The organism is Nocardioides sp. Arc9.136 (assembly GCF_030506255.1).
In the GTDB taxonomy this organism is placed as follows: Bacteria; Actinomycetota; Actinomycetes; order Propionibacteriales; family Nocardioidaceae; genus Nocardioides.
The window spans coordinates 2,256,670-2,311,771 of the sequence record NZ_CP113431.1 but is presented as its reverse complement, the minus strand read 5'-3'; the positions used below and the strand labels follow the sequence as shown (position 1 = coordinate 2,311,771).

General features: G+C 72.2%; 59 protein-coding genes (2 of these 59 running past the window's edge). 31 read left to right on the top strand and 28 right to left on the bottom strand.

Translation table 11 applies throughout. The annotated features are described in order from the left end of the window. From OSR43_RS11295 to OSR43_RS11260, 8 genes are all read right to left on the bottom strand, one after another. A protein-coding gene (locus tag OSR43_RS11295) for a hypothetical protein (RefSeq protein ID WP_302266666.1) crosses the window boundary here: on the bottom strand, positions 1-470 show its 5' portion. The gene continues 106 nt to the left of window position 1, outside the view; 470 of the gene's 576 nt are visible here — the first part of the coding sequence; the start codon lies at positions 468-470; its stop codon lies beyond the left edge, outside the window. Positions 471-483: 13 nt separating this feature from the next. Further along, positions 484-1,074 (bottom strand): cadmium resistance transporter, encoded by a 591-nt coding sequence (locus OSR43_RS11290; RefSeq protein ID WP_302266665.1) that lies wholly within the window; start codon positions 1,072-1,074, stop codon positions 484-486. Between the two features lie 119 nt (positions 1,075-1,193). Beyond that, positions 1,194-1,733, bottom strand: coding sequence for a signal peptidase II (lspA, locus tag OSR43_RS11285; RefSeq protein ID WP_302266664.1), 540 nt, complete (start codon positions 1,731-1,733; stop codon positions 1,194-1,196). Beyond that, on the bottom strand, positions 1,730-3,700 hold the full coding sequence (locus OSR43_RS11280) for a cation-translocating P-type ATPase (protein ID WP_302266663.1): 1,971 nt from the start codon (positions 3,698-3,700) through the stop codon (positions 1,730-1,732). Before OSR43_RS11280 ends, lspA begins: the two co-directional genes overlap by 4 nt. Further along, the gene (locus OSR43_RS11275; protein ID WP_302266662.1) at positions 3,697-4,095 is read right to left on the bottom strand and encodes a helix-turn-helix transcriptional regulator; all 399 of its coding nucleotides are present in this window, start codon (positions 4,093-4,095) and stop codon (positions 3,697-3,699) included. The genes OSR43_RS11280 and OSR43_RS11275 overlap by 4 nt, the downstream gene beginning before the upstream one ends. Positions 4,096-4,184: 89 nt before the next feature. Continuing rightward, positions 4,185-4,400 carry a hypothetical protein gene (locus OSR43_RS11270; RefSeq protein WP_302266661.1) on the bottom strand — a complete coding sequence of 72 codons (216 nt, stop codon included), beginning with the start codon at positions 4,398-4,400 and terminating at the stop codon, positions 4,185-4,187. 491 nt (positions 4,401-4,891) lie between these two features. Then, positions 4,892-5,602 carry a DUF305 domain-containing protein gene (locus OSR43_RS11265; protein ID WP_302266660.1) on the bottom strand — a complete coding sequence of 237 codons (711 nt, stop codon included), beginning with the start codon at positions 5,600-5,602 and terminating at the stop codon, positions 4,892-4,894. A 108-nt stretch (positions 5,603-5,710) separates the two neighbouring features. Next, positions 5,711-6,244, bottom strand: coding sequence for a DUF6153 family protein (locus OSR43_RS11260; protein WP_302266659.1), 534 nt, complete (start codon positions 6,242-6,244; stop codon positions 5,711-5,713). Between the two features lie 293 nt (positions 6,245-6,537). Here OSR43_RS11260 and OSR43_RS11255 point away from each other — a divergent pair, with 293 nt between their 5' ends. From OSR43_RS11255 to OSR43_RS11215, 9 genes are all read left to right on the top strand, one after another. Beyond that, positions 6,538-7,161, top strand: a complete 624-nt coding sequence (locus OSR43_RS11255) for a hypothetical protein (RefSeq protein WP_300960844.1) — start codon at positions 6,538-6,540, stop codon at positions 7,159-7,161. Between the two features lie 324 nt (positions 7,162-7,485). Next, positions 7,486-8,040, top strand: coding sequence for a TlpA disulfide reductase family protein (locus OSR43_RS11250; RefSeq protein WP_302266658.1), 555 nt, complete (start codon positions 7,486-7,488; stop codon positions 8,038-8,040). A gap of 20 nt (positions 8,041-8,060) precedes the next feature. Beyond that, positions 8,061-8,846: a cytochrome c biogenesis CcdA family protein gene (locus tag OSR43_RS11245; protein ID WP_302271665.1), complete on the top strand. Its 786-nt coding sequence runs from the start codon at positions 8,061-8,063 to the stop codon at positions 8,844-8,846. 181 nt (positions 8,847-9,027) lie between these two features. Then, complete coding sequence (locus OSR43_RS11240; protein ID WP_300960847.1) at positions 9,028-9,765, top strand: thioredoxin domain-containing protein; 738 nt, start codon at positions 9,028-9,030, stop codon at positions 9,763-9,765. Between the two features lie 126 nt (positions 9,766-9,891). After that, complete coding sequence (locus OSR43_RS11235; protein WP_300960848.1) at positions 9,892-10,464, top strand: vitamin K epoxide reductase family protein; 573 nt, start codon at positions 9,892-9,894, stop codon at positions 10,462-10,464. 70 nt (positions 10,465-10,534) lie between these two features. Further along, on the top strand, positions 10,535-11,062 hold the full coding sequence (locus tag OSR43_RS11230; RefSeq protein ID WP_302266657.1) for a hypothetical protein: 528 nt from the start codon (positions 10,535-10,537) through the stop codon (positions 11,060-11,062). Beyond that, positions 11,062-12,552, top strand: coding sequence for a hypothetical protein (locus OSR43_RS11225; RefSeq protein ID WP_302266656.1), 1,491 nt, complete (start codon positions 11,062-11,064; stop codon positions 12,550-12,552). The genes OSR43_RS11230 and OSR43_RS11225 overlap by 1 nt, the downstream gene beginning before the upstream one ends. Positions 12,553-12,554: 2 nt before the next feature. Further along, positions 12,555-12,836: a hypothetical protein gene (locus OSR43_RS11220; RefSeq protein ID WP_300960853.1), complete on the top strand. Its 282-nt coding sequence runs from the start codon at positions 12,555-12,557 to the stop codon at positions 12,834-12,836. After that, positions 12,836-13,498, top strand: a complete 663-nt coding sequence (locus tag OSR43_RS11215) for a TlpA disulfide reductase family protein (protein ID WP_300961356.1) — start codon at positions 12,836-12,838, stop codon at positions 13,496-13,498. The genes OSR43_RS11220 and OSR43_RS11215 overlap by 1 nt, the downstream gene beginning before the upstream one ends. Before the next feature lie 15 nt (positions 13,499-13,513). Here OSR43_RS11215 and OSR43_RS11210 read toward each other — a convergent pair whose 3' ends face one another. The 4 genes from OSR43_RS11210 to OSR43_RS11195 form a co-directional block, all read right to left on the bottom strand. Beyond that, positions 13,514-14,242 (bottom strand): isoprenylcysteine carboxylmethyltransferase family protein, encoded by a 729-nt coding sequence (locus tag OSR43_RS11210; RefSeq protein WP_300960854.1) that lies wholly within the window; start codon positions 14,240-14,242, stop codon positions 13,514-13,516. 159 nt (positions 14,243-14,401) lie between these two features. After that, complete coding sequence (locus tag OSR43_RS11205; protein ID WP_302266655.1) at positions 14,402-15,418, bottom strand: cation diffusion facilitator family transporter; 1,017 nt, start codon at positions 15,416-15,418, stop codon at positions 14,402-14,404. Beyond that, positions 15,415-16,284, bottom strand: a complete 870-nt coding sequence (locus tag OSR43_RS11200; RefSeq protein ID WP_302266654.1) for a cation diffusion facilitator family transporter — start codon at positions 16,282-16,284, stop codon at positions 15,415-15,417. Before OSR43_RS11200 ends, OSR43_RS11205 begins: the two co-directional genes overlap by 4 nt. Beyond that, entirely contained in the window at positions 16,281-16,655 is a 375-nt protein-coding gene (locus OSR43_RS11195) for a helix-turn-helix transcriptional regulator (protein ID WP_302266653.1), read from the bottom strand. Before OSR43_RS11195 ends, OSR43_RS11200 begins: the two co-directional genes overlap by 4 nt. A gap of 502 nt (positions 16,656-17,157) precedes the next feature. On the opposite strand from OSR43_RS11195, the gene OSR43_RS11190 reads away from it, so the two are divergent. The 3 genes from OSR43_RS11190 to OSR43_RS11180 all read left to right on the top strand — a co-directional run bounded on the left by OSR43_RS11190 (position 17,158) and on the right by OSR43_RS11180 (position 18,870). Next, on the top strand, positions 17,158-17,394 hold the full coding sequence (locus OSR43_RS11190) for a hypothetical protein (protein ID WP_300960859.1): 237 nt from the start codon (positions 17,158-17,160) through the stop codon (positions 17,392-17,394). Then, positions 17,391-18,278 carry a hypothetical protein gene (locus tag OSR43_RS11185; RefSeq protein WP_302266652.1) on the top strand — a complete coding sequence of 296 codons (888 nt, stop codon included), beginning with the start codon at positions 17,391-17,393 and terminating at the stop codon, positions 18,276-18,278. Before OSR43_RS11190 ends, OSR43_RS11185 begins: the two co-directional genes overlap by 4 nt. A gap of 118 nt (positions 18,279-18,396) precedes the next feature. Continuing rightward, complete coding sequence (locus OSR43_RS11180; protein ID WP_300960862.1) at positions 18,397-18,870, top strand: DUF3093 domain-containing protein; 474 nt, start codon at positions 18,397-18,399, stop codon at positions 18,868-18,870. A 536-nt stretch (positions 18,871-19,406) separates the two neighbouring features. On the opposite strand, the gene lnt is transcribed toward OSR43_RS11180, so the two are convergent. Next, entirely contained in the window at positions 19,407-21,161 is a 1,755-nt protein-coding gene (lnt, locus tag OSR43_RS11175; protein ID WP_302271663.1) for an apolipoprotein N-acyltransferase, read from the bottom strand. A 92-nt stretch (positions 21,162-21,253) separates the two neighbouring features. On the opposite strand from lnt, the gene OSR43_RS11170 reads away from it, so the two are divergent. The 6 genes from OSR43_RS11170 (at position 21,254) to OSR43_RS11145 (ending at position 28,360) form a co-directional block, all read left to right on the top strand. Continuing rightward, entirely contained in the window at positions 21,254-22,984 is a 1,731-nt protein-coding gene (locus OSR43_RS11170; protein ID WP_302266651.1) for a cytochrome c biogenesis protein ResB, read from the top strand. Further along, positions 22,984-23,958, top strand: a complete 975-nt coding sequence (gene ccsB / locus OSR43_RS11165) for a c-type cytochrome biogenesis protein CcsB (protein WP_302266650.1) — start codon at positions 22,984-22,986, stop codon at positions 23,956-23,958. Before OSR43_RS11170 ends, ccsB begins: the two co-directional genes overlap by 1 nt. Positions 23,959-24,169: 211 nt before the next feature. Further along, complete coding sequence (locus OSR43_RS11160) at positions 24,170-24,880, top strand: copper resistance protein CopC (RefSeq protein WP_302266649.1); 711 nt, start codon at positions 24,170-24,172, stop codon at positions 24,878-24,880. Positions 24,881-24,969: 89 nt separating this feature from the next. Beyond that, positions 24,970-27,018, top strand: coding sequence for a cytochrome c oxidase assembly protein (locus OSR43_RS11155; protein WP_302266648.1), 2,049 nt, complete (start codon positions 24,970-24,972; stop codon positions 27,016-27,018). Continuing rightward, complete coding sequence (locus OSR43_RS11150; RefSeq protein WP_302266647.1) at positions 27,015-27,380, top strand: BlaI/MecI/CopY family transcriptional regulator; 366 nt, start codon at positions 27,015-27,017, stop codon at positions 27,378-27,380. Before OSR43_RS11155 ends, OSR43_RS11150 begins: the two co-directional genes overlap by 4 nt. Beyond that, the gene (locus tag OSR43_RS11145; RefSeq protein ID WP_302266646.1) at positions 27,377-28,360 is read left to right on the top strand and encodes a M56 family metallopeptidase; all 984 of its coding nucleotides are present in this window, start codon (positions 27,377-27,379) and stop codon (positions 28,358-28,360) included. Before OSR43_RS11150 ends, OSR43_RS11145 begins: the two co-directional genes overlap by 4 nt. A gap of 309 nt (positions 28,361-28,669) precedes the next feature. On the opposite strand, the gene OSR43_RS11140 is transcribed toward OSR43_RS11145, so the two are convergent. The 6 genes from OSR43_RS11140 to OSR43_RS11115 form a co-directional block, all read right to left on the bottom strand. Next, entirely contained in the window at positions 28,670-29,266 is a 597-nt protein-coding gene (locus tag OSR43_RS11140) for a TlpA disulfide reductase family protein (RefSeq protein ID WP_302266645.1), read from the bottom strand. Continuing rightward, positions 29,263-30,048, bottom strand: a complete 786-nt coding sequence (locus OSR43_RS11135) for a cytochrome c biogenesis CcdA family protein (RefSeq protein ID WP_300961362.1) — start codon at positions 30,046-30,048, stop codon at positions 29,263-29,265. Before OSR43_RS11135 ends, OSR43_RS11140 begins: the two co-directional genes overlap by 4 nt. A gap of 13 nt (positions 30,049-30,061) precedes the next feature. After that, positions 30,062-30,832 (bottom strand): vitamin K epoxide reductase family protein, encoded by a 771-nt coding sequence (locus OSR43_RS11130; protein ID WP_302266644.1) that lies wholly within the window; start codon positions 30,830-30,832, stop codon positions 30,062-30,064. After that, the gene (locus tag OSR43_RS11125; protein WP_300960878.1) at positions 30,829-31,452 is read right to left on the bottom strand and encodes a thioredoxin domain-containing protein; all 624 of its coding nucleotides are present in this window, start codon (positions 31,450-31,452) and stop codon (positions 30,829-30,831) included. Before OSR43_RS11125 ends, OSR43_RS11130 begins: the two co-directional genes overlap by 4 nt. A gap of 407 nt (positions 31,453-31,859) precedes the next feature. Then, positions 31,860-32,399 carry a F0F1 ATP synthase subunit B gene (locus tag OSR43_RS11120; RefSeq protein ID WP_302266643.1) on the bottom strand — a complete coding sequence of 180 codons (540 nt, stop codon included), beginning with the start codon at positions 32,397-32,399 and terminating at the stop codon, positions 31,860-31,862. Between the two features lie 1,238 nt (positions 32,400-33,637). After that, positions 33,638-33,853 (bottom strand): hypothetical protein, encoded by a 216-nt coding sequence (locus OSR43_RS11115; RefSeq protein WP_302266642.1) that lies wholly within the window; start codon positions 33,851-33,853, stop codon positions 33,638-33,640. A gap of 380 nt (positions 33,854-34,233) precedes the next feature. Here OSR43_RS11115 and OSR43_RS11110 point away from each other — a divergent pair, with 380 nt between their 5' ends. Further along, complete coding sequence (locus OSR43_RS11110; RefSeq protein WP_302266641.1) at positions 34,234-34,515, top strand: hypothetical protein; 282 nt, start codon at positions 34,234-34,236, stop codon at positions 34,513-34,515. 1,238 nt (positions 34,516-35,753) lie between these two features. On the opposite strand, the gene OSR43_RS11105 is transcribed toward OSR43_RS11110, so the two are convergent. After that, positions 35,754-37,016, bottom strand: coding sequence for an MFS transporter (locus OSR43_RS11105; protein ID WP_302266640.1), 1,263 nt, complete (start codon positions 37,014-37,016; stop codon positions 35,754-35,756). A gap of 67 nt (positions 37,017-37,083) precedes the next feature. Here OSR43_RS11105 and OSR43_RS11100 point away from each other — a divergent pair, with 67 nt between their 5' ends. The 4 genes from OSR43_RS11100 to OSR43_RS11085 all read left to right on the top strand — a co-directional run bounded on the left by OSR43_RS11100 (position 37,084) and on the right by OSR43_RS11085 (position 41,915). After that, entirely contained in the window at positions 37,084-37,692 is a 609-nt protein-coding gene (locus OSR43_RS11100; protein ID WP_302266639.1) for a helix-turn-helix domain-containing protein, read from the top strand. A 1,027-nt stretch (positions 37,693-38,719) separates the two neighbouring features. After that, the gene (gene aqpZ, locus OSR43_RS11095; protein WP_302266638.1) at positions 38,720-39,478 is read left to right on the top strand and encodes an aquaporin Z; all 759 of its coding nucleotides are present in this window, start codon (positions 38,720-38,722) and stop codon (positions 39,476-39,478) included. A gap of 140 nt (positions 39,479-39,618) precedes the next feature. Then, positions 39,619-39,993: a helix-turn-helix transcriptional regulator gene (locus tag OSR43_RS11090; protein ID WP_302266637.1), complete on the top strand. Its 375-nt coding sequence runs from the start codon at positions 39,619-39,621 to the stop codon at positions 39,991-39,993. 308 nt (positions 39,994-40,301) lie between these two features. Further along, positions 40,302-41,915, top strand: a complete 1,614-nt coding sequence (locus OSR43_RS11085; protein WP_302266636.1) for a hypothetical protein — start codon at positions 40,302-40,304, stop codon at positions 41,913-41,915. Positions 41,916-41,933: 18 nt separating this feature from the next. Here OSR43_RS11085 and OSR43_RS11080 read toward each other — a convergent pair whose 3' ends face one another. Both OSR43_RS11080 and OSR43_RS11075 read right to left on the bottom strand, forming a co-directional pair. After that, complete coding sequence (locus OSR43_RS11080; protein WP_302266635.1) at positions 41,934-42,938, bottom strand: lytic transglycosylase domain-containing protein; 1,005 nt, start codon at positions 42,936-42,938, stop codon at positions 41,934-41,936. A 95-nt stretch (positions 42,939-43,033) separates the two neighbouring features. Next, on the bottom strand, positions 43,034-43,321 hold the full coding sequence (locus OSR43_RS11075; protein ID WP_302266634.1) for a DUF1330 domain-containing protein: 288 nt from the start codon (positions 43,319-43,321) through the stop codon (positions 43,034-43,036). Positions 43,322-43,485: 164 nt separating this feature from the next. Here OSR43_RS11075 and OSR43_RS11070 point away from each other — a divergent pair, with 164 nt between their 5' ends. Then, positions 43,486-44,460 (top strand): phosphotransferase enzyme family protein, encoded by a 975-nt coding sequence (locus OSR43_RS11070; protein WP_302266633.1) that lies wholly within the window; start codon positions 43,486-43,488, stop codon positions 44,458-44,460. A gap of 27 nt (positions 44,461-44,487) precedes the next feature. Here the strand turns inward: OSR43_RS11070 and OSR43_RS11065 are convergent, their stop codons facing one another. After that, a complete protein-coding gene (locus tag OSR43_RS11065; protein WP_302266632.1) occupies positions 44,488-44,976 on the bottom strand; it encodes a dual specificity protein phosphatase family protein in 489 nt (162 codons plus the stop codon). Between the two features lie 4 nt (positions 44,977-44,980). Further along, positions 44,981-45,241, bottom strand: coding sequence for a hypothetical protein (locus OSR43_RS11060; RefSeq protein WP_302266631.1), 261 nt, complete (start codon positions 45,239-45,241; stop codon positions 44,981-44,983). Positions 45,242-45,284: 43 nt separating this feature from the next. Here OSR43_RS11060 and OSR43_RS11055 point away from each other — a divergent pair, with 43 nt between their 5' ends. From OSR43_RS11055 to OSR43_RS11030, 6 genes are all read left to right on the top strand, one after another. Further along, positions 45,285-45,692: an ankyrin repeat domain-containing protein gene (locus tag OSR43_RS11055; RefSeq protein ID WP_302266630.1), complete on the top strand. Its 408-nt coding sequence runs from the start codon at positions 45,285-45,287 to the stop codon at positions 45,690-45,692. Continuing rightward, complete coding sequence (locus tag OSR43_RS11050) at positions 45,689-46,024, top strand: YnfA family protein (RefSeq protein ID WP_302266629.1); 336 nt, start codon at positions 45,689-45,691, stop codon at positions 46,022-46,024. The genes OSR43_RS11055 and OSR43_RS11050 overlap by 4 nt, the downstream gene beginning before the upstream one ends. Beyond that, a complete protein-coding gene (locus OSR43_RS11045) occupies positions 46,021-46,776 on the top strand; it encodes a spermidine synthase (protein WP_302266628.1) in 756 nt (251 codons plus the stop codon). Before OSR43_RS11050 ends, OSR43_RS11045 begins: the two co-directional genes overlap by 4 nt. A gap of 5 nt (positions 46,777-46,781) precedes the next feature. Then, complete coding sequence (locus OSR43_RS11040) at positions 46,782-46,925, top strand: hypothetical protein (protein WP_302266627.1); 144 nt, start codon at positions 46,782-46,784, stop codon at positions 46,923-46,925. A gap of 331 nt (positions 46,926-47,256) precedes the next feature. After that, positions 47,257-47,481 carry a hypothetical protein gene (locus OSR43_RS11035; RefSeq protein ID WP_302266626.1) on the top strand — a complete coding sequence of 75 codons (225 nt, stop codon included), beginning with the start codon at positions 47,257-47,259 and terminating at the stop codon, positions 47,479-47,481. A gap of 132 nt (positions 47,482-47,613) precedes the next feature. After that, positions 47,614-48,801 (top strand): mechanosensitive ion channel family protein, encoded by a 1,188-nt coding sequence (locus OSR43_RS11030; RefSeq protein ID WP_302266625.1) that lies wholly within the window; start codon positions 47,614-47,616, stop codon positions 48,799-48,801. Here the strand turns inward: OSR43_RS11030 and OSR43_RS11025 are convergent. From OSR43_RS11025 to OSR43_RS11010, 4 genes are all read right to left on the bottom strand, one after another. Continuing rightward, positions 48,798-49,640 (bottom strand): alpha/beta hydrolase-fold protein, encoded by an 843-nt coding sequence (locus OSR43_RS11025; protein WP_302266624.1) that lies wholly within the window; start codon positions 49,638-49,640, stop codon positions 48,798-48,800. The two genes, OSR43_RS11030 and OSR43_RS11025, sit on opposite strands and share 4 nt — an antisense overlap. A gap of 70 nt (positions 49,641-49,710) precedes the next feature. Beyond that, positions 49,711-50,760, bottom strand: coding sequence for a hypothetical protein (locus OSR43_RS11020; protein WP_302266623.1), 1,050 nt, complete (start codon positions 50,758-50,760; stop codon positions 49,711-49,713). A gap of 46 nt (positions 50,761-50,806) precedes the next feature. Then, positions 50,807-52,069 (bottom strand): DUF1501 domain-containing protein, encoded by a 1,263-nt coding sequence (locus OSR43_RS11015; RefSeq protein WP_302266622.1) that lies wholly within the window; start codon positions 52,067-52,069, stop codon positions 50,807-50,809. A gap of 5 nt (positions 52,070-52,074) precedes the next feature. Further along, entirely contained in the window at positions 52,075-53,592 is a 1,518-nt protein-coding gene (locus OSR43_RS11010) for a DUF1800 domain-containing protein (RefSeq protein WP_302266621.1), read from the bottom strand. A 305-nt stretch (positions 53,593-53,897) separates the two neighbouring features. Here OSR43_RS11010 and OSR43_RS11005 point away from each other — a divergent pair, with 305 nt between their 5' ends. Beyond that, positions 53,898-55,102: the 5' portion of a hemolysin family protein gene (locus OSR43_RS11005; protein ID WP_302266620.1), read on the top strand. It continues 205 nt past the right edge of the window; 1,205 of the gene's 1,410 nt are visible here — the first part of the coding sequence; it begins with the start codon at positions 53,898-53,900; its stop codon lies beyond the right edge, outside the window.

The following is a 55,102-nucleotide window of genomic DNA, read 5'->3' as shown; positions in this document are numbered from 1 at the left end:
TCCGTCCGGCGGACAGCCACGTCGTCGGCCGCCGTCGCCACCAGCGCCCGGTACGGCGTCGGCTCCGGCCCGGAACAGCGGCACAAACGGGAAGGCTTCGCGGAGAAGTCGGGTGAAGAAGACCGCCGCGGCGTGTTGCCCCGCAGACGGGCACGCCCGTGTGCCAGCACCGCGGTCAGCTCCTCGTGCGGGAGCACCGCGAGCGCGGCCGTCGTGACGAAGATGTGGCCACGCCAGGCGTGCGGCAGGCAGAACGCCAACGGCTCGGTATGGTCGATGACGAGAACGCCCGGCATTGCTCCACTCGGCCGCGCGACGAGTGCCGGATTCTCCCGCTGATGCCGACGGTCCCGCCCCACCACCAAGGACAGACGGGCGACAGACCACGCCAGCCGGGCGATGCCCAGCCCACGCACGGTCAGGCGGAGCAAGCCAAGCGGCCTCGTCAGTGGGATAGCGACGACGCGCACAGGGCAACTGTGCTCATAGGCCGAACGCGCCGCCTTCGATCAAGATGACGATGCCCAGGCTGATGAGCACGAGGGGGAACAGGACGTGCTCCCAGCGCTCGAGCACTTCGGCGACCGGCTCGCGCGTGGCCAAGAACTTCGCGGCCAGCACCAGGACGACGACAAGGGTAAGGAACACGACGCAGTAGGCAACCAGGGCACCGGTGCCGACGGAGAGAAACACCGGGACGTAGACCCCGATGTTGTCTCCACCATTGGCGAATGTCACCGCGGCCACGACCCAGGCGCTGACCGGCCGCTCCGCCATGGTCTCGTCGTCATCATCCCCGTTGCGCCAGACCTGCCAGGCGGCGTACAGACCCAGCAGCATGGGAATCAGACCGAAGTACGGAATGGCCTCATCGGGAAGGAAGAGCCCAGCTCCGAGGGTCACCGCGACGGAGGCGAGGAGGATGCCGCCGAATCCCATGTACTGGCCGGCGACGATCTTGGCAGTGGTGCCTCGCTGCCCGGATCCGCGGGCGAAGAACAGCGACAAGACGATAATGTCGTCGATGTTTGTGACCAGGAAGAGGCCGATCGCCTGGAGCGCGGAGGAGATCATGTGGTGTGCGTTTCCTTTCGCCAAGGGCACAGCGACGGGGCGTGGACGGTGGCGGACCCAGGCGCAGCCTGGGGCAACCGCCCGCGGCGCGGTCTATCAGTGCCCCACCGGGATGCTGGTCAGGGATCTCCGGCGTCTGTGGGGGAGGGGTGCGCGGCACTCGGTTCGTCGCCGGCCAACGTGGGTTGTGGTCGGGCCTGCGCCAACGCGATCGTGATGCAACCGACCACGAGGAAGGTGTCGGCGAGGTTGAAGGTGGGCCACCACCCGGTGTGCAGGTAGTCGGTGACCACGCCGTCGCGGGCGCGGTCGATGACGTTGGCGACCGCCCCGCCGATCACGGCGCCACTGGCGACTCGCTCGATCCGACCCGCTCTCGGAGCCCGGAACCAGGCGTAGACAGCAAACGCCACGCAGATGGCTGCGGTGACAGCGACAATCACCCCGGCTGGCAGGTTGTCGGCCATGCTGAACGCGACGCCGGAGTTGTAGCCCAGTCGCAGCTGGAGCAGCCCGAAATCGACGGTCGAGTCGGCGAGCCGTGCCTCGGAGATCGCCTTCGCGGTCAAGTCGACCGCCGCGACGGTCGCCGCTGCCACCAATACCGCTCCGCGACCGGTGCGCGAGGGAGCGGTTGTGTCGGCCAGTCCGCGGCTCACCTGACCACGATTTCCATTGACACAGCTTCGACCGCGGTGCTGCTCGCGGGTGCCGGGGGAAGCGGGCGGGCGCGTCCGGCGCGCACGCCGTTGCCGATCACGAAGATCTCCGCGATCTCGTGGACGAGGACGACCGCGGCAAGCCCAAGGACGCCGAGGGCGGCCAGGGGGATCAGAATCGCGATCAGGACGAGGGAGAGGCCCACGTTCTGCAACATGATCGACCTGGCGCGGCGGGCGTGGGTAAGGCTGTGCGGCAGGTGGCGCAGATCCTCACCCATCAGGGCGACGTCTGCGGTCTCGATCGCCACGTCGCTGCCCATCGCACCCATCGCGATCCCCACGTCGGCGGTGGCCAAGGCGGGGGCGTCGTTGACGCCGTCACCGACCATCGCGGTCGGTCGGTCCTGCCGGAGACGGTGAATGATGGCCGACTTGTCCTCGGGGCGGAGCTCGGCGTGCACCTCGGTGATGCCGGCCTGTGCGGCCAAGGCGGTAGCGGTGCGCTCGTTGTCGCCGGTGAGCATGGCGACCTGGTAACCCCCGGCCCGGAGCCGGGCAACCACTTCTGCGGCCTCGGGGCGCAGGTCGTCGCGGACGGCGACGGAGCCGATCACGGCCCCGTCGTACTCCACCAGCACCGCGGTGGCGCCCGCTTCCTGCATGCGGGTCACCGGCTCGGCGAGCCCGCCGGCCGTGATCCAGCCGGGCCGGCCCAGACGAGCCGGCCGGCCGTCGACGATTCCAGTGAGGCCGGCGCCGGTGACGGACTCGACGCCCTCGGCATCTCTGTGTTCAGGAACGGCGGCGAGGATGGCGCGCGCGAGGGGGTGCTCGCTGCGGGACTCCAGGGCGGCGGCAATGTCGAGGACCTGCTCGCGGGTGTGACCGGGAGCGGTGGCTACATCGACGACGGCGGGCTGGTTGCGGGTCAGGGTGCCGGTCTTGTCCAGGGCCACGGCCCGGATCCGGCCGAGCGCCTCGAGGGCGGCGCCGCCCTTGACCAGGGCGCCGATGCGGCTGGCGGCGCCGATGGCGGCGACCACCGTGACCGGCACGGAGATCGCCAGCGCGCACGGGGAGGCGGCGACCAGGACGACCAGGGCGCGCTCGATCCAGGTGGCGGGGTCACCGAGCAGGCTGCCGACGACAGCGATGAGTGCGGCGAGGACCATGATCCCGGGGACCAAGGGCTTAGCGATGCGGTCGGCCAACCTCTGGGCGTCGCCCTTGCGGGACTGCTCGGCCTCGACGATGTTGACGATCCGGGCCAGGGAGTTGTCCTCGGCGGTGGTGGTGACCTCGACCTCGAGGACGCCGGTGCCGTTGATGGAGCCTGCGTAGACGGTGTCGCCCGGACTGGCTTCGACCGGGACGGACTCGCCGGTGAGGGCGGAGACATCCAGGGCGGTGCGGCCGGTGCGGATGATGCCGTCGGTCGCGACCCGTTCGCCGGGCCGGACCAGGAGCAGGTCACCGATGGTGAGCTCGGCGGGGGCGACGGTGACCTGGCTGCCGCCGCGGAGGAGGGTGGCCTCGGCCGGGACCAGTGAGAGCAGGGCTCGGAGGCCCCGGCGTGTGCGGGCCACGGCGTACTCCTCCAGCCCCTCGCTGATGGAGTAGAGGAAGGCCAGCATCGCAGCCTCGGCGACCTCGCCGAGGATGACCGCGCCCACGGCGGCGATCGTCATCAGGGTGCCGACGCCGATCTTGCCCTTGGCCAGCCGCCTCAGCGTGTTGGGAACGAAGGTCCAGGCGCCGAGCGCCAGGGCGATGGCGTTCAGCCCGGTCACCACACTCCGGGAGGCGTCGTTGAGGTCAGCCGCGTAGCCGGCGATCAGGAAAAGCCCAGCGAGAGCGGCGAACTGGAGTTCGCTGACCTCCCACAGCCGTTCGGGCTCGTGCTCCTCCAGCTCTCCGTCGTCGTTGCGTGGTTCGTCGGGGCCGCAGCCGCAAGCGTCCGTCACAGTCCAGGGTCCTTCGTGGTGGTCGGAATTTCGGGATGAGATTCGGCGGCGGTAGCGGAGGGGCCGTAGCGGGGACAGAGCTCCACCGTCTCGCCAGTCAGGGCAAGGAGCTGCTCGGCGGTGCCGAGCAGGTCCATCAGCTCGGGGTGGGCGATGGAGTAGAACATCTGACGACCCTCGGGACGGCCCACGATCAGGCCGCAGTCGCGCAGGCAGGCGAGGTGACCGGACACCGTGCCCTGCGCGAGCCCGAGCTCCCGGGTCAGATCCACCACGCGGCGCTCGCCGTGAGCGAGATGGCGCACGATCGCCAGCCGGTTGCGGTCGGCGAGTCCGTGGAACAGCGCCGCTCCCCGCCGCAGGACAGGGTCGAAGTTCTCCGTTGTCATTGCCATGGACCGATGATAACGGCAAGATCATTGATTGCCGACTCCCGCTGACAGCGGCCACGGCTAAGAGAGTTTCGGGATGGTGACGGTGGCGGTCATGAGCCGGCCGGTGACCGAGTCGATGCCTCACGTGCGGCCGTCGGGTGGTCGAGGGCGTGGAAGTCGACCTGCCCGGCCAGGGCGGTCTCCTGCCAGGTGTGGCCGCCGTCGGTGGAGGTCAGCAGGCGGGCGTTGATCGGCTTGTCGCGTTCGTCGATGGTCGGGTGGCCTGAGGCGAGGTAGGTGTCCGGGCCGGCGTCGGTGAACGCCATGGTGTCGGAGCGACGGTCGCCGTGGGGCTCGAGCTGGTCGTCCGGGGTGACGGCGAAGACGCCGAAGTGGGCGCGAACAGCATCCCGCCGTCGGCGGTCGGCGCGAGGCCGTGGATGTGGCCGATGGGTTCTCCGCCGGCCGCGAGGCCACCTGTGCCGTGGTGCGAGTCGTCCCCGTCGTCGCCGACGAGCGCGAAGGCCACGAGGACGCCGGCCAGCAGGAGGCCCGCGGCTCCGATGGCGACCGCGCTGCCCGACGGCGGGTTGGCGCCTCGTCGCGGGCCTCCGCCGGGCGGTGGTTCGGAGTGGTGTGGGAAGTGCTCATGGTGGGTGGCTCGTCGGGAGCCGGAACGGATGCCGCGTCGCCCTCCCGTGGGGGGCCCGGGCCGGTCGCGGTAACGCTCAGAAGCGGTGAGGGCTGGGCGCTACCGGTGCTGGGAAACGACCGGCCCGGCCCCTCGCGGGGCGGACGCAGAGCTACCGGGCGGGACTCAGCCGAGCAGCTCCTCCATCCGCTCGATCTCCGCCTGCTGGTCAAACACGATGGTCTCCGCCAGCGCGACCGCGTCGGGGTACAGACCGTCTTCCTGCTCGACCTGCGCCATCTCGATCGCGCCCTTGTGGTGCTCGATCATCAGCTCGAGCCACATCCGCTCGAACTCTGCGCCCGAGGCGTGCTCCAAGGCGGCCATGTCATCGTCCGACATCATCCCCGGCATGCCGTTCATGCCCTCGGAGTTGGAGTCGCCCTCGGACCCAGAGTGGCCGGACATGTCGTGGCCGGCGTTCGCGTGGTCCAGCGACGTCTCGGGGATCTCCTGGTCCCAGGCGGTCAGCCAGTCGGTCATGGCCTCGACCTCGGGGACCTGGGCGTCGCGAATGGTCGCGGTGAGGTCCTGAACCTCCGGGGAGAGGTCGCGGCCTTGGGTCATGACGACCATCTGCACGGCCTGGGCGTGGTGCGGGATCATCTGGGTCGCGAAGTCGACGTCGGCGCCGTTGAACATGTCGCCGTTCGATGCGGTCTGCGTCGCCGAGAGGTCCGCGGTCGACGAGTGACCCTCGTTTCCGCACGCGGCGAGCGTCGCGGTCAGGGCGAGCGCCGCGATCGTCGCGACGCCGCGGCGACGAGCGCTCGGTCGGCGAACGGCTGGCGCGGTTTGGGCGGTGCTGCTGCGGTGCTTACGCAGGGTGGTGCGCATGGGTGTCTCTCCTGAGAAGGGGGTGGGTGAAACGGGCTGAGGGGTTGTCTCGACGCCACCGCGGGACCCAGCCTTCATTGGTGGGGACGGCGGTGGCTGCGGCGTCCCTCAGCACCTAGCGATGGAGAGACGGTGCAGATCCGGTGGGTCGAGGCCCCGGCTGGTGGCGACAGTGACCGCGACGCGACTCACCAGGGCCCCCAGCGTCCGGCGGAAGGCGGTCCACCAGTGGTCGTAGGCGGCGACCGCGCCGAGAAGAGCGGCGACGAGGATGGCCAGGCACAGCCCCATCAGGCCCATGTCGTGACCACCACCGCTCGGACCGCCGGGGTGGTTATCGCCGTGGCCGGCGTGGCAGGACCCGTCGCATCCGCCGGCCGCGGTGGTGGCTTCGGCGGGCGTCCCGCTCGCATGAGCGCCAGCGGCGTCGTCGGGGACGGGTGCGCTCCTGGCATCGCTCGCCACGCCGGCGGCGGCACTCGCGGTCCCCACGGTGGCGGAGGCAGTGGTCAGGGGTGCGGGCCCGGTGCCGTGGTCGGAGAGGCCGTGCATCGCGAACAGACCCACCAGTGCTGCCAACAGGACGAACCAGCGCGCTGCGAGCTCAGCAGCTCGCGGCCCACGTCGGCGTCGGCGGATCATCGGCGTCGAGTCTAGCGGCGCGGAACCGCCGACCGGTCACAGCCGTCGGCTGTCGTGCGCGACGGCGCCGTAGCCGCCGCACGTCACGGCGCAGCCCGCGGCGGTCCGCTGTCAGCGGTCTGCGGCCCGGCTTTCGGCGGGAGCCGACAGCGTGGACGGCCAGGTAGCCGGACGAGGCGCCCGGCCCTGCAGCGTGCCGCGGCCCGTGCCGGCAACGTCGTGGAGCGTACCTAGCTGGACGGAGCACATCGCGACGACGGACTCGTCGTGTCCGCTCGGTAGACTTCGCGGCGATGTCACCCGCCTGGAGCCCCGCTCGCCGGCGGCCATGGACCCTCGCCCTGGCCAGCCGGGGTCTTGTCCTCTTCGCGGCGCTCGCCGGGCTGTTCGCCATGCACGGACTCTCCGACCACGCGCCCGGCGTGGGACGTTGCGCCTCGCCCGCGGCCCTTCTTGCGTCGACGACGCTGATCGGCCCGGGTGCTGGGCATGTCGATGGGGACGCGGACGCCCCGCAAGCGGCTAGCGGTCCGGCGGCTGTCCTCGCATCAGACCTCCACGCCTCTGCGGCCGGCCCGGTCATCGCCGCGACCGAGGCGACCGAGGTGGCGGCCCAGCAGGCAGCCCAGGCAGTGACCCAGGCGGCGGCGACGTTCGCGGCGCTGTTCGCGGCCGCGGTCGATCTGCCGTCTGTCTCCGACAACGGAGGCCATGACAACGGGCTGGCCGGGCTGTGCCTGGCCGTCCTCGCCGCCGCCCTTGCGGCGCTACTGCTCGCGGTGAGGGTCTCTCGGCGTTGGTGGCGCCTCACGCGCCGCCAGTTCGCGGCGCTCGTGGCGGCCGTTGCTGAGCTCGGGGCCCGCGTCCGAGTTCCCGACGGGCCTACCTCTGCGTCACTGTGCGTGTTCCGCTGCTGAGCAGCGCACCTCACCGCGCCGTCACGTCACCCTGACCCGCTCGCCACGCCCGGCGCGCCCACGGTCGGTGTCGCCCCCTCAGGTCGGGGCATGCCGAACGCCGGCCCCGAACGCGGTGCTCAGGCACGGTGAACGTGTACGCCAGTGGGTTCATGTGCCCTCCCTCGGACCAAGCAAGAGAGCCGAATGCGTACGCCCATGCTCAACCCCAACCTCCCGCCCACACCCACCCGCACCGCCACTTCTGCCGCCTCGGCACGCTCTGGAGCCAGAGTCGGACTTGAAGGCGCGGCGCTCACGGCGCTCACGAGTCTCGCTGCACTCGTGCTGACCGGCTGCGCCCAGACCCAGGGCACCGGCGAGAAGGGCTTCAACTCCGGCGACGGGATCGTCACCGTCCTGCCCGTCGCCGAACGTGAACCCCTGCCCGAGCTGACCGGCCGCACTCTCGACGGTCAGTCGCTGACGCTGGCCGAGTACGGCGCCGGGAAGACCGTCGTCGTCAACGTCTGGGGATCGTTGTGCGGGCCCTGTCGGGCCGAGGCCGACGACCTCGTCGAAGCCGACGCCGAACTGCCCGACACCGGCGAGAACGCCGTCGCACTCCTCGGCATCAACGTTCGCGACCCCGGCCCCGGGGCTGCGCAGGCGTTCGTCCGGGAGTACGGCATCACCGCCCCCTCGGTCGTTGATGAGGGCGAGGCTCTCCTGACCTTCAGCGACACCCTGCCCGCGAACGCCATCCCCTCCACGGTCGTCATCGACGACCAGGGCCAGGTCGCGGCCAGCATCATTGGCGAGACCACGAAGGCCACCCTCGTCGGTGTCGTCGACGAGGTCCAGGCGAGCGGTCGGACAGCTGCGGAGCAGGACTCGTGACCGGCGTTCTGGCCGGCGTCATGGCCGGCCTGGTGACCGGCGGGCCGGTGCCGCTGAGCGTGGGTGACTGGTTCCAGGCGACCGCGTTCGACGGTGCCCTGCTGCTGGCCGTGCCGGTCGCCGCGATCGCCGGCCTGGTCTCGTTCTTCTCCCCGTGCGTCGTGCCGCTCCTGCCCGGCTATCTCGCCTACGCCACAGGGCTCTCCGGGGCGGACCTCGAGCACGCGCGCCGGGGCCGGATGGCGCTGGGCGGGTTGCTGTTCGTCTCCGGGTTCGCGGCGGTCTTCGTCGCCTTCGGTGCGCTGTTCGGGCAGCTCGGGTCCTTGCTGGTCGCGCACGCGACGACGATCAACATCGTCCTCGGCTCCGTCACGGTCCTGGTCGGACTCGCGTTCCTCGGCCTGGTGCCGTGGCTGCAGCGCGACGTCCGAGTCCACAAGGTCCCCGCGGTCGGGCTCGCCGCGGCGCCCATGCTCGGCGCCCTGTTCGGGCTCGGGTGGACCCCCTGCATCGGACCCACGCTGACCGCGGTCATGTCGCTGTCGCTCAACGAAGCGACCGCCGGCCGCGGGGCCCTGCTGTCCCTGGCCTACGCCCTGGGGCTCGGCGTGCCGTTCATCGTCGCCGGCCTCGCGTTCCGACGGATGCTCGGCGTCATCAGCTTCGTCCGACGCCACCAAGCCTGGGTGACCCGCACCGGCGGTCTGATGATGATCGCCGTCGGCGTCCTGCTCATCACCGGCTACTGGGACCTGTGGGTCAACCTGCTCCGGTCCTGGTCCGCGTCGTTCTACGTGGCCATCTGATGACCCGCCCCGCACGCCACCCACCGCGCCACCCACCGCGCCACCCCGCGCGCCGCCCGTGGCGCCGGCGCGCGCATCGCGATCCGCAGACGGCTGCCGGCCGCCCGGCCGGCGCGCCAACTCCACCTTCACCCACCCGCACGATCTGCGCGTCCCAGCGCGCGAGCAAGGACTCCGCCTCATGACCAGACAGCTCAAGCTCTCCCTCGCCCTGGCCGGCGCGTTCGCCGTCCTCGTCGTCGCGCTCCTGACCGCCGCGGCGCTGCGCGGCGGTGACTCCACCAACGGGAACGTCACGGGCGACGGCAACGTGACCAGCGCCGGCGAGTCGCGCCTGGTCCGCTCCGAGAGCCACATCCTCGGCGCCCCCGCCGGCTCCACCGCGAACTCCGCACGCGAAGCCGCGAGCCAGGTCGATGCGGTCGAGGCGGCCGGGGACTCGGTGACCTTTGTGGAGTTCCTCGACTTCGAGTGCGAGGCGTGCCGGGCCGCGTACCCGTTCGTCGAGGAGCTGCGCGCCGAGTACGAGGGTCGGGTCACGTTCGTGGCGCGCTTCTTCCCGCTGCCGGGCCACTTCAACGCCGAACGCGCGGCCCGCGCGGTGGAGGCCGCCGCCCAGCAGGGCGCGTTCGAGGCGATGTACCAGCGGATGTACGAGACGCAGGAGGAGTGGGGTGAGCAGCAGGTCCCGCTCGATGACCTGTTCCGCTCCTTCGCCGAGGACCTCGACCTGGACATGGCCGCCTGGGACAAGGCGTACGCCGCCCAGGCCACGACCGAGCGCGTCGCGAAGGACGTCGAGGACGGCATCGCGCTCGGGGTGCAGGGCACCCCGACGTTCTTCGTCGACGGTGAGCGCCTCGAGCCCCGCACCTACGGCGACTTCACCGACGCCCTCGACGCAGCGCTCGGGGACTGAACGGCGATGTCTTCACCGACGCCCCACCCGGCTCAGGAACGAGGACGGGAACCCGCCCAGGCGGCCGGCGTCGCCTGGCCGCCTGGGGCCCCGGGTGGGTTCAGGCCGCCGCGGTTCGCGCGGACCTTGCCATGGCTGCTCCTGGTCGGCGGCATCGTCGGCGCGCTGGCCGCGTTCGTCCTGACGGTCGAGAAGCTCGCGCTGCTGGCCGATGAGAACTACCTGCCCTCGTGCAGCATCAACCCGGTCCTGAACTGCGGCTCGATCATGCGCACCGACCAGGCCGAGCTGTTCGGATTCCCCAACCCACTCATCGGGCTGGCCGCGTTCCCGGTCGCCGCCGCCACCGGTGCCGCGCTGCTGGCCGGAGCCCGGCTGACGCGGTGGTACTGGCTCGGACTGCAAGCCGGCGTCACCTTCGCGGTCGTCTTCATCGGCTGGCTGGTCTTCCAGTCGCTGTACCGCATCAACGCCCTGTGCCCGTACTGCATGGTCGTGTGGGCGGTCACCGTCCCGCTGTTTTGGTACGTCACCCTGACCAACCTGGACCGCGGACACCTCGGCTCCCGGGCCCGCGACAGCGCCCCCGGGCGGGTGGTGCTGGCCAACCACGGCGTCATCCTCACCGCCGCTTACACCATCCTTCTGGCCCTCGTCGCCCACCGGTTCTGGGACTACTGGGTCTCCCTCGTCCTGTAATCAGCGCCCGCCGCTGACGAAGCCAACCATCTCCCGCACGACATCTACCGCAACGCCGAAGAGAGAGCTCATGCCCCGCCATCCCTCGCACACGCCTCGAACCGCGACCACCCGCAACGGGCGCCCCGGGCGGCCTCAGCGACATGGCCGGCTCGGCCTCGCCGCGCTCGCCACCGCCACGACGCTGCTGTCCGCCGGCTGCGCGGACAGCGGTGACGACGGCGCGCCGGAAGCCTCGGCCTCCGCGTCCGGTCCCTCCGCGAGCGCCGCGCCGACTCCGGGCGGCGGCACCGCGGCGTCCACCAGGACACCGGCTGCTGAGCCGACCGAGCCGGCGGGCCCGGTGCTGGATGTCCGCGTGCGCGGCGCGAACATCGAACCGAACGGCGCGTCGCTGGACCTCGCCGTCGGCGAGACCCTCACCCTCGCGTTCGACGCCGACCGGTCCGGGGAGCTGCATGTGCACTCCCGTCCCGAGCAGGTCATCCCCTTCCAGGCCGGCACGTCGACCGTCGAGCTCGCCGTCGACAACCCCGGCGCGGTCGACATCGAGGAGCACGACACCGGCATCGTCATCGCCCAGCTCGAGGTTCGCTGATGCTGCAAGCACACGGCCTCGGTGGCGCCTCGGACCTCCCCATCCCGGCGAACCTGGCGATCGCCGGGGGCAGCGCGGCCCTGACCATCTCCTTCATCGTCCTGCTCTTCGCCTGGCGCAGGCCCCGCTACACCCAGCCCCTCCCCGCAGTGGGACGCGGGACCAACACACCACCCGCACCCGGTGAGGCCGACCGGGGGCTGTCCGTGGTGTCTGCCGACGCAGGGATTCGGGTGCCGACGCCGCTGGCGCGACTGGTCGACTCGGCCGGGTTCGCCGCCGGCTTGCGCGTCCTTGGGCTGGTCTTCTTCGCCTACACCGTCTGGGCGGCGGTCGCCGGGCCGGACTCGCTGATCAACCCCACGTTCGGGGTCGTGTTCGTGCTGCTGTGGGTGGGCATCGTGCCGGCCTCGCTGCTGTTCGGCCCGTTCTTCCGGGCGGTCAGCCCCGCCCGGACCATCCACCTCCTGGTCCACCGCCTGGTCAACCGCGGCGCTGACCCCGCACGGCACGCCACCCGCGACGAACGCGGCCAGCTGGCCGGCCTGGTCCCCGGACACACCCCTGGCCGGGATGCCGCACCCAAGACCGACGGCGGGGCGCTCGGGCGGCTGCCCGGGTCGGTCGGCTACTGGCCGGCCGCCGTGGGCCTGCTCGCGTTCGTGTGGCTCGAGCTGGTCTACCCCGACGCGAACTACCTGGCGCCGGTGCGGTTGTGGTTCGCGTTGTACTTGGTGTTCGTCGTCATGGGCGGCCTGCTGTTCGGCACTCGGTGGGTCGCCCGGGCGGACCCGTTCGAGGTGTACTCCACGCTGGTCGGGCACCTCTCGGTGTGGGCGCGGCGCCCCGACGGGACGCTCGTGCTGGCCTCGCCGCTGCGGAACCTGGCCGGGCTGCGCGGCGAACCCGGCCTGGTCGCGGTGGTCGCCATCCTGCTCGGGTCGACCGCGTTCGACAGCTTCCGGGGGTGGAACTTCTGGCTGCGGTTCTCCCAGTCCACCGACGCGAACATGGTGCTGGTCAACACCGCGGTGCTGGTCGGCCTGTGTGTCGTGGTCGGTGTGATGTTCGCCGCCGCGACCGCCGCGACCGGGGTCGACCAACGCACGCCCCGCTGGCAGCTGCCCGGAGTGTTCGCGCACTCGGTGGTGCCGATCATCGTCGGGTACATGGTGGCCCACTACCTGACGTTGTTCGTCGAGTTCGGACAGCAGACCCTGATTCAGCTTTCCGACCCGATGGGCACGGGCGCGAACCTGCTGGGCACCGCGGGAGGCGAGGTGAACTACTGGCTCTCGAACCATCCGACGTTCCTGGCAAGCACGAAGGTCCTCGCGATCGTGACCGGGCACGTCCTGGGTGTCATCGCCGCCCATGACCGGGCGCTCGCGGTGCTGCCCAAGCGGCACCACCTGACCGGCCAGCTGCCGCTGCTGTGCGTCATGGTGCTATACACGTTCGCCGGCCTGTACCTCCTCTTCGGAGCCTGACCATGACCGCGCTACTCCACCGTCCCGAGGTCGCCCGGGCGCTGGCGCCAACGGCGCTGCACCTGGGTCCGCTCCATCCCGTCGAGGTAGCAGCGACCCTCGGCCTGGCATTCGGGCAGTTCCTGGCGCTCGGCGCGTTTGCCGTCCTGCGACGTCCATCGGGTGACAACGGCAACGACAGCGACGACGACAGCGGTGCCGGCGCGGGCCCCGCGCTGGCACCCAGCGGGAACCGGGCCACCGAGGAGCCCGGCCAGGCCAGCCAGAGCAGGACGGATCCGTGATGAACCCCAGTGAGCCGCACGCGCAGCCCACCGCGACGCGCCAGCGACGAGGGCTGCGGCGCCTGGTCATCGCCGCCGGCAGTGTCCTTATTGTCGTGGCGGCGCTCCTGGCGCTGGACCGGGTGTTGGGCACGGGCGCGCCGCTCGACACCGCCGGCGACGGGGACGTAACCGGGACGGCGGGCGGGCCGTCGTTGGGGTGGCGTGCCCCGGCTGAGCCGGTCGAGTTCGTCGCGCCGCCCGGCGACCCTTTGAACAAGCCTGCCGGAAGCGAAGTCAGCGGCGCAGCCGGGTCGCCTGGGGGCCGGCCGCTGCTGGTGAACTTCTGGGCCAGCTGGTGTGTCCCGTGCCGGGAGGAGATGCCGCTGTTGACCGGCATCGCCGGCCGCGGGGACGTCGCGGTGATCGGTGTCTCGGTCGACTGGTTCGCCAAGTACGCCCGCGAGTTCATCGCCGATTACGAGGTGACCTACCCGAACTGGTCGGACCCGGAGACGGCGTACATGCGCTCCCTGGCGCCCGCGGTGAGCCCGAACGGGATCCCGTCGACGGTGCTGGTCGAGGATGGTGAGGTGGTCGCCGCGTACATCGGCCCGTTGGAGTCGGCGGCCGACGTCAGCCCGACCAGGCTCGCCGAGCTCCTCGCCCAGCATCCCCAGTAGCTGGTCGGCCCGCCCTCAGGCGGTTGCGCGCGGCCCGACGGCCCCCGTGTCCGACGTGCGCCCGATACGCCCGATGCCGGGCACGAACCGGCCAACCCGGGCGGCGTACGTCGCGTAGCTCGAGGACGCCTCCTCCACGCTCCCGGTCGGGCTCCCGGTCGCGCTTCCGGTGCGGCCGGCGGGGACTGTCGTGTGGGTGGCGAGCAGGTAGGGCTCCTCGACGACGCGGACCTGCAGCTCGAGGGCGACGAGCAGGAGCACGAACCCGGTCAGGGACACCGCGTTCGGGGTCATTGCCGCGAGGCCGGCGCCGGTGGCGGCCATCGCGGTGAAGATCGGGTTGCGCACGTAAGCGAACGCGCCGGAGGTCACCAGCGCGGTCTGCTCGGAGGCATCGACGCCGATGCGCCAGCTCGCGCCCATCTGGCCCTGCACCAGCAGCGTGGCGACCACCCCGGCGACCGCGACGACAGTCCCGGTCACCGCGACCCAGCGTTGTTCCAGCGCCGCGACCGGGCCCAGGCCGAAGAGGGCTGCCACGGGACCGGCGACCCCGGCGACCAGCGCGACCACGAACCCGACCCCGGCGAACCACTCCACGCTGCCGGGGCGCCCGGAGATGCCGCGGAAGCCGCCGTCACCGGTCGCGCGATACTGCAGGAAGGTTCGCGCCAGGAACGCGAGGGTGAGGTAGGCGCCGTAGATGACCAGGGCGGTGGCCGGCCACAGGGACTGCTCGGACATCGGGAACTCCTTTGCGTTGGGCCCGAGAGGTGGTGAGCCCGCCGGTCCGGCGGACGCGCGCGAGGAAGGTGCGCGGAGCAGGGCGTGCCCGCCAGCGGGCGACTGCTCGACCGGGTCGCGTCGCGGGGGCTTGCCCCAGGGGGTGCGGGGCCGGGGGTTTCAGGCGTGGGTGTGGGGCTCGTGCGCAGCGTGCGAGGCGGCCTCGAACTGGATCGTGGAGTGCTCGACGTCGAACTCGTCGGCCATGCACGACTGGATGTCGTCGAGCAGCTCGGCGAGGTGCCCGTCGTGGAAGCAGGCGTCGTCGACGACGACGTGCGCGGTGAAGACCGGCAGCGCGGTCGCTACCTGGGTCGCGTGCAGGTCGTGCACGCTTTGCACGTGCGGGAAGGACTCCAGCCGGGACCGGACCATGGTCAGGTCCAGATCGCGGGGGGTCGACTCCAGCAGCACGTCGATGGTCTCCCGGAGCAGGCGCAGCGTCCTGGGGATGATGAGCACCCCTATGACCAGCGACGCGATCGCGTCGGCGCGAAGCCACCCGGTGGTGGCGATCACGGCGGCCGCGACCAGGACCGCGACGGAGCCGAGCGCGTCGTTGACGACCTCAAGGAACGCAGCGCGCATGTTCAGGTTGTCGCCGCGGCTGGTGGCCAACAGCGCCAGGCCGATCAGGTTGCCGAGCAGGCCAACGGCGCCGAAGACGACCATCGCGCCCGAGGTGACCTCGGGCGGGGAGATCAGCCGCTGCACACCCTCGACCAGGACGTAGATGCCCACCGCGAGCAGCACCGCGGCCTGCGCGGCGGCGCCGAGCACCTCGGCGCGCCGGTAGCCCCAGGTCCGTGCGGGGGTCGCCGGGCGGCGGGCCAGGACCGCGGCGATGAGTCCCAGAGTGAGGCCGGCGACGTCGGTAAGCATGTGCGCGGCATCCGCGAGCAGCGCGAGGCTGCCCGAGATGACCGCGCCGACCACCTCGACGACCAGCACCGTGACCGTGATCCCCAGGACCAGGGCCAGCCGGCCGCGATGGTCGATCAGGTCAGCGGCGGCGTGCGAATGCCCGTGCTGAGACCGCGCCGACCCCCCTACCGGACCGGCCGCCGGCCCGGTAGCCGACGGGGCGGACGGGCGGTTGGCGTCGCGGCGCTGTGCATCGGTGCCGGTGCCGGTCATCGTGCGCACCCGCATCCCGCACCGCAGCCGTCGTCCTCTCCGGCATCCGACCTACCGCCAGCCGGCATCGCCTGCGGCAGGAGGGCCCGACGGTCTGCCGCAGTGGCAATGTCGGTGGTCTGACAGCATTCGTCCTGGCAGCCGGCACCACACCCGCCACCACATCCGTCCGCGCTTGCTGCGCCGAGGCCGGCGGGGCCGCAGCCGCAGGCCTCACCACGCCAGGCCTCGAGGCCCTCGCGAAGCGCGACGACAGCGATGACCAGCCCCGCGATGGGGTCGGCCCATGACCAGCCCAGCGTCGCGTTCAGCACCAGCCCCACCAGCAGCACCGCGGACAGGTAGGTGCACAGCAGTGTCTGGGTTGAGTCGGCCACCACGGTCGAGGACGACAGTGCTCGTCCGGTGCGGCGCTGTGCGACTGAGAGGAACGGCATCACGAGGAGGGACGCGGCCGCCAAGGCGATGCCGACCGTGGAGGTGTCCGGGTCGCTTCCGGTCGCCAGTGCGCGGACCGACTCGAACGTCACGTAGGCGGCCAGCGCGAAGAAAGAGACCGCCATCGCGCGTAGCGCCTGCCGTTCGCGCGACTCCGGCAAGGCATGCCGGAACTGCCACAAGATGATGAGGCCCGAGGAGACCTCGACCACCGAGTCCAGGCCGAACCCAACTAGGGCGACCGACCCGGCGGCCAGTCCGGCGGCGATGGCGATGACCGCCTCGACGACGTTGTAGGTCACCGCCGCGCCGGCGAGGAGCTGGGCGCGGCGGCCGAGACGTGCCCGCTCCGTGGCGGACAGCGCCGCCCGCGGCGTCGCCTCAACGGTGTCGCTCGCGGAAGTGCTGGTGGTGGCCGGGTTGCTCATCGCTCGTCCTTGAGGGTCTCGGCGCCGTAGTTGGGGCACAGCGCGACCGCGTCCCCGGTGAGATCCAGCAGCTTCTCCGCGGCCGCCCAGACCTCCATCAGCGCCTCGGGGCGTGTCAGGGAGAAGATCGAGGCCCGCCCCTGCGGACGGGAGGTGACCAGCCCGCACTCCTTGAGGCACGACAGGTGCTTGGAGACCGTCGACTGCGCGAGGCCCACGTGGGCCGTCAGGTCGGTCACCCGGTGCTCGCCCAGCGCAAGATGCCGCAGGATCGCCAGCCGTGACGGATCGCTGAACCCGTGGAACAGGGCCGCGGCTGCCAACAGACCCGCGGACTCAGCCGGCCACTCCTCCAACTCATTTATCGCCATGTGGCGATACTATCGACGCCTGTCGTGGTTCCACAACCCTTCCGCTCAGCGGCGTCTGGATCGAGCAGAACCGCAACCACGGCAACCAGGCCGGGTTCGCCGCGCAAGCTGGCAAGGTTCCGCAGCGGCGAGCAACTGCCGTACGTCGGACGGCGACCTCCTGCCGAGAGGCGGCCGACCGGGGTCGAACGAGTGCATGTCGGCGACCAAGAGTTCAGGAGGCCGATACCTGCCCTAGGCCAAGCCCCAGGCGCCGGACTGCCACATGCCAAACACGCGATAGCGTCCGCCAGTCCACCTGGCCGGCACCGACGCCATTCATGTACTAGGTATGATAGTAGTAGGCGAAGTCGACAGCTACCGGGGCATACGCGCGGCTCACGGCTGCGCACCAGCCCCACGACCGCCCCAGCGCCCGACTGCTATGCATGCTCGGGTTCCTTCCGAGGATGAGGAATCCAGATGATCGCGGCTGAGTGCTGCGAAGCCCCAGGAGACAAGCGTGAACGACTTCAATCTGAGCCAGTTCCCGACGCCATCGCAGGGCATGGATCGGCGTTGCGGCCTTGATCGGGGTTTTCGCAGTCCTCGTCGCGCTCGAGGTGGGCGCGTCCCCCTTCTTGGCGGGGCGCTGAGCATGGTCATGAAGATCAAACCCGGCGCGTCGATCAGGGTGCTGACCGACCGCGATTGCAACGCCGGCGGCGAAGCGTCGCTCGTTGGAAAGGACCAGCCGTGACCCAGGGCCGACACAAACGTCAACGGCGCCCTTTGACGCTGAGCCGTCGTGTTTGCGCGCCGCTGGCTGCGAGCGTCACGGTCGCCGTGGTTGCGGTGGGCGCCGTGAGTGCTGCCGACATCCCTGGAGTCGACGACTCGACCGCAACCGCCGCCGGACGTGGCGCCGAACCCGCAGCCATCGGCGCGATCGGTGCGTCCTGGCTCCGTGCCGAGGAACGCCATCAGGTGGTCTCGCGCTCGGCATCGCGACTCGAACGCCAGCCCAGCAGGGTTGATCGGCTGCTGTCGGCCGATGCCACGCGTGCTGCCGTTCGCGGCGCCGACACCACGCTGTGGGCTCGCGCGGACCTGAATCTGTGGGACGCACCCGGGAAGAGCGCAGCGCAGATCGGGCTGCTCGAGGCCGGCGAGAGTGTGCTTGTCACGGGGCGCGACTTGTTCGGGCGCGAGGAGGTAGTCGTCGATGACCGCGCGCTGTGGGTCACCGCCGGCTACCTGCAACAAGACGAGCCGGGCCCTCAGCCCCCGGTGACCGGCACGTGCTCGAACGGCACCTCCGTGCCCGCCGCCGTAAGCGCCAACATCAAGGCGGTTCACGGCGCGGTGTGTGCCGCCTTCCCCGAGATCACTACCTACGGAACCCTGCGAAGCGATGGCGAACACGCCCAAGGAATCGCTGTCGACATCATGGTCAGCGGCTCCCGGGGGTGGGAGGTGGCCCGGTTTGTGCGAGAGAACGCCGGCCGTCTCGGCGTCTCTTACGTCATTCATGCTCGAAACATCTGGTCGGTGCAGCGAACCAATGAGGGATGGCGCGGTATGGAGGACCGTGGATCGGTCACGGCCAACCACTATGACCACGTCCACGTGACGACGTACTGATGATCAGATCGCCCGGCACCGCGCGCAGTCCTTACCTTGGCGGGGTGACGCTGAGGGCGTGGAATCGGAGTCTAGGCATGACCGTCGGTGAGCGGACGGCCGGTGGAGGCGTGCGGTGGTGACCGGCGACAAGCGCGCAACGAGGCCCTACCGCGAGCGACTCCGCCTGCCGATGCGTTGGTGGTTGGTCGTGTGGCTGATGTTGGCGTCGTTCTGGCTCGCTCTAGCGGTGGCTGTTCCTCCGGTCGTGCTGTGGGCGTCGACCAGTGCGCTTGTCGCAGCGATCGTTGGGCCGCTCCTTGGGTGGGGTTCGGCTGTGGTCGCTGTAGACGCCGGTGTGTTGCGGGCCGGCCGAGCGCGCATCGACGTCGACCTGCTGGGCGTGGTCACGGCCCTGGATCGCGACGAAACGCGACTGCTGGCCGGGCGGGACGCCGACCCGCGCGCGTACCTGTTGCTGCGCCCGTACCTGGCTGACGCAGTCCGCGTCGGCATCGCGGATCCACGCGACCCCACCCCGTATTGGATGATCAGCACTCGTCACCCGGAGCGGCTCGCCGCGGCAATCACGTCTAGGCGGAGCAGCTCCTAGCTGACCGCGAGGGCCGTGACGTCAGACCACATGACGACCGCCGACGTGGACGAACGCCGGGGTGGCGGTTGCGTCCTGCTTGACGACAGGCCGCGCGGGCGCATCCAGGTGGCCCGCGGGCAACAGCCAGCGCGGGCGGCGCAGCCCGAGGCGGCCGCACCAGACGCCGAAACACCCTTAGGCGGCGATTGGCGCCGCGGCGCGTTCTTGAGGCTGGGGCCCGCGCTCGATGCACCGGGAACCCCGCGACCGCCTCGGGGACCGCGGAGACAGGAAGGCCTAGCCGGTCGGGTGAGCTCGGACCGCAGGAATTCGCAGGGCGCCTACGACCTCCGAGTCGCGGGCGGCTCGGGGCGTCGAAACGACGGCGTCCGATGAGTTCATCAACATCTGGGAGCCGAGGGTGATGACCGCTGCGGCCAAGCGGCGAACGGACGACACCGGTCATCACCGCTCGTCGGCGGACGCTGACGGAGGGTGTGGCGCGTTTGGTCCGGACCAGTTTCGCGCACAATCACGACCTGCCAGGCGAGCCGTCAGCGCCTGGTAGGAGTCGGGCCCGGAGGCCGGCCGCTGAGCAGCCTGCCTGTCTGACGCCACACCCGCCCTGAGGCCGTCAGCAGCGCGACGAGCGCGGCGACGAGCACGAGCCGCGAGGGCCACGCACCCAGCCGGACCGCCCAGGTAGTTCGGGTAGTGGCCGGCACGCTCACCACCGCACTGTGAGCGCCGATGGTCGGCAACTGCTCCGCCACAGTGCCATCGGAGCCGATGACCCCAGAGATGCCGTTGATGGACGCCACGATCACCGTGCGGCCCACCTCCACTGCCCGCGCGCGCGTGATCGCCCACTGCTGCTCCGGTTGCGCAGTGCCAAGGAACATCGCGTTGCTGGTCTGCACTACCGCGAGTTCAGCTCCGCGGGCCACCTGGTCACGAAGCACCTCGTCGTAGGCGACGTCGAAACACAAGGCAACAGCGATCTTGGTGCCGCCGACTGACATCGGTTGCGGCGACGGCCCCGGTTGCATGTCCCGTGGGATCTGCGCCACGCGCGCCGAAACTCGGCTAGCCAGGGACCGAAGTGGCACATACTCCCCGAACGGCACCAGGTGCTGCTTGGTGTACCGCGCCGTCGGTCCGGCGGACGTCCATACGATTGACTGGTTCAACGCCTCATCGGCGCGGGCTCCATCGACGATCGACCCGGCCAGCAACGGTGCGCCGGCCAGTCGGGACGCGAGCTTGAGGCTTTCGCGCGCCGTATGGTCACGGTCAGGGTCGACTGCGGTCGCGTTCTCCGGCCACACCAGAAGGTCGAGCGCGGACGCCGAGACCTTCTCGTTGGCGCCGGCGCCCATCAGGTCCCGTGTCTGCGCAAGGTGGCGAGCCGTGACCGCCCGATGATGTGCGGCCACCTCGGTGCCAGAGCCCGGCACGCCGCCCTGCACGATCCCCACGGTGAGCTCTGAGGCCGCCTGGGCCTGCCCGCCAGGCTGCGTTGCCGCGCCACCCCCGGCCAGTGCGACGATCCCCGCTGCTGCGGTGAGTCCGCGGCGCAGCGGGGAGCTCGGGCTGCCTGCCTGCCGCCACGCCCAGCTCTGCTGACGCAGCCCACCGGAGAAGTTCGACCCCCCATTGCCGCGGACGCGGCCCGCCGCGACGAGTGCGGCCAAGCCGGCCGACATCACGGCGCCCATCAGGGCGATCAGCGTCCCGGTGGCGCTCACGCCAAGCACGCCGAGTGCCGACTGCCACGGCGTGTCAACAGCCGTGTAACCCAACCGAGCCCACGGCACTCCGCCCCACGGTTGAGTCGACCGTGCCAACTCGGCCGCCGTCCACACGCACGCCACCCACAACGGCGCTCCGGGCAGACGCCCAACGAGCGATATCCCCGCGCCGGCGAGCCCGAGCCAGCCGGCTTGCAACCCAGCGAGCGCTACCCACGCCAGAGGAGCGATCGACTCAGCCAGCCACCACAGCGTGATCCCGAAACACGCCGCGCCGAAGACCACGCCCATCGCCGCGCCAAACCCGGCCCCTCGGCCCCGGCACGCCCAGAACAACAAGGCGACGCCGAGGGGGGCCAGGAGGGGCACTGACCACGGCGGGGACGCCCACGCGGTCAGCGCGCCGCCGATCGCAGCGACGCCGACGCAGACAGGTTCGGACAACGGCGCGTCGCGGTGGAAGGGCGCAGCGTCACCGCGCCGCGACGTCGCCCTCGCCCCTGCTTGGGGCGGCTCGGCCGCGCGTCGTCTCCCGCCCCACCTTCCCGGCCGGGACACCCCTGGCGCCGCTGCCGTCCTCGGCGCCGTCTTGCCACCCGCCCCCGATGCCACCCCTCCACCCTTCTACTAGGGCAGATAGTATGTCGGGGATGGGTGATGAAGGCGCGTACCCGCTGAACAGTCCGAGCAGCGGCGCCGACGCGACCAAGGACGAGACCGGGCGAGCCGCCGGCGCCGACCGGAGTGAGCTCGACCAGCCCGATGGGCGAGACGGCCGGGGCCCCGCCGTCGGCCCCGATGGCTCTGGGGGCACCGCGGCCACCGCAGCCACCGACCCGCACCCGCCACCGGGAGAACTCGTCGCGTGGCTGCGATGGAGCTGGCGACGGTTGACCGCCATGCGCACGGCCGTGGTGCTGCTGATCCTCCTCGCGCTCTGCGCCATCCCCGGCTCCCTGCTCCCGCAGCGCGGAGTGGCCAGCGACCCCGCGGCGGTCCCACAGTACTTCCGCGACCATCCCGACCTAGCCCCATGGCTTGACCGCCTGTGGCTCTTTGAGGTCTACAGCGCGCCGTGGTTCGCTGCCATCTACGTCCTGCTGCTGATCTCGATGATTGGCTGCGTGCTGCCGCGCTGTCTCAAGCTGTGGCACGAGTACCGCGCCGCCCCGCCCGCAGCGCCGCGGCGCCTGTCCCGTGAGAGCCATCACCAGCTGGTTCAGGTCGCCGACGCTGACCTCGCCCTGGACGCCGCCTCCGACGCGCTGCGCGGCCGACGATTCCGCGTCGCGATCGCCGACGGCGAGGTCCGCGCCGAGAAGGGCCACCTCCGCGAGCTCGGCAACCTCGGCTTCCACCTGTCATTGCTGGTCCTGCTGGTCGGTGTCGCCGGCGGACGACTGTTCGGCTACGAGGGCCGCGTCGCCGTCGTCGAAGGCGCGACCTTCACCAACGTCGCGTCCTCCTACGACGCCCTGACCCCAGCGCCCTGGGCGGATATTGCAGATCTGGAACCGCTGGACTTCACCCTGGAAAAGTTCGATGCCTCCTTCGAGACCAGTGGCCCTCGCTTCGGGGAGCCGCGCGACTTCGAGGCGGCCGTGGCCTACCGCAGCCCGGAAGCCGGTGACGGCACCTTCGCGATCCGGCCCAACCGCCCTCTTGACGTCGACGGCACGAAGTTCTTCCTCACCGGTCACGGCTACGCCCCCGAGCTGACGGTGCGGGACGGGGAGGGCAACGTGGCGATGTCGGGGCCCACCATTTTCCTGCCGATGGACCAGAACTTCACCTCCGACGGCGTCATCAAGGTTCCCGACGCCCGGCCGGCGTCGTTAGCGCTCCAGGGCTTGTTCTTGCCCACTGCGGTCCGCGGCGCAGAAGGTTTGGACACCTCGGCCTACCCCAACGCAGTGAACCCCCGGGTTCAGCTGACAGCGTTCACCGGCGATCTTGGCCTCGACGAGGGCGCCTCGCAGTCGGTGTTCACCCTCGACGTCGACGACCTCGAGAAGGTCCGCGAACCCGACGGTGAAGTCTGGCGCGTCTCGCTGGCGCCCGGACAGACCGCCGAGCTGCCCAACGGGCTTGGATCGGTGACCTTCGATGGGGTGTCGCGGTTCGCCAACTTCCAGGTCGCCCGAGACCCCGGCAAGGAAGTCGCCCTGTTCGCTGCCGTGCTGCTCCTGCTCGGGCTCACGATCTCGCTGGGTGTGGCGCGTCGACGGCTGTGGGTGCGCCGGATCGACGCGGTCACCCTCGAGGTCGGGGCCCGGTCGCTGGCACGTCGGCCGGTGCCCGCCGAGGAAATCGAGGCGATCGTCGCCGCAGCCACCGCCGCAGTCATCCCCGCAACACCAGCAACGAAGGACCCTGCCTGATGACCTCCGCCGCCGACATCGCACGACTCTCCGACGCCTTGGTCACCATAGCCCTGGCCGCGTTCGGGATCGCTTTAGTCGCGTTCGCTGTCTTTGGTGCCCTGGCCCGTCGCCAGCCTGCCGCAGAACCGGCCGCCGCAGCCGCCGCGGCCGCGCAGCCCACACAGCAGCTAGCCGCACCACACAGCCTCGACGCGACGGCAGCCTCGGGCCGCTCGGGCCGCTCGGGCCGCTCAGGCCGCGTCGAGCGAGCAGCGACGGTGATCCTCGCGTTCGCGACCGGCGTGCTCATCGCAGCCGTCGTCTGCCGCGGCCTCGCCGCCCAGCGGGTGCCGTGGGGCAACATGTACGAGTTCGGACTCACCGGCTCAGCGACCGTCGCTGTGGTGTTGGTGGGCAGTGTGCGCCGGCGCGCCGTCGGGCAGTTGGCGGCCTGGGTGATCGCGCTGATCCTCATCCTGCTTGGCGTCTCGGTGACCTCGCTGTACACCCCGGTTGACGAGCTCGTACCCGTGCTGAACTCGCGGTGGCTCGTCGTCCACGTCGCTGCTGCCATCGTCGCCGGTGCCCTGTTCTGTGTGGGTGCGGTCGCCACCGTCGCGCACCTGGTGAGCGACAGCAGCCGGCGCCGACGCGCCCCGGGCGCCGCAGGCAACGATGCGGGCACGTCGGACACCTTCGCCGACTTCGCCGGAACCGTGCATCTGGTGGCGTTCCCGATCTGGACGTTCGCGGTCATCGCCGGGGCGGTGTGGGCCGAGAACGCCTGGGGCCGCTACTGGGGCTGGGACCCCAAGGAGACCTGGGCCTTCATCACCTGGGTGTTCTACGCAGCCCACCTACACGCCCTGTCGACAGCGAAGTGGCGTCGCCGCAGTGGCTATCTGGCCCTCGCGGGCTTCGCAGCGTTCCTGTTCAACTTCTTTGGAGTCAACATGTGGATCCCCGGCCTGCACTCCTACGCAGGGGTATGAGGGACATGAGTGCCACCTCCCAGACCCTGTCCACCGTGGTCATCGGCCTGTTCACACTCATCGCTACGGCTCTGGCGATGTACTGGATCGCACGAGGCCGGCGATGACGCATCGCGCGCCGACGACGGCCATGCCCCCACCTCCTGCAGCCACCGCCCGCCCAGCGAAGGCACTGGTAGTCCGGAGGGCAATTGCGGGGGCTGCGGCAGCGATGTACCGCTGGCTGGACGAGCACCGACAGCTGCGTCGGACGCTGGCCGGCACCGCGCTGGCTGGTGCCGTTCTGCTCGGGGCGTCGGCGCCGGCAGCCGCCCACACCGCACTGATATCCATCGACCCGGCCGACGGCGCCCACGTGCCGGACCCACCAACCACCATCACCCTGGTCTTCTCCGAGCAGATGACGCCGGACCTGAGCACCGTCGCGGTGCGCGTCGACGGCGGGCCCGCGGTGCGTGCGCAGGTACAGCGGGGGGCCAACACCAGCACGCTGATCGCCACGATCCCCGACTCGCTCAACGTCGCCGCAGACCGGGCCCAGGACTGGACGGTTGTCTACCGGGTGGTCTCGCGCGATGGACACCCGGTGACGGGCCAGAGCACCTTGAGGGTCGCGGCCACCCAAACGCCCGCCGGTGACAACCCCAGCAGCAACCCCGGCAGCAACTCCGCCGACAGCCCCAGCGAAAGTGCCGACGGCGCTCGGACCAGCAAGGCGCCGGCCGCCGCAGGACCGCCGAGCACACCGGCGCCCTCCAACGCCGACGAAGAGCCAACCTCTAACCCCGGCGCCGCCGAGACCCCGTCCGGCTCGACTGGCACGCCCTGGGCTGCGGTGCTCTTGGCCGGCGGAACACTGGCAGTCCTGCTGGTGCTCGCCGTGCTGGCGGCGGTTCGCCTGGCCCGTCGGACGGACCAGTGACCACGTCGCCTGCCCGCCTCGGCGAGTTGGGGGCTGGCCGACGTCGCGCCCCGATCTTGCTCGGCGGGCTCCTGGTCTGGGCTGTCGCGGTGACGCTGCTGGCCGCCGGACTCTCCGGCGGACTGGCGCCCTTGGGCGTGCCCGGCCTGCCCGACCCTGGGGTCGTCACCCGGGTCGCGCTACCGACGGTGCAGGTGCTGCGCGACATGGTCGCGATGGGTGCGGTCGGCGCCCTGGTGGTGGCTGCGACCTGTGTCCCCCCGGCGCACCCGGGCAAGGACGAGAACAGAGTGAGGGGGATACGAGGGCGGCTGGTGCTGGTCGCACAGCTGTGCGCGACCGCCTGGGTTGTAGCCGATGGCGCGCTCCTGGCCCTGGTTTACGCCGACGCCTCAGGCACCGCCCCCCGCCAGGCCGGGTTCTGGAGCGAGGTCGTGTTCTTCGCTCGTTCCTATGAGCTGGGCCAGTATTTGCTCTGGGGTGCAGCGCTGGCCGCGGTGGTCGCGGTGGGCTCCGCTCTGCTCCAGCGCACCTCCACCCTCGGGCTCGTCACCGCGACCGCCCTCGTGGCGCTGTGGCCGATCGCGCTGACTGGGCACGCGGCCGGCACGCTGAACCACAACGACGCGGTGAACCTGCAGATGGTGCACCTGGTCGGCATCAGCGTGTGGTTCGGCGGGCTCCTAGCCCTTGCACTCATCTGGCGGCAGCTCGGACCGAGCTTGGCGAGCGTGGTTCGCCGGTACTCGGTCCTGGCCGGCTGGGGCCTGGTGCTCGTCAGCGCTTCGGGACTGGCCGGCGCCTGGCTTCGCCTCCCCAGCCCGGGAGCGGCGTGGTCGTCGTACGGGGCCCTGCTGGCTGCCAAGGTGGGCGCCGTAGCGTGCCTCGCCGCAGCCGGATGGTGGCACCGACATCACCTCATCGACCGACTCGACCGGACCAAACAAGACTCCCGCGACACGGGCGACACGGGCGGCACGGGCGGCGCCGGAAAGAGCGTTGGCGGGGCCTTCGCGCGCTTGGTCGTCGTCGAGCTTGTCGTCCTGGCGGGCGCCGCCGGCATCGGCGTGGCCCTGAGTCGTACCGCACCACCCGCCCCGGCAGGCGGCCAGGAACCCCTGACGACCGCGCAGTCCATGCTGGGCACAGTCATGCCGCCGGCCCTGGACGCGGCAGGCTGGTTCACCCGTTGGAACCTGGACACCCTGTTCTTGCCGATCGCGGTCGGCGCCATCGCCTGGTACCTCATCGGCGTGCGCCGGCTGCGCCGACGCGGCGTGGCCTGGTCCTGGCTCCGCACCGCCTCGTGGGTCACCGGCTGGCTGTTGTTCATCTGGGCAACCAACGGCGCCCCGAACACCTACGGGCGCGTGCTGTTCAGCATGCACATGGTCCAGCACATGACCATCGCCACGGCGGTGCCCACGTTCCTGGTGCTGGGAACACCGGTGACGCTGGCACTGCGGACGCTGCGCCGCCGCACCGACGGCTCGCGCGGCCCACGCGAATGGCTGCTGCAACTAGTCCACTCCCTGCCCGCACAGTTGCTCGGCCATCCCGTGGTGGCCTCGGCGCTCTTCGTCGTCGGCATGGTCGCGTTCTACTACTCCTCACTGTTCGAAACGTCGCTGGAAGCGCACACCGCCCACGTGCTGATGACGGTGCACTTCATGGCTTCGGGATACCTGTTCGCGGAGGTGATCGTCGGCGACGACCCCGGCCTACAACGGCCCCCGTACCCCTTGCGAGCGCTGCTGGTGATGATCACCTTCGGGTTCCACGCCTTGTTCTCGGTCACGCTGATGTCCAGCAGCCGCATCCTGGCCGAAGACTGGTTCGCAGCACTCGGACGAGACTGGGGCGACACCCTGGCCGGCGACCAGTACCTCGGCGCGTCCATCGGGTGGGGCATGGGCGAGTACCCCCTCTTGGTCATGGCGATCGCGCTCCTGATCTCGTGGGTTCGCGCCGATGGGCGCGAACGGCGGCGATTCGACCGGCGCGAGGACCGCGAGAACGGACGACAACTGGCGCAGTACAACGACTACCTGCGCCAGCTCTCGGCAGCGGGCAAGCAGTTGTCACCGCCTACCATGACAAGCAGCGGTGAGACGACGACGAAGGACAGCAGCGCATGAGACAGCTCGGACAACTCGAGGCGGCAGTCATGCAGCGCCTGTGGTCATGGAACCGTCCGGTCTCCGTCCGCGACGTGCTCGAAGACCTTGTCCAGGAACGCCCCTTGGCCTACACCACGGTCATGACCGTCATGGACAACCTGCACTCCAAGGGTCTGGTTCGCCGCCAGAAGCAGGGCCGGGCCTACCTCTACGCTGCCACCTCGACACGCGAGGAGCACACCGCCGAGCTGCTGGGGCAGGTGCTGGCCGACAGCACCGATCGCAGCGCCACGCTCCTGCGGTTCGTCGAGACACTCGACCCCGGCGAGGTCGCGCAGCTGCGGACAGCGTTGAGCGAACGCGCGGAGGAACCCTCATGACCGCCGCGCTGCTCCTGGCGGCCTACGTGGTGGCCGCCGGCAGCGGCGGCGCCACGGCCCTGAGCCGGTGGACCTGGATCAACCGCGCCCCCCGCTGCGGGATCCTGGCCTGGCAGGCGCTGTCGTTCTCCGTCGTCCTGGCCGGGTTCTTAGCCGCTGTGGCACTGGCGCTGCCGTTCTTGCCGCTGCGATACGCCGTCGCCGACCTGTTCGGAGCCCACACGCTCACGGTGATCGAGCACTACGCGACCCCGCTGGGCCCGTGGCCGGGCATCGCTGCGCTCACCGTCGTCGCGTTCCTCGCCACCAAGCTCGCCCTGACCACCGCCCGGCGGATCCGCTGGGCCGACCAAGCTCGCCGGGCCCAACGCAAGGCGTTGGCGCTGGTGGGTCACCAACACCCCGAAGGTTTCATCGTCATCGAGCACGCCGAGCCGGTGGCCTACTGCCTGCCCGGCGGTGCTGGCCATCCGGGCCGTCACGGCACTGTCGTGCTCTCGACCGCGGCGCTGGCACTGCTCACCGACGGCGAGCGACACCTCGTCCTGGGCCATGAGCGCCGTCACCTGCGCGCACGGCACGACCTCGCCCTGGCCTGCGCGGACGCCCTGCGCACCACCTTCCCGCGAGTTGCCGTCTTTGCGGCCGCACACCGCGAGATCGCGGTCCTCGTGGAAATGGCCGCCGACGATGCCGCCTCGACCGCGCGCGAGCGACGCACCCTCGCCCAAGCGCTGGTCGCGCTCGGCACGGGTACGCGACCCGAGGTCGCCCTGGGCGCCAGCGACACCGCCGCAGTCCAGCGGGTTCGACGGCTCACCGCTCCGGTCCCACGCCGCCGCGCAGGTCAAGGATCGATGGTCGCCGCAGCCGCGCTCGCCGTGCTGTCGTTGCCGGTTTCGATCGCCTTGGCCCCCGCCGTCGAGGCCGCGACACGCGACTGCTGCGCCATCGCGCCGCTGGCGATCGAACCCTCCTGACCTCTCGGCCCGGCCTGACGCAGGGCTGGCGCGCCCACGCCGGGTACCGACCACACGTCCACTTCGTGCGTACCGCCCCCGGTCCGCCGCGCGGCAGCCGACAACTCACCTGCCCAGCGGGGTCGTGGCGCGCCCCCGTCGGGCACCCGCGGGAGGCAGCGTCTGCGTCGCGGGGCCTGCCAGCGAGCGACCACCCTGCAGGACGTCTGCAACGAGACGTGGCGAGCCGGACGATGGTGCGGGCCCTTGTCGCGGGCCCGAGGTAGCGGGCCTGACGTAGCGGGCTGGTCCGACGACCGGACGTACCCGTCAACGCGGTGAGGTAGCGACGACCTCGTCGATGAGACCTTCCAGCGTGGACCGGTCAACCGGTCCGACCACCCGAGCGGCTACCGCACCTCTCGCGTCCAACACGACGGTTGTCGGCACCGCGGCTGCGGTCAAGGCCCCGTTGAACGCCAGAATCGCCTCGCCACTGTCGTCGGGATGCACGCTGTCGTAGGGCACCTCGAACTTCCGCTCAAACGCGCGGGCCGCGTCGGGACTGTCCCGCACGTTGATGCCTACGAACCTCACCCGCTCGCGCGCCGCTGACGCGGCCGCCACGAGGTCCGGCGCCTCTGCGCGGCACGGCCCGCACCACGACCCCCAAACGTTGACGACGGTGACCGTTCCGATCAGGTCGTTCCCGTCGAGCTGGGCGCCGCCGAGCGTACGGACCGAGAACGGCTCCAACTCGACGCGGTCCTGGGCGTCGTAGAGCTGAACGACACCACCTTCGGGACCACCCGACGCCCCCTCGGGCGATCGGTCGGGCCAGAACATCACCAGGACCAGGAGGATCACCAGCGCGCAGCCGAACACGCCGGCGAGGATTCCTCTGGTTCGCGCGGCGGAGGCGCTCACAGCGGCGCCTGCCAGCCAGCAACGACTGCCTGTAGCTGGGCGACCAGCTCCGCCCACACCCCACTCACCTGCAACACCCCGACTCCAATCAACAGCAGTCCACCGCCCCGGGTGATCCACCTCGAGTGCGCCCCGACCCAGCGAAACAGCCGCATCGACCGCGTCAGGGACACCGCCGCCACAAGGAACGGCACTCCCAAACCGAAGGCGTAGAACAACGACAGGACCGCGCCTCGCGAAGCGGTCGCCGAGGTGGTCGCCAACGTCAATACCGCCGCCAGAGCCGGTCCTACGCACGGGGTCCAGCCGACACCGAAGGCCGCGCCTAGCAATGGCGCACCCCACAGGCCGGCCCGGGGCGCCAGACGAGGCCGGACGGTGCGGCCCAGCACCGGAAGCTGTCCAGCGACTCCGGCGAAGAGCACGCCGAGCAGGATGGTCAACGCCCCAGATACGCGCCAGATGAGGGCCTGGTTGGTTGCCAGTTGCGCGCCGATCGAGCCAAGCGCCAACCCGTAGCTGGCGAAGACGACCGCGAACCCCAGCACGAACAAGCCGGCGCCGGTCACCGTGCGCCACCGACGTGCGGGGCGACCCCCGCGCAGCTCGCGCGTCACCTCCGACTCAGCGCCCGCCATGCCGGCCACGTACGAGAGGTAGCCCGGCACGAGCGGCAAAGAGCACGGGGTGAAGAACGACAGCAAGCCCGCCGCCAGCGCAACCGGCAACGCGATCAGCATCGAACCATCGAGGATGGCGCCCTGTGCGCCGCCAAGATCCATTGTCACCGGCCCCTCACACCAGCGTCGACCAGTACGACCAGAACCGCACCCCGACGAGCGCAAGCACGCCGAGGACAACCAGCAGCAGAATGGGGGCGTGCCAAGCCTGGACCACCCGCAGCGCCGGACTCCGGGCCAGGCGCGCCTCGAAGACGCCGGACTTGGCGTTGCGCAACGTCAGGTACCAGAACATCGGCACCACCACCGCCCACACGACCATGCAGTAGGGGCACAGGGCGCCGATGCGGTACACGCTCTGGAAGACCAGCCACCCCACCAGCGCCAGTGCCGCGGTTACGCCCAGCTGCAGTCCCAGCCAGTACCAGCGCGGCAGGCGTGCCCCCGTGAGAAGGACGACCGCGGTGGTGACCACGATCGGGAACAGGCCCACGCCAAGGACCGGGTTGGGGAAACCCAGCAGCGATGCCTGGCTTGAGGCCATCACCGAGCCGCAACTCAGCACCGGGTTGAGGCTGCAGGACGGAACGTAGGTCGGATCCTCGGCCAGGCGCAGCCGCTCGACGAGCAGCACCGCCGAGGCGACCAGCCCGAGCGCGGCGCCGACCAACAAGCCCCACGCCAGGCGCCGATCGTCGGCTGCGTCGGCGACGCCGGCGCGCGCGCTCGCGAGCCCCGGGTCGGCGTCCGCCCGAACGGCGCGAGGTCGACCTGGCCGACCAGTAGCCGAGAGGGGCTTGCTGGACGCGGCGCCCGCCGACGAGGGCCAGGCGCCCTGATGCGACGAGCCGAGCCCGGAGCCGCGCCCCGGGCGGTCGTCGGTCACTTCTTGATCGCCTCATCCAGCGCGGTGTGGAAGTCCTCGATGCTCTGCGGCTGGAACGGCTGACCGTCGATGTAGAACGTCGGCGTGCCCTGAACGCCCAGCGCCAGCCCGTCGTCGACGTCGCGCTGCACCCGGTCGGCCACCTCCTTGGAGGCGTAGTCGGCGTCGAACTTTGCCATGTCCAGGCCCAGGTCCTCGGCGAAGCCGCGGAACAGGTCGTCATGGGGCTCTTGAGCCTCGCCCCACGAGGACTGGGTCTCGTACATCTTCGTGTACAACGCCTCGAACTCGCCCTGGCGTGCCGCGGCCTCCACGGCACGAGCGGCGCGTTCGGCGTTGAAGTGGCCCGGGAGCGGGAAGTAGCGCACGACAAAAGTCACCTCGCCGGCGTACTTCTCTCTCAGCTCCTCCACGACCGGGAACGCCGCGCCGCACGCCTCACACTCGAAGTCCAAGAACTCCACGAACGTCGTACCGCTGGTCCCCTTCTCGCCGAGGATTCGGCTGTCCTCGCGGACCACCGCGCTGGCCTGTTCCGGGCTACTGACCGGTCGAGGCCCATCGCTCTCGCGCTGCTGGGCGACGAAGAACACCGCGACCATCGAGACGATCAGGGCCACGGCAGCAACAGCCGCAACCTTCGTTTGTGTGCGCATTGAACCTCGACACCTCTCCGTGATTACTACCGCGCATAGTAGCAATGCGGGTGGCGGGCAGCCCGGCCACCAGAGGTAGTCGCCGGAGCGTCCGGGCTCGAGGTCCGCGCACGCGAGCGCCGCGCACCCCCAGCCGACCCCTTGGGGGTGGTGGACACGCCTTTGCGCGACAGGGTGAGGCAGCAGCGCCCAGGCAACGTCGTCGACGCACCGATGTTGAGACGAAAACGATCCCGTGTCCTAGCGGAGCAGGGCACTGGATCGCGTCGAGACAATCGAGGCCGCAACTATTCGCGTCGCGCTGAGCCGGTCCGCCCGAGACTTGCAGGATCCGGCGTACCGACCACCTCTCAGGCCAGGGCGAACCTCGCTCAGTTCTGGCCCGCGGGGCCGCCTTCAAGATCGGCAAGGAAACGGTCGACAACGCGTCGCTGCAGGTCATCGTTCTCCAACGACTCGACGACGATCCGACCGGCAAGCGACGTCGCGAGCGTGCCGACCTCGGCGCGCAAAGAGGTCACCGCCTGCTGACGCTCGGCCTCCACCTGGGCTCGGCCGTGCTCGACGATCCGGACGGACTCGGCCGCGGCCTGCTCGCGCATCTCGGCGACAATTGCCGCGCTCTGCTCACGCGCCTCCTCGCGGATCCGGGCGGTCTCATAGCTGGCCTCGTCGAGCTGCCTGTCCAGGTCGGCAAGCTTCGCATCGGCGGCGGCTTGCCGCGTCTCGGCCGCCTCGAGGCCGCCACGGATCGTCCGCGTGCGCTCGGTGTAGGCCGCCTCAAACGCCGGTATGACGAACTTCCTCGCGAGGTAGAAGAGGATCGCAAACACCACGAGCGACAAGACGATCTCGATGGGGTGCGGCACGAGAGGATTGAGCTCGCCGTCCTCGCTGGCCCTCAAGGTCATTGACGTCAACGGTGCTCGCATTCCAGATCCTTCGTCGTAGGTGGGCGACCACGATAACCGGCAGCCTGGGGCGATGCCCGCGGGGCCGCTTCGTGTGCCAAGGCGGCGCCGCACCCGCGGAGCGACGGTCCCCGAGTCGCCGATCGCCAGCCACGATCCACCCGGGAGCCCGTAACTCGGCACGCTGAGACGTACGCGGTCGCGTCGCAGCGACGCCACCCCCGGGGATGGTTGGTGGCGCCGTTGCGGCCGCGGTTACGGCTTCGTGCGCGCGGACCAGCTCACCCGGCGGCGTGGCACCGACGGGCTCGACCTCACTGGCCCGTTCGATCCTCCCTTGCCGACCGCCCGGTAGCCACGGCACCATGCTCAAGGTGGTGTTCTCGTAGGAGAACCTCGCCGAGGCATCGGCGCGCTGGGCTCGGCGAGCGTGATGACCTCGCAGTCGGGCTCCGGACTGCCCGACGGGGCGGACCTCAAGCGCGCGATCGTCGACCTGGCCTTGCGGGCCAGGGTTGCGGCCGAGAGCGCTAACCGGTGGTCGGAGGCTCGCTGGCCAGCTCGCGTTTGAGGCCGGCGCGCTCCTTCGCTTCGAGTAGATCCTCGGGCTGGCGACCGCTGAAGAGCGTGATTGCGGCGTCGAGTGCCTTGCTCCCGTCCACTGGTCACCATTGCGCTCCGCGAAACGAACCGCGACCTTGAACGCCCCCGAGCCGAGACCCGCGAGCCGACAGACCCGTAGGACTTGAGTCCTGGCGCGTTTATGTCCCGAAAACCCCAGCGTGGACCGTCCAAAAGGAGCGCAAGGCGTCAGCACCGACGAGGGCTCACATAGTCGCGTCGTTAGTAACAGCGCAGGTCACAGCACACATCGTCAAGAACCATGGAGGGACGACGGCCGGACAACTTCCACGCGCCGTACGTCAAGGGGTCGCAGGTTCAAATCCTGTCAGCCCGACCGAGGAACCGCCCCTGACCTGCGGAGACGCAGGCCAGGGGCGGTTCGGCATTTGGGTGTCGAGCACTGTTCCCGCTTGACGAGCAAGCCGCCGACGAGGGTGGCGGTCGCAGCCCGATGGCTGTGTGGGTGCAACGGACGTCAGGCTTGAGCTGCGCCGCGGTCCACTCCGACCAACGGCACCGCGGTCAACCGTCTCCGCCGATCCCGGCCGGCAGGCGCACGGCGGTGACGGCGTGCGCGCGGGAGCCGTCCGGGAAGTCGGTCCGAGTGCCTTTCGCTAGTGCGAGCCGTCGCCGATCGAGAGTCCACCGACGGTCTGGGCGGGGTGGGACGCCTCCGCCGTGCGCTGTGCACGATTGAGCATGGCCGCGTTGGCTGCCTCGGACCGCGTGAGGGACTTCGTGTCGTTGTGCTGGTTCTCCGCAAGCGCGCGCTTGAGGCGCGAGGACCGGTACCAGTCGATCCCCAAGATCGACGCGATGGCGATGACCATTCCCACAACTACAGCCATGAGCGGCTCCGTTTCCTCAGGCGCCCTTCCTACCGCAGGCAAGGCCCAAGGTGAAGAGAACCAGGGCGACACCTCTCCGGTCGGCGGCGCCCGTGCACGGCGAACCGCATGCTCATCCGATGCCCGCCCGTGCACCGTGGGAGGCTGCCGCTGGGGGCCGCATCGAGGTGGAAGCAGTCGACGAGCGGGACTCCTCGTGAGAGGACTCGGCGCCCCGGTTCCGGGTCTATCTGCACGCCAGCGGCGCAGAGTCGACCGGCGGGAGCACCTGGACGTTCGACATCACGGGTGCTGACCTGCTCCAGGTCATCGACTGGGCTCAACGGCGGGCCGGCGACCGGCTCACGTACGCCATCGCGCTGGTGCGCGACGACGCCGAGAAGGGACGCCACGACCCGGGAGACGCCCGCGGCCTGGTCTGGCTCGTCGGCGGGGACGGAAACGCGTCCACGAGCGGAGCGGCGCTCTCCACGGGCACGATCGGGACGCTCGACGCGCTCGATGGTGTGGGGGACGAGGACGTCGTGCAGGCACGGGCGGCTCAGGAGCGGATGCTCGCCAGGAGGTCGCACCCGGTCATCGTCCCGTCCGCGGACCGCGTGCCACCGGGCGTGCCTGGCCTGTCCTCCGACGGCGCGGGCTAGGTCCCGCGCGGACGAGGCGCCTGCCGACGGCGAGGCACCAGGCCCCGCGCGGTCAGACCGCTCTCTTCCCGCGGGACGAGCGGCGGACGGGCCCAGGTCGTGTCCGGCGTGACGCATGTCGGGGGTGGTGGATCTCGGGCTGGTGAGTGGACGCAGCGAGTGCAGCAACCGCCAAGAGGCCAAGCCCGGCAACGATGGGCAGGCGCTCTCGACGGGTTTCCTCACAGCGGACGTAGGTGCCGCGCGGAGCATCGTCGGCGGCGCTGTGGCCCGGCGAGAAGAGCGAGCCGCAGTAGCCAGTAGTCGCGGCACCGAACGGCCCGTCCTTGAGTCCTAGGAACAGACCGGCGACGACCAGACCGGCTCCGAGGACGTACCAGAGCGCGCGACCGCGCCAGGTGACGAGACCGAGGAGCGCCGTCCCGGCCAGCACGGTGCCTGCGAACGTCAGTTGCCCGCCTCCCGGAAGCGCCCACAGCGCCAGCACGCCGAGCACCAGAGTGACCAGTCCGCGCAGGGCCGTGGCGCACCGGTGGGTCATCGCCCGAGAGTGTCACCGGGCCGGAGGCCGTACCGGCGACCCCCTCTGTCTATCCCCAAGATGCGGTCCGCACGTGGGCGCGCAGCGTTGTGACCCCGCCCGGTGACGCCTCGGCCAGCGCTCCACGGGACGGACGCATGGTCCAGGGGAACCCCTCCAGCATGTCGGACGTCCATCGGCTGTGCCACCCCGGATCCATGCCGTCGGCATCCTCGTGATCGCTGCGGTGAGCGCGTGCTCGAGTGGCGGCACCACCCCGCAAGACGACTGCGTGAGCCACTACATCGATGTGGCCCATGCTCGGACCTGGCGGGCGTTGCAGGACGAGATGCTGGCCCGTACCGATCTCGGAAGCGTCGTGTCGCTACGGACCCAGGCGCGTGGTCACGACGTGGGCAGCGGGCCGCGGAGCGCGGTGCGCGTGGTCGACCTCCTCAACGGGGAGGGAACGCGTGTCCTGCAGGTCGAGGTCCGGCGCACCGGTGCTGGGACGTGGGCAGCTGGTGCATGGGGCCAGTGCACCGACTAGCCGCGTGGTGCGGGTCTCTGCTGGGTGCACCACCCGCGGTTGTTCGGCGGCTCGCGCGACCAGCGGAACCTGGGAGCGGCAGGGTTTTCCTTCAGCGTGATGTCGACGGGGATCGCCCGCGGGGAGCCGGGAGGGGCGCCCATCGGCTGTCCCGCTGGGGCCGCGCGCTCAAGCCGCCGGCGACGCGACCGCCCCGGGCGCCACGAACCGCTCCCACGCCGCCGGTCGCGGCACCGCGCGCACGGATCGGGAGAACGTCGGCAGGCACGCGACGACGACGATGAACGCACCGAGCGCCAGTATCGCCGCGGAGCCACCCCAGGCTTCCAGCATCACCCCCGCGAGCAACGGCGCGAGCGGCATCGCGGACATCGACACGAACTGAGAGGTCGACTGCACGCGGCCGACCAGCTCGGGAGGAGTGACGGCGATCCGGTAGGACGCGATACCGGCGTTGCCCGCCGGGTTGAGCAGCATGCCGGTGCCGAGGGCGGCTGCGACGACGAGCGGCTCGTTCCACAGCGCCATCGGGACGACCAGGGGCACGAAGGACCAAGCGATGGCGACGGTCAGGTGGCCGGTCGCCAGCCGCTCGACCAGCCACGGCGCGAGCACGGCCCCGGTGATGCCAGCGGCCCCGGCAACAGCCTCGACGAGACCGATGTGGACGGCGTCGGTGCCGCTGCCGACGAGCCGCAGGACGGCGAGGAAGAACAGTGCGTTCACAGCCAGGTTCGTCAGCGCGCTCCACATCATCAGCACCCGGAAGAACGGCCGCGACCACACGAACCGCACCCCCTCGGCCAGCTCCGCCCACGGCCGCCGCCGGCCGCTGCTCGCGGAGGTGGGGGAGAGGTCGGTGTGCAGTCGGCCCAGCAGCACCCACGAGAACGCGAAGGTGACTGCGTCGACCGCGAACGGCAACCACCGAAGGACCCCCAGGAGCAGGCCACCGAGCGGGGCACTGACCAGGGCCGCGACGTGGAGGCGCGCCTGATTTTGGCTGAGCGCGGTCGGCAGCTCCTCGCGCGTGACCACCAGAGGGAGGGCGGCGATCTCTGCGGGCATGAACACCCCAGCGCCGACGCCGGTGAGCAGCGCGACCACCATCAGGTGCGGGACGGTCAGTGCACCGAGCGCACCGGCGATGGCGAGCGAGGAGTAGAGGCACACGCCGGCGCCGCTGGCCGCCCGCATGATCCGTCGACGGTCCACCCGGTCCGCGAGCACCCCGGCGGGCAGCAGTGCGCCGGCCAGCCCGAGCAGGTGGAGCGCCTCCGCTGCCGCAGCGACGAGCGCGGACCCGGTGAGCAGGTAGGCAAGCAGCGGGAACACGAACATCGACATCCGGCTGCCCACTTCCGAGACGGTCTGTCCGATCCAGAGTGCGCGGAAGTCGTGATTGCGGGCGAGCGTGCGGTAGGCCGGCATGCTCGCAACATATAGTGCGCAACGAATAGTGCGCAATGCCCGGTGCGGGTCGCCTTAGGGTGGCCCCATGGCGACGTACGACGACCCTCGAATCCTCCGCGCGGTCGCTCACCCGACTCGGAACAGGATCTTGTCCGAGCTTTCCGCCGCTGGCTCGCTGCGTGCGGCCGACATCGCTCGACTGCTCGACGTGCCGGCGAACCAGGCCAGCTTCCACCTGCGCCAGCTCGCCAAGTACGGCCTGGTCGAAGAGGCACCCGACGAGGCTCGCGACCGCCGCGACCGCGTGTGGCGGCTCGCCGACGAGGAGGGCATCAACTTCCGCACCGGCGACGTGCTCGATCGACCGGGAGGGAGGGCGGCGTACGCCGTGTTCCAGCGCAGTGCCGTCGCCTGGGGTCATCACCTGGTCGACCAGGCCCTCGCCCCCGGGGGAGACCACGCCAGGAGCGTCTCGGAGCACGCCGTCCGGCTGACGGCCGAGGAGTCCCGCGAGCTGTCGTCGGAGATCAATGCCGTGGTCGAGCACTGGCGGCGCCGCACCCAGGGTCCGCATGCGGGTGCAGACGACGGCCGCCAGACGTACTCGGTCTACCAGCTGATCCAGCCGATGCCCGGCGCGGCAGAACCCCAGGACCGGGCCGACGTGCCCGCCCCGACACACGAGGACGACTGACGCCGGCGGTTCTCCGCGCCGCGGGCCCTGAGCAGTCGACGCGGCTGGGCGACCGACGTGCGCACGGCGACGTCCCTGCACGCGAGTGCGCCGACGATCCCGACCCGGAGCCAGCAGCGTCCGGCGCCCTCGACCGCACAGGCGGGCTGGGCCGGTGGCGATGTCGACTGTGCGCGACGCTCGTCAAGAACCGGTGCTGATTCGCGGAGCTGGCCGCGCGCGTCGCCGCGGTCTGCCCAGGCGCGGATCCTTCCCCGAAGCGGGAGTAGGCCAGAACCGCCCTCAGGCCCGGCGCTCCCCGCGGCGTGCTGAGCGGGGCAGCCCACGAGGGCAGCGAGGTCGATGTCGGTCGGTCGCACGTGCGGGCCGCCTACCGGCTCAGTGGTCCAGCAAGGACCTCGGCGGCCGACCACCGCGACCGGGACGCCGCGCCCGTCGGCGAGCCTGATCCGGTGGCGGTCGAACCAGGCACGCGCCTCGTGCACGCTCCGATGGTCGACCTCGACCCGGATCTCGTGACCTGCAGCACCGATGCCGTACATCGAGAAGGGGAGCGACTCGACGCGCGCGAGGTGCGCAACGGCTTCCTCGACGTCTCGAAACTCCGGCATCTGGACAGCATGCCCTCGATCGCCGCGCGCGAGCGGCCTGCGTGCCCAATCCGGCTGGCGCCCTCGTCAGAGGACGATGACGATGACCGCCAAGATGACGACGACCACCAGGAACGCGGTCGCCCCCGGCCCGTAGTTCTTCCCGTTCCTCGTCATCCGGCTCTCCCTGCTCGTCGTGGGCCCCGTCGGTGGGTGCCCCGACCGGAGCGTCCCACCTGGGTTGGCGGTCCAAACGGGTCCGGCGTGACTCCTCCCCGAGGCCGCCGCGGGACCTCGACCTCGGACGACGGGTCCGCGCAGCCCGGACGGAGCCGCTGCGTCTCATCTGTTCTGGGGGATGTGCACCGGCGGGCGCCCGCCCAGGCTGGCGGGACGGCCGGCCCACCTCCCTCGTCCCCGGCCGTGAGGAGATGACCATGGTCGACCCGACCACGACGGTCCAGCGCCTGACGGCGGAGCTCCTCGGCACCTTCGTCCTCGTCCTCGGCGGGTGCGGCGCGGCCGTGCTTGCCTCGGGGGTCGTGGCCGGCGGCGTCCTCGTCGGCATCGGGTTCCTGGGGGTCTCGTTCGCCTTCGGGCTCTCCGTGCTCGTCATGGCTTACGCCGTGGGCCACCTCTCCGGCGGTCACTTCAACCCCGCCGTCACGATCGGGCTGGCGACCGGCGGCCGGTTCGCGTGGAGGGACGTCCCGGCGTACGTCGTGGCCCAGGTCGTCGGCGCCGTCGTCGCCGCCGCCGTCCTGTACCTCGTCGCGTCCGGCCAGCCGGAGTTCTCGGCGAGCGGCTCGGGCTTCGCCTCCAACGGGTACGGCGACCGGTCGCCCGGCGGGTACTCGTTGCTGGCCGCGCTGGTGATCGAGGTCGTGCTGACCGCCGTCTTCCTCCTCGTCATCCTCGGGGTGACGGACACCCGTGCCCCGAAGGGGTTCGCCCCGCTGGCGATCGGGCTGACGCTCACCCTGATCCACCTGGTCAGCATCCCGGTGACCAACACGTCGGTGAACCCGGCCCGCTCGATCGGCCCGGCGCTCTTCGCGGGCGGTGACGCCATCGCGCAGCTGTGGCTCTTCATCCTCGCCCCGCTGGCGGGGGCCGCCATCGCCGGCGTCGGGCACGCCGCGCTGCTCGGGCGCGACGAGCCGGCGACGCCGTTGGAGGACGCCTCGGAGGGGTGAGCCTGGGCCGACCGGACGGGCCGTCCGGGGCGGGATCCACGGCGCCACAAGACCGTTCGTCCGGGACCTCCGACCCCGCAAGGACCGCCGGAACCGTGCCTACGGCGTGGCCGTGACCAGCGGCCCCAGCGGATCCGAGGGTGGAGGCCGCCTCGACACCGCCTCCCGAGACGCCGCGCTCGCCGCCGTGGCTGGCGTGCAGGAGCAGGCTCCAGCTCGCCCAGGTCCGCTGGGTGCGCGGCGACCGGTCCAGCGTGCGGCAGCTGCTGCGCGAGATCGACGACGTGCTGCCGGGCCGCGCAAAGTCGCCCGCCGACGTTCCGCGCTCCCCGGCCGAGCTGCGGCTCCTGCCGTACCTCCCGACCCACCTGCGGCTCGCCGACATCGCCCAGCGGCTGCACCTGTGCCGCAACACCGTCGCCTCCGAGGTCTCCGCCATCTACCGCAAGCTGGGGGTCTCCTCGCGCGGCCAGGCGGTGGACCGGGCGACGGTGATCGGCCTGCTCGGGCCCTGAGCCCGGACGAGGTCACGACACCCAGAGGAACAGCACGGCGCACAGCTCCAACCAAGCCCCGACCACGACGGTGTCCTCCGCGTCCCAGCCCCACCGTGCGAGCACCGCGCCGCCACCTCCCGTGCCTGTCCGGACGTCTGCGCCGAAGTCTGCTAACTCGATCATCTTACGCGCAGCGGCATCCGGTGTCCCGGCTCGCCGGGCATCGGCTCACCGTCGTACGACTGCTGACCCGGCCGGGCGGGGGGCATCCTCCGATCGGAGGACGGGTGCGGGGATCTGGCCGCGTCGACCTCAGAATCCCGTGCGTGACCCCCCGCACGCCCCGCCCCCACCGTTCCCACCGTCTCCTCGCGGCCCTCGCCGCGGCCCTCCTCGTCCCGACCCTCGCCACGACCGTCGACGTCCCCTCCGCCAGCGCCTCCGGTGGTTCGACCGCCGCCGCAGTGCCGTCGGCCGCAGCGCCCGCACCGGCGGCGCGGCGCGCGACGCTGACCGTCACCCCGCCGGTCTACGTGCCGGGCCAGGCGGTCCGGTTCCGGGGGAACGTCGGCCGCACCGGCCGGCGCACCGTCCACCTGCAGTCGCACATGAACCGTCCCGGCGACCGGTGGCTCGACGTCCCCGACTCCGCCTTCCGCACCGACGCCCGAGGTGGCTTCGACTACACCTTCACCGCGCCGTCGATGTTCGACATCAAGTACCGCGTCGCCGGGGGAGGGGTCGCGACCCGCTCGCGCCTGTTCAACGCCCGCCCCCAGGAGATCACGCTCGCCCTGCGCGGTGCCGATGCCGACTCCCCGTTCCACGCCGTCGCGCCGCTGCTGCCGTTCACCGTCGTCGCCGACACCACCCCCGCCGTGCGGTCCGCGCTCGGCACGCCGCCGCCGATCCCCGGCCGCACCGTGCTCCTCCAGGAGCGGTACGACGGGAACCGGTGGCGCACGATCCAGGAGGGCGTCACCGACAGCGCCGGGCACGCGACGTTCCGCGTCACCGCACCGGTGCTCGGCGACCGGGTCCTGCGGGCCCGGCAGGAGCGCTGGGACCGCGGGCGGAACCGGATCGGCTGGTACGCCTCGTTCCCGGCGTACTTCTCGGTCCTCGGCCTGGGCGAGGTGCTGCCGCGCCCGACCCCGGTCGTCCCCGCGCCCCGCGCCGTCGCGCCCAGTCGCAGCGCGGTGCGTCCCACGGCGAGCGAGCGCTACCGCTGGGGCTCGACGCTGTTCGACTTCGCCTGGGAGCGCGGCCAGGACCTCACGTCCCCGCCGTCGAAGGGCACCCAGCGCCGCGGGACCTGGCTCGACACCTCCGACGGCACCGGCCGCGCGACGCCGTTCAACGGCGGGCTCGTCCTGCAGAGCAAGCTCAAGCACGGCGGCACCGGCGACCGCGGCACGACGACCGCCACCCTGCGCGGCAACAGCCGCTCGACCGGGCGCTGGGAGTTCCGGCTCCAGGGCCACGCCTGGGAGGGCGGGCCGCGTCCGTTCCGCTTCCGTCTCGACCTCGTCCCCGAGGGCACCGAGGTGACCGAGTGCCCGCCCGAGTCGGTCGTCGTCGCCGACGTCACCATGGGGTCGTCCGGCGTGGGCGTCGGGGTGCGGTCGCAGCGCGCGGGCGCGGTCTGGTCGCGCCGGCTGCCGGACGTGCGGTTGGCCGAGACGCCGTTCAACATGGCTGTCGAGGTCGCGCCGAAGCACACCACCTGGTTCGTCGACGGCAGGCCCGTCGCCACCGTCACCGGCGGCCAGGCGCACCTCGGCCGCCGGCTCGTGCCCCGCTTCAGCCTCGTCGGCGGCAGGGCGGAGATGAACGGTGCGCAGGTCGACTCCGACTGGCAGCGCAGCTGGTCCCTCGCGCGCGGCAAGCAGGTCACCTCCGGCGCCGCGGTGGCCCGCGCGCCGTACGCCGCCTGCTGAGCCGCCTCGCGCTCGCGCTCAGCCGCCGGACCGGCGCGCCAGCCACCGGCGCACCGGTACCGGCCGCTCGCGCTCGTAGCCCACGGGCAGCAGCACGTCGCCGGCGGCGCTGCGGTAGTACACCCGCCAGCGGTGGTAGCCGAGGTAGGCGCGGGGCCGGTCCTGCATGACCTCCGCGAGCCGGGTGACGCCGCGGACGTACGCCGGGTGGTTGTTGTAGGCGTACAGCGCACGGGCCCGGCCACCGGGCCGGGTGAACCCTCGTGCGTCGAGGTAGCGGGCCGCGGCCATCACCGCGTCGCCCGCGTCCTCGATGTCCCCGCGCCCGTACTGCGCCCACGTCGCCGGGATGAACTGCATCGGCCCCCGTGCACCGGCGACCGACGTGCCCCGGATGCGCCCCATGGCGGTCTCGACGAGGTTGATGGCGGCCAGGTACTCCCAGTCCACACCGAACCGGCGCTCGGCGGCCCGGTAGTGGGCGAGCAGCCGGTCGGCCGGCTCCGGCTCGACGATCCGCCAGGCCGGCAAGGTGTCGCTGGGGGTCGAGCTCATCGACTGGAACTCCCGGCGGGAGGCGACGTTGGCGCGGACCGTGCTCCGCAGCCCGCGCGGCACGCTGCGCAGCACCGCGGCGTCCCACGCCGGCCGCTGCCCGAGGCGCCGGTAGGCCACCTGCTGCACGTGCGCGGCCGCGGACAGCACGTCCGGGGCCGTGGCCGGGTCGGCGATCGCCCGCTCCGCGGCGACCAGCCCGTCCACGAGCCGGGCCGCGGTCCGCGGGGGCTGGGGCGGCGCGTCCAGCGCGGCCACGAGTGCCTGGTGCAGCTCCGGGTCATCGGGAGTGGCACCGGGGGTGGCACCAGGGGAGGCACTGGAGGAGGGCCCGCCGGGAGCAGCCGCCGAGGAGCCCGTCGGGCGGGTCCGGTCAGCGTCGGGGACGGCCGGGTCCTCGCTCGCCGATCCGCAGCCCGCCACCGCGAGGACGGCAGCGAGACCGAGGGCCACCGCCGGTCGTCGCATCACGACCAGGCTAGGCATCGACCCAAGCCCGGCGAAGCGGCCGGAGACGGCCCGGAGGCGGCCCGGAGGCGGCCCGGAGGCGGCCCGGAGGCTCCTCAGGCGCCGGGGACGATCCGCAGGTCGCGCACGGCGCCGTCGCCGAGGGCGGCCAGCGCCTCCTGGTAGGCCGACCCGTCGTGCGCGGCGACCGCGGCCTCGACGGAGGCGAACTCGATGAGGACGGTCCGGGTGCTCCGCCCGGCCTCGTACACCTGCTCGGGGAGCCCGCGGGCGAGGAACGTCCCTCCCGCGCCCTCGAGCGCGGGCCCGGCGAGGGCTGCGTACGCCGCGAGCTTCTCCTCGTCGGTCACCTCGACGTACGTGCTGATCCAGTAGGCCGCCATGCCGGGAATCGTCCCACGGCGCGACCTGCGGGGGAGACGCGCCTCACGCCCGCGGACACCGGGCACCCGGCCGGTTCCGCGGCGGGGAGGGCCCGGACCGGTGCAGAATTCCCCGACGCTCCACGGGTCGGCCGGGAGGTCCCCGTCCACCGCCCCGAGGAGCCATGACGTCGTCCCTGCCCGTCGCGCCCGCTGACCCCGCTGACCCCGCCGAGCCCGCCGTCCCCGCCGTCCCCGCCGTCCCCGCCGGCCCCGCCGGCCCCGCTCCGGGGACCCGGCTCGCGGCACCCGAGCCCCTCCCGCTGCCGGCCCCCGGGTGGGGCCTCCCCGAGGCGGTCCGTGCCTGGCGCACGGCGGTGCCGCACCTGCCGCCGCAGGTCCGGCGCCGGGCGGGCGACCTCGAGCCGGTGAGCGCCCTCACCACCGTCGTCCTGCGGTGCGGGTCGTGGGCGGTCAAGGTCTACCCGCCCGGGACCGACCCGGCGCACGTCGAGCAGGTCCGGGCCGGGCTGCGGGGCAGCCGGACGGGTGCGGTCGCGGTGGCGGCGCCGGTGTCGACACCGGACGGGGTGGTCACGGTCGCGCCCTGGCTGGGCTCGTCCGACCCGGTCGGGTGGGCGGAGGTGGGCGCCCTGCTGCGGCGCTTCCACGACGACCACGCGAGCGCGCCGCTGCCTCCGTGGCAGCCGCTCTCGCGGGTGGCCTCCCAGGCGGCCGCGCTGCCCGCGGAGCAGGCGGAGGTCCTCGCCGGTGCCCGCGACGTGCTCCTCGAGGCGGTCGCGGCCACCTGGTCCGAGCTCGGCTGGGGCGCGGTCCACGGGGACGTCTCTCCCTCGAACGTGCTGCTCGACGGCGCCGCCCCGCGGCTGATCGACCTGGACTGGGCAGCGGTGGCCCCGCGCGAGCTGGACCTCGCCCCGGTCGCCCGGCGGCTGCGCAGCGGCGAGGTCGACGCCACGACTTACGCCGCGTTCTGCCGGGCCTACGGCCACGACGTGCGGGGGTGGGCCGGGCTCGGGCTGCTGGACCGGGTGGCCGAGCTCGGCGGGCTGGTGTTCCGGATCTGGGACTGCCGGCATCGCGGCCGCGACCTCGGCTGGCTCCCCGCCGAGCTGCGGCACTGGCGCCACCCGCTCTGACCTCGCCGGGCGCCCCGTGAGCAGGACTCACCGCGGAGCCGGCAGCGACTCCAGCCAGGCCTCGAACGCCGTGTTGTTGGCCACCCGGTCACGGCGGGCGCGGACGTGGGCGAGGGCGTCGGCGCCGGTGAGCCTGAGCAGCTCCCGGACCACGAGCGTCGCCATCAGGCCCGACCGGTTGCGTCCGAAGGTGCAGTGCACCAGGGCCCGGTGCCCGTCCTCGACCAGGCCCGCGACCAACGCAGCCAGGCGCAGCGTCAGGCCCTCGTCGGGGAGCGTGTCGTGGTCGACCAGCGGGCACTTGAGGTAGATCAGCCCGTCGATCTCCGCGGCGGGCGGATGGGCGTCGGCGTCGGCGAGGTCGAGGACCACGTCGATGCCCGTGGCGCGTGCCCAGCCGAAGTCGACGGGGCAGCCGCCGTGCCACAGCCGGTCAGCGACCAGCTCGCTGGGCGGGTCTGCGGGGTCGACGCCCGGGAGGTCGACCGGGTCGGTCGTCCAGCTGATCGTGCTCATGCGCTCACGCGTCGCCGGGCTCGGCGGCCACCGGCTCGCCGTCGGCGATGCGGCCGGCGGCCTGCGCGACCCACGCGCCGGAGAGCCGGTCCAGGACACCGCGCTGCTCGAGCTGGTCGCGCAGGTGGACCTCGGCCTCCTGGGCGGCGCCGCCCCCGCGGGCGTTGAAGGTGGCGTCGAGCGCCGCCTGCACGTCCGCGACGACCTCCTTGGCGACGTGGGTCTCGGTGCCCGGCTGGGCGGGACGTTCGGGCTGTTCGCTCATGGCGCCCCGTTACCCCGCCGCGCGCGTCGCTACCGTGGCCCGCATGAGCGACGGGCCGGGCCAGGGGCTGACCGACGAGGAGCTGTCGTTCCTGCAGTCGATGCTCGACCTCGCGCGCGCCGGCGACCCGCTGCTCCTCGAGCACGTCGACGCCGGCCTGCCGGTCGACCTGACGAACAGCTCGGGGGACACCCTCCTCCTGCTCGCGGCGTACCACGTCCACGTCGACCTCGTGGCGGGGCTGCTCGAGCGCGGCGCGGACCACTCCCGGGTCAACGACCGCGGCCAGACCGCCCTGGGCGCGGCGGTGTTCCGCCGACGCGCCGACGTCGTCACCCGGCTCCTCGGGGCGGGCGCGGACCCGACGCTCGGCCGGCAGTCCGGGTACGCGGTCGCCGAGGTGTTCGAGCTGCCCGAGATGACCGCCCTGCTGCGGGGGGAGGGCGCATGAGCGTCGTCCGCTCGCTGCTCCTCTTCGGCCTCGCCGCGCTGGCCGAGATCGGCGGCGCCTGGCTGGTGTGGCAGGGGGTCCGCGAGCACCGCGGCTGGCTGTGGATCGGTGCCGGGGTGGTCGCGCTGGGGGCCTACGGGTTCGTGGCGACCCTTCAGCCGGACGCGAGCTTCGGCCGCATCCTCGCGGCGTACGGCGGGGTCTTCGTCGCCGGGTCGCTCGCGTGGGGGATGGTCGTGGACGGCTTCCGGCCCGACCGGTACGACGTGGGCGGCGCCCTGCTGTGCCTGGTCGGCGTCGCGGTCATCATGTACGCCCCACGCCCGTCGTGACCGGCACCCACCGCGAGGTCGTCCCGGGCGACCGCACCGACTCCTGGCTGGTGCGCCTCGACGGCCGCGACCAGTCCCACGTCGACCTCGCCGACCCCACGCACCTCGCCTTCGACTACGTGCGCCGCCTCGGGGACGTCGTGGACCTCCACCGCCCCGCCGGGGAGCCGACCCGCGTCGTGCACGTCGGCGGCGCGGGCCTGACGCTGCCGCGGTACGTCGCCGCGACCCGTCCCGGGTCCTGGCAGGTCGTGCTGGAGCCGGACGAGACCCTGACCGCCCTCGTCCGCGAGCGGCTGCCGCTGCCGCGCCGCAGCGGCATCCGCGTGCGGCCGACCGACGGGCTCACCGGGATCGCCGCGCTCCGGGACGACTGCGCCGACATGGTCGTGCTGGACGCGTACGACGCCGGGCGGGTCCCCGCCGAGCTGGTGACCACCGCGTTCTTCGCCGACGTCGCGCGGGTGCTGGTCCCCGGCGGCTGGTTCCTGCTCAACCTCAGCGACCGGGCGCCGTTCGCGGCCACCCGCGACGCGGTCGCCGGGCTGCGGTCGGTCTTCGCCCGCACGCTGGTCGCGGCCGAGCCGGCCACGCTGCGGGCCCGGCGGGCCGGCAACCTCACCGTGGTGGCGGGGCCGGACGACTCGCTCGCCGAGGCCCTGGCCGCGCGGGCCGCGGGTGGCCCGCTGGCGGCACGAGTGCTGGGTCACGACCGGGTGAGCGACTCGTTCGGCGGCGGACGGGGTACCTGACCGGCATGAAGATCATGAGGACGGCGGCCCTGCTCGGTGTCGCCAAGAAGGTGTACAGCGAGGCCCGCAAGCCCGAGAACCAGGCCCGGATCAAGTCGGCGGTGGACCAGGCGAAGGCCCGGCGCTCCGGCGGGTCCGGCAAGCGCTGACCGACCGACCACCACCCCGGGCGCTGCCGGCGCCCGGCCCGGATCCACGACGAGGCCGTCCCCGCCAGGGGACGGCCTCGTGTCGTGGTCGACCGGGTACCGGCGTCGGCCCGCGGGCGTCAGTTGCCGCTGCGCTGCGGACCGGCCCACAGGAGCCGGACGACGTAGAGCATGAGTGCTCGCTTCACAGGGGGTGCTCCTTCTCGGTGGCCGAGCGGCGGGGTGCGCGGCTCGGGGGTGCTGCCGGGGAGAGGTGCCCGGCGTGGATGGCGTCGTACCTCACCCGGAGGGGCGACTGATGCCGCGGCGGGGCGTGGGGTACCGACCCGTCATGACCGACTCGAGCAGCACCGACCCCCAGCCGTCGTACGGGCACGACCAGGACGCCGAGCCGCCGCTCACCGGGCCCGCCTCGGTGGACGCCGACGCTGACGCCGGCGTGGACGGGCCCTCGGTGGACGGCGCGGCGGAGGGCGGCGACCCCGGCACCGAGGACCAGGACGCCCAACCCTCCAAGAACGCGCCGGACGTCGCCGACGCGGACGGCGGCGAGTGATCGGTGTTCCTCTTCTTCAGCAACCGGTTGGGCTGCTTCGGCTCGCTGCTGCTGTCGCTGGTGGTGACCGCGATCATCATCGCGATCATCGCGCTGTGACCTGCCGGTGGTGAGCCCTTCCCGGGCGGCGCGATGACGCGTTGGACCGACGAGCTGGGGGCGGCCGGGGTGGCGCTCGCTGTCGCCCTCGTCGTCATCGTCCTCTCCTGGCTGGCCGCCTCCCTGCTCGGTCGGCGCTGGGAGCCCGCGGCGCACCTGCACCGGGTGGTCCGGTTCCCCTTCCGGGTGCTCGTGCTCGTCCTCGCCCTCCGGCCCGCGCTCGACCGCTTCGAGCGCTCCGCCGACGGGGACTGGGGGTGGCTGCACCAGGTCGAGCAGGTCCTCACGATCGGCGCGGTCGGCTGGCTGCTGACCGCGGCGGTCCTCTTCGTCGAGGACCTAGGCCTGCGCCGCAACCGGACCGACGTCCCCGACAACCGGCACGCGCGCCGGCTCCGCACGCAGGTGCTGATCATCCGGCGGCTCACGATCGCGGCCGGCGTCGTCATCGTCACCGGGTCGGTGCTGCTGAGCTTCCCGGGGGTGGAGGCCGTCGGCGCGAGCCTCCTGGCCTCGGCCGGCCTGATCAGCGTCGTGGCGGCCGTCGCGGCCCAGAGCACCCTGAGCAACGTCTTCGCCGGCCTCCAGCTGGCGTTCAGCGACGCGGTGCGGATCGACGACGTCGTGATCGTCGACGAGGAGTGGGGCTGGATCGAGGAGATCACCCTCAGCTACGTCGTCGTGCGGGCCTGGGACGACCGGCGGCTCGTCCTGCCGTGCACCTGGTTCACCAGCACGCCGTTCCAGAACTGGACTCGGCACAGCTCCGAGCTCCTCGGCTCGGTCGAGCTCGACGTCGACTGGAGGGTCGACGTGAACGCGATGCGCACCGAGCTGGACCGCGTCCTCGAGAGCACCGACCTCTGGGACGGCCGGGTGAAGGTGCTCCAGGTGACCGACGCCGTCGGCGGCTGGGTGCGCCTGCGCGCGCTCGTCACCGCCAGCGACGCGGCCCGCCTGTTCGACCTGCGGTGCCTCGTGCGCGAGCACCTGGTCGCCTGGGTGCGCGAGCACGGCGACGCCGGGCTGCCGCGCCAGCGCGTCCAGCTCGTCGGCGAGCCCGGTCCCGGTCCCCGGGTCCGGGACGCGGAGAGCGAGGACCGGCACAGCGGGCTCTTCCACGGGGACGAGGCGGCCGACGCGCGCGCCGAGCGGCGCGGTGGGCGGCCCGAGGAGGAGGGGGAGGACGAGGCGGACAGGCGTCCGGACGCGGATCCCTAGAGGCGACGCGCCAGGTGCGCGAAGGCCGCCAGCGTGTGCCCGTTCCAGTAGGCCCGGGTGTGGCCGCCGTCGCCGGCGACCCAGGGGTCGGGGGCGGTCGGAGCGGCTGCGGCGAGCGCCTCGGAGCCGCCGCGGAACGCGTCCCAGGCCCCGCACCACAGGCCCCACGGCACGCCGGCCAGCGGCCCGAGGTCCGCCAGCACGGGGTCGTCCTCGCCGAGAGCCGGGCTGAACAGGGCCAGCGCGGCGGCCCATCCCGGCTCCACCAGGACGAGGCGCAGGGCGCCGTACCCACCGCGGGACCAGCCCCAGAGCGCCCGGCGGCCGGCGTCGTAGCCGCGGTCCTCCAGCCACCGGGGCAGCTCCTCGCGCAGCATCCGCTGCGGGTCGCTCCCGCCGGAGGGCACCCATCCCGCGGGTCCGTCGTCGGTGCCGGCGAGCACGAACGGCGGGGAGCCGGCCTCGGCGGCGGCGGTCACGAACCGCGCGAGGCCGAAGCCCCTCAGCTGGTCGGCCGAGGCGCTCGCGCCGTGGAGGACGACGACGACGGGCAGGCCGGCGCCGTCGCCGTGGCCGGCGGGCACCGCGGTGAACAGGTCGACCGGGCCCATCGCGTCCGAGGACACCCGCTCGAGACGCACCTGGCCCTCCGGGGCGTCGGGGACGAAGGCATCCGGCTCGATGCCGAGCTGCGCCTGGACCCGCGCCGTGAACGAGGGCGGCGCCAGCTCCCACCCGGCGACGCCGGCGGCAGCGGCCGCAGCAGCCGCGCCGGCGCCCGCGACCAGGCGCCGCCGGCCGAGCCGCGGCGCCGGCCGGTCGCGCGGACGGTCCACCATGCCGGTGGTCTACCGGATCGGCGAGGACGGCGCCAGGGGCACGACCCGCCCGGCAGGGCGGGTCTCGGCGCTACCTGAGGTCGGGGTGGGCCCGGCCGGCGACCAGCGGCAGGTCGAGGTAGGTCCTGATCCCGGGCTCGGCCGCGACGACGTACGGGACCGAGTTGACGCAGTGCGCGGCGGTGGCCACGACGCCGGGGTTGCGGACCAGTCCCTCCGCGACCGTCGACGGCTGCCAGCCCTTGATCGTGACGAACGCCGGTGGGTCGCCTTGGACCTCGACCTCGAAGCGCTCGCCCTCCGGGCCGAAGGTCCACGGCGGGTCGAGGTGCTCCTCGCCCATCAGCCAGTTGACCGCGACCCGGACCACCACCTGCTCCCCGACGGCCGCCTCCCACATGAACCGCTGCCCGGCCACGCGACCCGGCTCGATGGTGCCGACGGGGGAGTCGATCGGTGCCGTCGCCACGGCGACCTCCTGGGAGGTGCTGATCTCGGCGTCGGCGCTGAAGCCGAGGGTGTCCAGGCACATCCGGACCGACTGCACGAAGCCGCTCGAGAGCAGCCCGAGCATCGGGCCGCCCATCGCCTCCGCGGGCGGGCCCCCGAACATCATGATGTCGCGGACCACGTCGGGCGCGCCGTAGGTGCGGATGTCGGAGAACTCCTCCCCGCGCACGTACGTCACGGCCGAGGACAGCGCGGAGAACACCAGCGGATGGAGCTCGGTGATCCCGCCGGGGTTGATGCCGGTGCCGTGGAGGGTCGTGCCGCCCTCGGCGCAGGCCGCCGCCAACGGGGCCCCGCTGCGCTCGGAGGGGTAGAACCAGCCGACCGGCGTGACGACGTTCGCCCCCGAGCGCAGGAGCGTCGCCACCTCGTCGCGGTCGGGCACCAGCGGGCAGTAGACGACGCAGTCGGCCTCGAGGGCGAGGACGTCGTCGAGGCTCGTCGTCGCGGTGACCCCGATCGGGTCGCGGCCGATCAGCTCGCCGACGTCACGGCCGTGCTTGTCGGGGGAGTGCACCCAGCAGCCCACCAGCTCGAGCTCGGGATGGAGGAGCAGGGTCTCGATCGCGGCCTTGCCGACCCCGCCGGTGGCCCACTGGACGACGCGCACGGTCGTCACTGTGGCGGGTGGAACACGTTCTCGTCCAGCGGCCCGCTCACAGCGAGGTCATCACGCCCACCTGCTCGGGCCGGAAGCCCGGGAACACCCGGGCGGTCGAGGCGCCGAACCGCGTCGAGACCACCTCGGCGAGCACGCTGCGGTAGTCGGTGGTCACCAGCAGGTCGGCGTCCAGGGTGTTCGTCAGCCCCGGCCACGTCCCGTGGTACCGGCCGCCCTTGACCCCGGCGCCGGCGAGCAGCATGACGTTGCCGTAGCCGTGGTCGAGCCCGTGGCTGTCGTTCTCCACGACCCGCCGCCCGAACTCGCTGATCGTCACCAGCGTCACCTTGTCGGCCAGCGGCCCGAGGTCGGCGAACAGCGCCGCGACCGAGGCGGCGAGGTCCTCGACGTTGTGGCGCATCCGGCCGCCCTGCAGCGTGCCGATGTCGGAGTGCATGTCCCAGTCGCCCTGGTCGACGGTGACGACCTCGACGCCCACGTCCCCGCGGACGATGCGGGCGACCTGCGCCAGCGCGCGGCCGAGGTCGGAGCGGGGGTACGCCGCGGAGTGGTCGGGGGTCTCCCGGGCCGGCCCGAAGGCGTCCACCGCGGAGAACGCCGAGCGCACGGCGCGCCCCAGCGGCCCGGCGTCGCCGTCCCACATCGTGTGCAGCGACCGGACGCGCCCGCCGGCGGTGTCCCACTTGTCGTCGCCCGGCACCGCCACCGAGTCGACGTCGCCGGTCGACATGACCGGCTCCGCGCCGTACAGGCTGGTCGGCAGCACACCGCCGCCGATGCCGACGGCCTGCAGCGGCGAGCGGTTGGCGTCGGTGCCGATGAGCCGGTTGAGCCAGCCCTGCCGGGTCGCCGAGCCGGGGTTGGCGTCCTCGACCTCCTCCATCGCGGCGAAGTGCGACCGGTTGGGGGCCGGGAGCCCGGTGGCCTGCACGGCGGCGAGTCGTCCCGACCGCCACAGCGGCAGCAGCGGGGCGAGGCCCGGGTGCAGGCCGAACATGTCGTCCTTGGCCAGCAGGCTGGCCGCGGGCACCGCGATCCGGGGCCGGGCGGCGTAGTAGACGGGGTCGCCGTGCGGCACGACCAGCGACAGGCCGTCGGCGGCCCCCCGCAGCGACAGCACGACCAGCACCGAGTCGGCCGACGCCGCCCGCGCCGGGGAGGCGGTGACGACGGCGGAGCCGACCGCGGTGGCGGTGCCGGCCAGGGCGAGCGCGCCGAGGAGGCCGCGGCGGGAGAGCCGGGCGAACTCCGCGCAGCACGGAGCAGCGCTCGAGGACGGGGTGGGGGAGGAGGTCATGGTGGTCACCGGGTCATGTGGGCGGGGGAGTCGAGGATCGTGCCCAGCAGCCGGTGGAAGTCCCACTTCACCAGGCCGTGGTCGGCGCTGATCACCTCGCCGGGAGCGACCACGCACGCCTCGCAGCAGGCGCGCAGCAGCGTGGCGGTCGAGCGGCGGTGCAGCAGCTCCTGGCTGAGGTGGTCGACCAGCAGGTCGAAGCGCAGCTTTTTGCGCGGGAGCCACTGGCGCGGCGTGCGGTAGGCGACGCCCACCTTGGGCCACCAGCCGCCCGCGAGGGTCCAGTGCAGGTCCATCGAGGCCAGCACCCGCGACGGGGACGACCACGACTCGCTGTCGATCGGCTGGCCGTCGGGGCGGGGCCAGGAGAAGGGGCTCGTGCCGAGGCTGCCGACCTGCCACAGGACGGCCCGGGCGGCCTGCTCCTCGGCCTTCGCGCCCGTGACGCGGGTGATCCTCGCCCGCAGGGCCCGGTAGGTCGCGACGAGGTCCTCACCGGGGTCGCGCACCTTGCTGCCGACCGAGGCCTTGAACTCCGGGGTCGCGACGAGGGCCCGCAGGACCGGCCGGATCTCCGTGCCCGCATCGAGGTAGACGCGGGCGAGGCGGTCCACCAGCGCCTGCGGCGGGTCGTCGCGCACGAACTTCACCGCGAGCCGGCGTGCGACGCGCTGGGCCGTCGCGGGGTGGTGGGCGAGGTAGGAGAGGTAGCGGCGCACGACCGCCCGGCCGTCGCGGTCGGCGTTGGCGTCGCTGAAGCCCATGACGCGCACGGGGCCGACCCAGTGGTCCCGCGGCGAGTACGTGGCCGCCCAGGTGTCCCACATGTCCACGCGGTAGCCGGTGAGGATCCGGGCCGAGGCCTTCACGTCGTCCTCGTCGTACTGCCCGCGGCCGACGGTGTGCAGCTCCAGGAGCTCACGGCCGAGGTTCTCGTTGGGGTGCTTGGCGGTCGACACCGCGTTGTCGAGGAAGATGCCCATCGCCGGGTGGGTGACCGCCGCGTGCAGCAGGTCCTCGAAGCGGCCCAGGGCGTGGGTGCGGATCGTGTCGCCGTACGACACGCGGTGGGTGAACTGCGCGTCCCCGGAGGCCGGCACGTTGAAGTGGTTCTCCCACAGCTCGGTCATCACCTCGAGCACCTGGCGCCGCGACGTCATCCGCCGCAGGAGCGCCCAGCGCGCGTAGTCCTCCATGACCTCCCAGCCGCCCTCGACCTCGGCCACCTGGCGCTCCCAGAGGTCCTCGGGCCGCCGGTCGAGGCTGGGCCACCACTGACGCAGGCCGGCGCCGGCGCGGTCCGCCACGGCGTCCGGCTGCAGCTGGCGCTGGAACCACCGCTGGGCGCCTCCGGCTGCGCGCACCTCCGCGGCGAGCGCAGGCGTCACGCCGTACGAGAACCGCGTGACCAGGTGCCGCGCCTGGGTGCCGAGCAGGGGAGCGCCGGGGTAGCGGGCCGGTCGGTACGTCGACCCGGCGGACGCGGCACTGCGTGGGGTCGCGGTGGTCGCGGCGTCGGTCACGGGCGGGCTCCGGCTCTTCGGACGGGGTGGGGTGGGCGTGCGGCAGCGACCCCCCGACCGCCGATGACCAGTCTGGCGCTCCTGGGGCCGGTGTGCCTCCTGTGACGCGCCGGTCCGGCATGGCCCGGATGGGCCATGCCGGCAGCGCGAACGGCTGGGACCTGGGACCGGCCGGACTGGGAGGACCGCCCGCAGCCCCTGTATCGTGGGCGCCTCACCGGCCCTGAACGACGACGACAAGGACCCAGAGAACCCCCGATGGACGGCTCTCAAAGTAGCCCGCTCTCCTCCGAGGGAGAGCGCCCATGACCCCGCTCGTCCTGCTCGCGGTCGCCCTGCTGCTCGTGGCGGCCTGCGGCATCTTCGTCGCCGCCGAGTTCGCGCTCGTGACGGTCGACCGCTCGAAGGTCGACCAGGCGGCAGCCGCCGGCGACACCGGCGCCCAGGGTGTGCAGAACGCCCTGAAGTCGCTGTCGACGCAGCTCTCCGGCGCCCAGGTCGGCATCACCGTGACGAACCTCGGCGTCGGCTTCCTCGCCGAGCCGGCGATCGCCGACCTGATCGAGGAGCCGCTCGGCGCGGTCGGCGTGCCCGACGGGGCGGTCTCGCCCGTGGCGGTGGCCCTCGGTCTGGTGGCCGGCACGGTGCTCACCATGCTCTTCGGCGAGCTGGTCCCCAAGAACCTCGCGATCGCGCTGCCGCTGCAGACCGCGCGCGCGACCCAGCGCCCGATGCGGCTGTTCACCGCCGTGAACCGGGTGCCGATCCGGATCCTCAACAACTCCGCCAACGCGCTCGTGCGCCGGCTCGGCGTCGAGCCGCAGGAGGAGCTCCGCTCGGCGCGCAGCTCCCAGGAGCTCGCCTCGCTCATCGCCCGGTCGGCCGACGAGGGCACCCTCGACGCCGACACCGCGGAGCTGATGGAGCGCTCGGTGGAGTTCGGCACCCGCACCGCGGGCGAGATCATGACCCCGCGCGTGCGCACCCACAGCCTCGAGGCGAACGACCGCGCGTCGGCGGTCATCGAGCTGGCCCGCTCGACCGGCCACTCGCGCTTCCCGGTGCTCGACGACGAGGACGCGGTCGTGGGCACCGTCCACGTGAAGAACGCCGTCGCCCTGCCCGTCCACGAGCGCAGCACCACCAAGGTCAAGCACTTGATGGCCAAGCCGATCGTCGTCCCCGACACCCTGCGCCTGGACCCGCTCCTGGCGCAGCTGCGCAACGAGAGCTTCCAGATGGCCGTCGTCCTCGACGAGTACGGCGGCCACGCGGGGATCGTGACCCTCGAGGACGTCGTGGAGGAGATCGTGGGCGACATCGCCGACGAGCACGACCGGATGAGCTCCCGGGCCCGGCTGCGCCGTGACGGCTCGTGGCTGGTCTCCGGCCTGCTGCGCCCAGACGAGGTCGAGGACCTCACCGGCGTGGCCCTCCCCGAGAACGAGGACTACGACACCGTCGCGGGCCTCGTGCTGCGCGTGCTGGGCCGGGTCCCGGTCGCCGGTGA

What these genes read in the sequence shown, in the direction of transcription:
- OSR43_RS11025 (WP_302266624.1), bottom strand. Translation starts at nt 49,640, where the DNA reads ATGGTGGACCGTCCGCGCGACCGGCCGGCGCCGCGGCTCGGCCGGCGG.
- OSR43_RS11205 (WP_302266655.1), bottom strand. Translation starts at nt 15,418, where the DNA reads ATGACCGGCACCGGCACCGATGCACAGCGCCGCGACGCCAACCGCCCG.
- OSR43_RS11105 (WP_302266640.1), bottom strand. Translation starts at nt 37,016, where the DNA reads ATGCCGGCCTACCGCACGCTCGCCCGCAATCACGACTTCCGCGCACTC.
- OSR43_RS11260 (WP_302266659.1), bottom strand. Translation starts at nt 6,244, where the DNA reads ATGATCCGCCGACGCCGACGTGGGCCGCGAGCTGCTGAGCTCGCAGCG.
- OSR43_RS11050 (WP_302266629.1), top strand. Translation starts at nt 45,689, where the DNA reads ATGAGCGTCGTCCGCTCGCTGCTCCTCTTCGGCCTCGCCGCGCTGGCC.
- OSR43_RS11200 (WP_302266654.1), bottom strand. Translation starts at nt 16,284, where the DNA reads ATGAGCAACCCGGCCACCACCAGCACTTCCGCGAGCGACACCGTTGAG.
- OSR43_RS11080 (WP_302266635.1), bottom strand. Translation starts at nt 42,938, where the DNA reads ATGCGACGACCGGCGGTGGCCCTCGGTCTCGCTGCCGTCCTCGCGGTG.
- OSR43_RS11195 (WP_302266653.1), bottom strand. Translation starts at nt 16,655, where the DNA reads ATGGCGATAAATGAGTTGGAGGAGTGGCCGGCTGAGTCCGCGGGTCTG.
- OSR43_RS11030 (WP_302266625.1), top strand. Translation starts at nt 47,614, where the DNA reads ATGACGCGTTGGACCGACGAGCTGGGGGCGGCCGGGGTGGCGCTCGCT.
- OSR43_RS11170 (WP_302266651.1), top strand. Translation starts at nt 21,254, where the DNA reads ATGGGTGATGAAGGCGCGTACCCGCTGAACAGTCCGAGCAGCGGCGCC.
- OSR43_RS11240 (WP_300960847.1), top strand. Translation starts at nt 9,028, where the DNA reads ATGACCAGACAGCTCAAGCTCTCCCTCGCCCTGGCCGGCGCGTTCGCC.
- OSR43_RS11070 (WP_302266633.1), top strand. Translation starts at nt 43,486, where the DNA reads ATGACGTCGTCCCTGCCCGTCGCGCCCGCTGACCCCGCTGACCCCGCC.
- aqpZ (WP_302266638.1), top strand. Translation starts at nt 38,720, where the DNA reads ATGGTCGACCCGACCACGACGGTCCAGCGCCTGACGGCGGAGCTCCTC.
- OSR43_RS11220 (WP_300960853.1), top strand. Translation starts at nt 12,555, where the DNA reads ATGACCGCGCTACTCCACCGTCCCGAGGTCGCCCGGGCGCTGGCGCCA.
- OSR43_RS11075 (WP_302266634.1), bottom strand. Translation starts at nt 43,321, where the DNA reads ATGGCGGCCTACTGGATCAGCACGTACGTCGAGGTGACCGACGAGGAG.
- OSR43_RS11265 (WP_302266660.1), bottom strand. Translation starts at nt 5,602, where the DNA reads ATGCGCACCACCCTGCGTAAGCACCGCAGCAGCACCGCCCAAACCGCG.
- OSR43_RS11255 (WP_300960844.1), top strand. Translation starts at nt 6,538, where the DNA reads ATGTCACCCGCCTGGAGCCCCGCTCGCCGGCGGCCATGGACCCTCGCC.
- OSR43_RS11035 (WP_302266626.1), top strand. Translation starts at nt 47,257, where the DNA reads ATGACCGACTCGAGCAGCACCGACCCCCAGCCGTCGTACGGGCACGAC.
- OSR43_RS11275 (WP_302266662.1), bottom strand. Translation starts at nt 4,095, where the DNA reads ATGGCAATGACAACGGAGAACTTCGACCCTGTCCTGCGGCGGGGAGCG.
- OSR43_RS11145 (WP_302266646.1), top strand. Translation starts at nt 27,377, where the DNA reads ATGACCGCCGCGCTGCTCCTGGCGGCCTACGTGGTGGCCGCCGGCAGC.
- ccsB (WP_302266650.1), top strand. Translation starts at nt 22,984, where the DNA reads ATGACCTCCGCCGCCGACATCGCACGACTCTCCGACGCCTTGGTCACC.
- OSR43_RS11225 (WP_302266656.1), top strand. Translation starts at nt 11,062, where the DNA reads ATGCTGCAAGCACACGGCCTCGGTGGCGCCTCGGACCTCCCCATCCCG.
- OSR43_RS11015 (WP_302266622.1), bottom strand. Translation starts at nt 52,069, where the DNA reads ATGACCTCCTCCCCCACCCCGTCCTCGAGCGCTGCTCCGTGCTGCGCG.
- OSR43_RS11245 (WP_302271665.1), top strand. Translation starts at nt 8,061, where the DNA reads ATGGCCGGCCTGGTGACCGGCGGGCCGGTGCCGCTGAGCGTGGGTGAC.
- OSR43_RS11270 (WP_302266661.1), bottom strand. Translation starts at nt 4,400, where the DNA reads ATGGCGTTCACCGACGCCGGCCCGGACACCTACCTCGCCTCAGGCCAC.
- OSR43_RS11160 (WP_302266649.1), top strand. Translation starts at nt 24,170, where the DNA reads ATGTACCGCTGGCTGGACGAGCACCGACAGCTGCGTCGGACGCTGGCC.
- OSR43_RS11215 (WP_300961356.1), top strand. Translation starts at nt 12,836, where the DNA reads ATGAACCCCAGTGAGCCGCACGCGCAGCCCACCGCGACGCGCCAGCGA.
- OSR43_RS11230 (WP_302266657.1), top strand. Translation starts at nt 10,535, where the DNA reads ATGCCCCGCCATCCCTCGCACACGCCTCGAACCGCGACCACCCGCAAC.
- OSR43_RS11120 (WP_302266643.1), bottom strand. Translation starts at nt 32,399, where the DNA reads ATGACCTTGAGGGCCAGCGAGGACGGCGAGCTCAATCCTCTCGTGCCG.
- OSR43_RS11150 (WP_302266647.1), top strand. Translation starts at nt 27,015, where the DNA reads ATGAGACAGCTCGGACAACTCGAGGCGGCAGTCATGCAGCGCCTGTGG.
- OSR43_RS11060 (WP_302266631.1), bottom strand. Translation starts at nt 45,241, where the DNA reads ATGAGCGAACAGCCCGAACGTCCCGCCCAGCCGGGCACCGAGACCCAC.
- OSR43_RS11065 (WP_302266632.1), bottom strand. Translation starts at nt 44,976, where the DNA reads ATGAGCACGATCAGCTGGACGACCGACCCGGTCGACCTCCCGGGCGTC.
- OSR43_RS11040 (WP_302266627.1), top strand. Translation starts at nt 46,782, where the DNA reads ATGAAGATCATGAGGACGGCGGCCCTGCTCGGTGTCGCCAAGAAGGTG.
- OSR43_RS11135 (WP_300961362.1), bottom strand. Translation starts at nt 30,048, where the DNA reads ATGGATCTTGGCGGCGCACAGGGCGCCATCCTCGATGGTTCGATGCTG.
- OSR43_RS11210 (WP_300960854.1), bottom strand. Translation starts at nt 14,242, where the DNA reads ATGTCCGAGCAGTCCCTGTGGCCGGCCACCGCCCTGGTCATCTACGGC.
- OSR43_RS11290 (WP_302266665.1), bottom strand. Translation starts at nt 1,074, where the DNA reads ATGATCTCCTCCGCGCTCCAGGCGATCGGCCTCTTCCTGGTCACAAAC.
- OSR43_RS11100 (WP_302266639.1), top strand. Translation starts at nt 37,084, where the DNA reads ATGGCGACGTACGACGACCCTCGAATCCTCCGCGCGGTCGCTCACCCG.
- OSR43_RS11055 (WP_302266630.1), top strand. Translation starts at nt 45,285, where the DNA reads ATGAGCGACGGGCCGGGCCAGGGGCTGACCGACGAGGAGCTGTCGTTC.
- OSR43_RS11115 (WP_302266642.1), bottom strand. Translation starts at nt 33,853, where the DNA reads ATGGTCATCGCCATCGCGTCGATCTTGGGGATCGACTGGTACCGGTCC.